Raw genomic sequence first — 57,671 nt, forward strand, 5'->3', positions numbered from 1 at the left:
ACCGGAAGTAATCGCAGACCGGATATATACCGGACTAGAAAAGATAAAGGCGCATGAATTTCTTCATACGCCTTTCGAAATATGGTGGCCCCTCGCAGACTTGAACTGCGGACCAATCGATTATGAGTCGACTGCTCTAACCACTGAGCTAAGGGGCCTTAATAGGACAACGATTATAGGGGAAGCGTTGCAAGGTGTCTAGATACCAACTAGGGCAATTGCGCTTAGTTTTTATCCACTTAGAACAGTAGATAATAAAAAAGGTGACCTAAAGTCACCTTTTTTGATTTCTAAAAGCTTGTATGCGCTGCGATTATTCGTCTAGGAAGCTGCGCAGAGTCTCTGAGCGGCTTGGGTGACGAAGTTTACGTAGTGCTTTTGCTTCGATCTGACGGATACGCTCACGAGTAACGTCGAACTGCTTACCAACTTCTTCTAGAGTATGGTCAGTGTTCATGTCGATACCAAAGCGCATACGAAGTACTTTCGCTTCACGTGGCGTTAGACCTGCAAGCACGTCTTTTGTTGCCACTTTAAGGCTAGTTGCTGTTGCAGAATCTAGCGGAAGTTCTAGCGTTGTATCTTCGATAAAATCACCTAGATGCGAATCTTCGTCGTCACCGATTGGTGTCTCCATTGAGATAGGCTCTTTAGCGATTTTTAGAACTTTACGAATCTTGTCTTCTGGCATTTGCATGCGCTCTGCCAGTTCTTCCGGTAGTGGCTCGCGACCCATCTCTTGCAACATTTGACGAGAAATACGGTTTAGCTTGTTGATCGTTTCGATCATGTGTACCGGGATACGAATCGTACGTGCTTGGTCCGCGATTGAACGAGTGATTGCCTGACGGATCCACCACGTTGCGTAAGTCGAGAACTTGTAACCACGACGATATTCGAACTTATCTACCGCTTTCATCAGACCGATGTTACCTTCCTGGATCAGATCCAAGAACTGTAGGCCACGGTTGGTGTATTTCTTCGCGATAGAAATTACAAGACGCAAGTTCGCTTCAACCATCTCTTTCTTCGCACGGCGAGCTTTTGCTTCACCGATAGACATACGACGGCTGATGTCTTTAATGTTCTGTACGTTTAGAGAAGTCTCTTCTTCAATCATTTTTAGCTTAGCGATTGAACGACGGATTTCTTCTTCGTTACGTTTGATCTTTTCAGCGTATGGCTTGTCTGAAGCAAGAACTTCATCCAGCCAAGCTTCACTTGATTCATTACCAGTGAACAGCGCGATGAATGATTTCTTCGGCATTTTGCCGTATTCAACCACTGACTTCATGATCAGACGCTCTTGTGTACGAACGCGATCCATAGCAGTACGCAGTTCATTCACTAGGTGATCAAACTGTTTAGGCGTTAGACGAAACTCGCGGAATACGTCTAGCATCATTTCATTAGCAACGGTTGCTTTCGGGCTGTTATAGCCGTACTCGTTGATTGCTAATTGAAGATTTTGATAGGTGCTGCGTAGTTGGTTGAATTTCTCTAGCGCTAATTCAGGATCGATACCTACATCTTCTTCAGAATCATCTGAATCGTCATCGCTATCTTCGTCGTCATCAACGTCTTCATCGTCTTCTTCTTCTAACTGAGATTCAGTCAGTTCAGAACCGATGTGTGTTGCCGTTGGTGCAGCGGTGTCGTCAGCATCTGGATCTACAAAACCTGAAATTAGGTCTGTAAGACGTAGTTCTTCAGCTTGAACTTTGTCAAATTGCTCAAGAATGTACGGAATTGTGCCTGGGTATTCAGCAACAGACGATTGAACTTGGTTAATACCTTCTTCAATACGTTTTGCGATGTCGATTTCGCCTTCGCGAGTTAGAAGTTCGACAGTACCCATCTCACGCATGTACATACGTACTGGGTCTGTTGTACGACCAATCTCACTCTCTACGCTAGAAAGTGCAGCGGCTGCAGCTTCAGCTGCATCTTCATCGGTAATATTTGTGTCATCGTTCAGTGCTAAATCATCAGCATCAGGAGCAGTTTCTACTACCTTAATGCCCATGTCGTTGATCATCTGAATGATGTCTTCTACCTGTTCTGAATCTACGATTTCAGCAGGTAGGTGGTCATTTACTTCGGCGTAGGTCAGATAGCCTTGTTCCTTGCCTTTAATAACAAGTGACTTTAGCTGTGACTGCGGATTGTGATCCATAGACGGTATCCAACTTCGTAATCTGGTGAAGGAATCAGTATGCGAAATGCAAACCACTTACTATAACAAATTAAATCGTTGCTGACTAATTAAACAGGGTTACGCTTTTAAATCTAGCATAAGTGCTAGCAGCTCCCTTTTCTCTTCGGCTGATAAACCGACACTTCTTGCTTTGGCCTGCAGGTTTTCAATTTGTTTTTCTACGCACTGGGCAATAATTTTATCCAGTGAGTCTAAAAAGATTTCTTCTTGGTTGTCCTCATCGAGTGGAATGTCCCAACTCGCGAGACGAGACAGAAGGGTCTCATTTTGGCTGTTTCGCCAATGCTCTAATAATTGGCCTGTGTTGATATGGGGATGCGCTTGGCATTTATCAAGTACATCAACAAATAAACTTAGACCAGGAATGGGCAAATCTCTAACGCTAGTTAGATCTGGCACCATACTTACGTATTGTGGGTTTTGAATCAGTAACGCGATCACTTCTCGCATCGGCGTTCGCTTGATTTCTTTATGAGGTTGAGGCCTTTTATCCTCTTTACCTTGTTTTGAAATTAGCTGCTGTAGTTGGCGTTCATCAACCAAACCCAAACGGCGGCCAAGCAATTCTCTCAAGTATAGTCTTAAAGTGCCGCCAGGGACTTTATCAATGAGAGGAACCGCAAGAGTACTCAGTTTTGCCATGCCTTCTTTCGTGCTCATATCGACCTGCTGAGTCAATGAGCTGAACATGAATTCAGACAAGGGCATCGCATTAGACACTTGCTGCTCAAATGCTTGTTTTCCGTTTTGTCGGATATAAGAGTCGGGATCTTCTCCATCCGGCAAAAACATGAATTTTAACTGGCGACCATCCGTTAGGTAAGGCAATGCATTTTCCATGGCACGCCACGCGGCTTCACGGCCTGCGCGGTCACCGTCATAACAACACACGACGGTGCTTGTTTGCCTGAATAACACTTGCAAGTGATCGCCCGTTGTCGAGGTTCCCAATGAGGCAACGGAATAATCTACGCCATATTGAGCAAGCGCGACAACATCCATATAGCCTTCAACCACTAAAATTTGTGGTGGCTCACGGTACGCTTGTAGTACTTCATAAAGGCCATACAACTCTTTACCTTTATGAAATATCGGGGTTTCGGGTGAGTTAAGATATTTTGGTGTCCCATCACCTAATACTCGACCACCAAAGCCTATTACTCGACCGCGTCTGTCTCGAATAGGAAACATCACTCGACCACGGAATCGGTCGTAGCGGTTGCCTTTATCGTTTTCAATCAACATGCCGCCAGTGACGAGCATGTCTTGGTTTTCTTTATTCTGGCCAAAGTTCTTACGAACTAAATCCCATTCATCAGCCACATAGCCGATGCCAAACTTCTGGACGATTTCACCAGACAGGCCGCGATCTTTTAGATACTCAATCGCCACCTTACTTGCTGGCTGTTTGAGTTGGTTACGATAAAATTGAGCAATGCTGCCCATTAAGTCGTATAGGTTACGTTTTTCACTGCTGCTTGCTTGTGGGCCTGATTGAAACGAACCATTACCGCCGCTACGTTGTTCGCGAGGAACATCTAAACCCAAGTATGAAGCGAGTTCTTCAATGGCTTCGACGAATTCTAGTCGGTCGAATTCCATCAAAAAATCGATGGCATTTCCATGCGCGCCACAACCAAAACAATGGTAGAACTGCTTTTCTTGACTGACACTGAATGAGGGTGTCTTTTCGTTGTGGAACGGGCAGCATGCGCCGTAGTTTTTGCCTTTTTTCTTAAGTTTCACACGTGCGTCGATGATATCGACAATATCAAGTCGAGCTAGAAGGTCATCGATAAAACTGCGAGGGATGTGTCCAGCCATAAAACCTAACAAAAAAAGAAGATGATGAGTGGAGTGAATGCCTTAAAAGAATGAGCGTATTGCCCATTGATTTCATTCCATCCATCCAGATACAAACAAGCCGTGCGCTCCAAAGGATAGCACGGCTTGCTGCAATTGGGTGGGGTACCTTAAGCCAATTTAGCGCGAACTAAACCGCTTACTTTACCCATATCTGCACGCCCTTGAATTTGCGGTTTCAGAACGCCCATTACTTTGCCCATGTCTTGCATGCCAGCTGCGCCAGATTCAGCAATCGCGTTCTCGATGAGAGCCGCTACTTCTTCGTCTGTCAGTGGTTGAGGCATAAAGTCCTCAAGAACGGTAATTTCTGCTTGTTCCGCATCAGCAAGATCTTGACGACCCGCTGCTTCAAACTGCGCTACAGAATCGCGACGTTGTTTAACCATCTTGGTCAATACTGCAAGAATGTCGTCATCGTTCAGAGTAATCTGTTCGTCAACTTCACGTTGCTTGATTGCTGATAGGGCTAAACGAATAGTACCAAGGCGCAATTTGTCCTTGGCTTTCATCGCTAATTTTTGCTCTTCTTTGAGTTGATCAATCAGAGCCATAACTAAATTCCTTTTGGAGCTCAGTTATTAGTACAGGCGAACGCGACGAGCGTTTTCGCGAGCTAGCTTCTTAGCGTGACGCTTTTGAGCTGCTGCTTTAGCGCGTTTGCGAACTGTAGTTGGTTTTTCGTAGTGCTCACGACGACGCACTTCAGAAAGGATACCTGCTTTTTCGCAAGAGCGCTTAAAACGACGTAGAGCAACGTCGAACGGTTCGTTTTCACGTACTTTAACTACTGGCATATGCCTTTCACCTCAGGGGTTATTCGTTAACGCTGGTATTCAACAGACCAAATCACAATTGTTAGGTCTCTTACCAGCTTGATCAAAAATGGTGCGGAATTTTAATCCGATCACAACTACTTTGTAAAGCCTTTTGTCGATTATTGTCTGTACAAAATTTGTTTGCAGCACCAAGGCGAGGTAATATGACGCCCAAATTTCCTCTATACAGAAAGCATACTGAGAAAACCATGCGCATTATTGGTATTGAAACCTCTTGTGACGAGACTGGCATCGCAATTTATGACGATGAAAACGGTCTCTTGTCACACAAGCTATACAGCCAAGTAAAACTGCACGCAGATTACGGCGGTGTGGTGCCTGAGTTGGCTTCACGTGACCACGTAAAGAAAACCATTCCTCTTATTAAAGAGGCACTAAAAGAAGCGAACTTAACTTCAAAAGACATCGATGGTGTCGCGTATACCGCGGGGCCTGGTCTTGTTGGGGCGCTATTAGTGGGTGCGACTATCGGTCGCAGTATTGCTTATGCTTGGGGAGTGCCAGCGGTACCTGTTCATCATATGGAAGGTCACCTATTGGCCCCAATGTTGGAAGATAACCCTCCACCGTTCCCGTTTGTGGCGGTATTAGTATCGGGCGGTCACTCTATGATGGTGGAAGTGAGAGGCATCGGTGAGTACAAAATTCTAGGTGAGTCGATTGATGATGCGGCGGGCGAAGCGTTTGATAAAACAGCGAAGCTAATGGGTTTGGATTACCCAGGCGGTCCACTATTATCTAAACTGGCGGAAAAAGGTACACCGGGCCGCTTTAAGTTCCCGCGCCCAATGACGAATGTGCCAGGTTTGGACATGAGTTTCTCTGGTCTAAAAACCTTTACGGCTAACACGATTGCTGCAAACGGTGATGACGAGCAAACCCGCGCGGACATCGCATTGGCATTTGAAGAGGCTGTGTGTGCTACGTTGGCTATTAAATGTAAGCGCGCGCTTGAGCAAACAGGCATGAAACGCATTGTTATTGCTGGTGGTGTGAGTGCTAACCGTCGTTTGCGAGCTGAGTTAGAGAAGTTAGCGAAGAAAGTTGGCGGCGAAGTTTACTACCCACGTACTGAGTTCTGTACAGATAACGGTGCGATGATCGCTTACGCAGGCATGCAGCGCTTGAAGAATGGCGAAGTGGCTGATATGTCAGTAGAGGCTCGTCCACGTTGGCCAATTGATCAACTAACACCTGTCGCTTAGTCAAATTTATGCGGTAGGTTTGAAACCGGTTCTTTGTAATAAAGGTCTCTGCTCCTCAGAGGCCTTTATTTTTAATTATTCAATGAACCGCCTCGTTTTACATTCTGACTGATGCGATCAGTTCGCGATTGTTTCAGTGCTAGGATGACGTGGAAGAATAAGAAATGGATATAACAATGAATAAGTTTGAAATTGAAGGTCAGCAACTTGCTTATCTAGATAAAGGTGAGGGCCCTGTGCTTCTATTTGGTCATAGTTACCTTTGGGATAGCCAAATGTGGGCGCCACAAGTTGAGGTTTTAAGCCAGTCATTCCGTTGTATTGTGCCAGATCTTTGGGCACATGGTGAATCGGACGCTGCACCTGCATCGACACAGTCATTGGCCGACTATGCACAACATATGTTGGCATTGATGGATCATTTAGATATCGAAGAATTCTCGATAGTGGGCTTATCTGTTGGCGGCATGTGGGGAGCTGAGCTAACGGCTCAAGCGCCGCAACGTGTTAAGTCACTGGTATTGATGGATACCTTCATTGGCTGGGAGCCAGAAGTTACGTATAAAAAGTATTTTGCAATGCTTGATACCATCAGCCAAGTCCAAGCAGTGCCTGCGCCAATTATTGAAGCCGTTGTGCCGCTGTTCTTTGCCAACAACGTCAATCAGGATAACCCTAAACTTGTCGCTTCATTCAAACGCAGTTTAGAAGAGCTGAACGGTGAGCGTGCGGTGGAAGTAGCTCGCATGGGGCGCATGGTGTTTGGTCGCCGTGATGTGATTGAAGATTCGGAAAAATTCGCTCTGCCGACGTTAATTGCGGTGGGCTGTGAAGATAAGCCTCGCCCGGTTTTCGAATCGTATTTAATGAAAGACTGTATCACGGGCAGTGAGTTGGTAGAAATTCCGCAAGCGGGACACATCAGTTGTTTAGAACAGCCGGAGTTCGTCAACCAAATGTTGTTGAACTTCCTGAATCGAGTTCATGCGTAACCAATGCATCCCTCTTTAAACGAAAAACTCGGCATTAAGCCGAGTTTTTTTGTGTCAGTTTCTTCTCGCCGATTTTTGGCTCGTCGCCAGACAAAAGCCGACGAATATTTTGATGATGCTTAAATACGATTAAGCAACACAGCATAGCAACAGGTAACGTGTATTGCGGTTTAAACATCCAAGTATAAAACGGAGTGACCAAAACCGTGACGAGAGCCGCTAAGGATGAATAGCGGAATAGCGCGGCTACTGACAGCCAAGTTAACATCACCAATCCTGTTAAGTCCAAACCAATCGGAGCGATAGCGCCAAGCGCGGTTGCGACACCTTTTCCGCCTTTAAAGTGGAAAAAGATGGGGTACATGTGGCCAAGACAGGCAGCAATGGCGATGACGCCAAGAATGATAGGGTCGATACCAAGAAAGTATCCGCCCCACACGGGGATAGTGCCTTTGAGCATATCGCACAACAAGACTGAAACAGCGGCTCCTCGTCCGCCAATACGCAATACGTTCGTTGCTCCAGGATTGTTAGATCCCACACTGCGTGGGTCTGGCAGTTTTAAGAGTCGACAGATCAAAACCGCACTGGAAACCGAACCTAATAAATAGGCGGCCATTGTCATTATCAGTGCCAGTGCGTCCATAGAAGTCCTTGATGGATTGGAATTTAATGCTCGGTTCCCGCGTAGTTGCTATCATACCCCGAATTTACATAATGCAGAAATCCTCACTGTGATAGAGCTTGCATTATGTGATTTCTTGTATATAAAGATGCTTTCGCAGTTTATACCTAAGTAACATTGTGATGACCAAAGTAAATGTTACTTAGGTATAGAATACTACGATCAAATTACCCCTCACGGGTATCCGACCTCTGTAATAGAAGGACATAAGATGGCTCTGGATAAAGTTTTTATTGAACAGTTAGAAGTAATCACCACAATTGGCGTGTACGACTGGGAGCAACAAATCAAACAAAAGTTGGTTCTAGATATTGAAATGGCACACGATAATAAACCTGCGGGCAAAAGTGATGATGTGCAAGATGCACTGGATTATTCGCAGGTGAGTGAGGCGGTACTTAACCACATTGAAAATGGTCGTTTCTTACTGGTCGAGCGCGTGGCTGAAGAAGTAGCAGAGCTTATCATGCTGCGTTTCTCAGTGCCTTGGGTGAAAATCCGCCTAGCGAAGCCTGGCGCCGTGCCGCAAGCACGTGCTGTTGGTGTGGTGATTGAGCGAGGCCGAGCATGATCACCACCTATATCGGTGTTGGGACGAACGTAGAAAGAGAGCAACATGTGCTTGCTGCGTATCAGGAGCTGCAACGGCTTGGAGAAAATCTCCTCGTATCACCGATATATGAATGCGAACCTATTGGTTTTAGCAGCAAGAATTTCTACAACTTTGTCGTTGCAATGCGTACCGAGTTGTCATTAGAAGAGTTGAGCCATCAACTACGCGAGATTGAATTTAAGTGGGGACGCGAAGAAAACGCGCAAAAGTATCAGGATCGAACACTGGATCTCGATATAGTGTTGTTCGGTGAGCGCGTCTCCAAGAAAAAACCTGAGCTACCTCGCAGTGATATCTACAAATATCCTTTTGTCACAAAGCCGCTGTATGATCTCGAACCGCAATTAGTGATCCCAGGCGATGGACGCACAGTCGCAGACATTTGGCATGCTATGCAGCCAGTCGATTCGCTCAAACCCGTTTCCTTTCATTTTTAATTTGAGTTGTTTACATGAGTTATTTTGAAGCCTTTATTTTGGCTCTGATTCAGGGGCTGACAGAGTTTTTGCCTATTTCAAGCTCTGCCCATTTGATCCTGCCTTCCGCTATTTTAGGATGGGAAGACCAAGGTCTAGCCTTTGATGTTGCTGTTCACGTCGGTACATTAATGGCTGTCGTGATCTATTTTCGTCATGAAGTAATCACTTTGTTTCAAGCGTTATTTGCTTCGATCTTTAAAGGAGATCGCAGTAAAGAAGCTAAATTGGCTTGGATGATCGTGATTGCGACGATTCCAGCTTGTGTGTTCGGCTTATTGATGAAAGACATCATTGAAGTGTATCTACGTAGCGCTTACGTCATCGCGACTACTACGATCGTATTTGGCCTGTTGCTATGGTGGGTAGACAAAAACGCTAAACTCGTTGCCGATGAATACCAAACGGGTTGGAAGAAAGCTGTATTTATCGGTATTGCTCAAGCCTTAGCGATGATTCCTGGAACTTCACGTTCAGGGGCGACCATCACAGCAGCGCTTTACCTTGGCTTTACTCGAGAAGCGGCTGCCCGATTTTCGTTTTTAATGTCGATCCCAATCATTACATTAGCTGGTAGCTACTTAGGCATGAAGTTAGTGACCAGTGGTGAACCTGTCCATGTTGGTTTCTTAATGACTGGCATTATCACATCGTTTATCAGTGCGTACACCTGTATCCACTTCTTCTTGAAGATGATTTCACGAATGGGCATGACACCGTTTGTGATTTACCGTCTCATTTTGGGCGTCGGTTTGTTCGCTTTTCTATTAAGTGCATAATTGATGTTAACGAAAAACGCACGCGAAATCCGCGGGCGTTTTTGTTTGTTCGTTACTTCTTAAGTGCTGCTTTCACTGCTTCAATACGTCGTTTTTCTTGCTCGTCACGAATCGCAGGGCCTTTAAAGCCCTCTTTGATAATGGCTTGAACGTCAACTGCCGCTGCTGCTTGGTAGGCTTGCCTAAAAATATCCGCCTGTGGATATGGTTGCGTTTCCAGTCCTTTACGACCAGCGTGATCCGCTTGGCAGCAAAGCAAGATATCTTGCAGACGTTCGGACTTACGCCACACATCAAGTTTATTGAGTATTTTAATTATGGTTTGTGGTTTAAGTTCAGCCGCGCGATGAATATTGGAGTGCTGTTCGCACACCATCAAGGCTAAATCACGAAACTCATTTGGTACCCGGACACGTTCGCACAGCTTTTTGATCAGTTTTAATCCTGTATGGCAATGCATTTTGTGGCTTGGCCATTCGCTCTCTGGCGTCACGCCCTTACCCAAGTCATGCACTTGGGCGGCAAACCTGACGGGGAGTGAGTTACTCAATTTTGCGGCTTGCTCTGCCACCATCAAAGTATGGATGCCAGTATCGATTTCTGGATGCCACTTCTCAGGTTGAGGTACGCCAAATAGTGCATCAATTTCAGGTAACACCACGGTTAATGCACCACAGTCTCGTAGAACCGATAAGAAAATATCAGGGCGAGGAGTAGAGAGAGATTTATGCCATTCTTGCCAAACACGCTCGGGAGTCAGTGTGCTCAGCTCTCCGGACTCTGCCATGTGACGCATTAACCGCATGGTTTCGTCGGCAACCGTATAGTTTAGATCAGCAAGCTTCGCTGCGAAGCGAGCGACACGTAAAACGCGTAGAGGGTCTTCAATAAAGGCGTCTGATACATGGCGTAGCAGTTTATCGTTGAGATCTTGCTGGCCACCATATGGGTCATGGATCGTGCCATCACTCTCCATTGCCATCGCGTTAATGGTTAAATCACGACGTATCAAATCTTCTTCTAAGGTGACGTTTTGATCGAAGAAACATTCAAAACCAGTGTAACCAGAACCTGACTTTCTCTCTGTTCGTGCAAGGGCATATTCTTCTTTACTTTTGGGATGCAGAAATACAGGAAAGTCTTTACCAACGGCGGTGTATCCTTGGGACAGCATCATCTCGGGCGTCGCGCCTACGACCACCCAGTCGTTGTCATAACTATCAATTCCGAGCAATTTATCTCGAACTGCGCCACCTACTAAATAAACTTGCACGAATTACCTCTTAATTTATGGATATGCCGTTGGACATTGTAGCAAGCAATGGTACTTTTCTTTACTCCTAAGAATAGAAGAAGAGCGTTTATACCATGTCTGACTATTCCCAGGTGGTTTTTTAGCTGGAGAGCCTAATGTATAAGGACTTTTTTGGGTTTGTCGAACAACCATTTTCGATTGTTCCAAACTCACGTTATTTGTATTTAAGCCAACGTCACAAAGAGGCAATCACACATCTCCAAGCTGGGCTAGGCGATGGCGGTGGCTTTGCTATGCTTACTGGCGAAGTAGGTACAGGCAAAACGACCGTCGCAAAAGCGATGCTGGCGAATTTGGGTGATAACACCAAAGCGGGTCTTATTCTCAATCCCACGTTTTCGAGTAGAGACTTGCTCGAAGCCATTTGCGATGAGTTCAAAATCACCTATCCGCCAGATGCAAACCTCAAACAGCTAAACCAGGTTATCCATCAATATTTGCTGCGTAATTATCGTTCAGGCTGGCAGACATTGCTGGTCATTGATGAGGCTCAACACCTTGCTGCCGACGTTCTAGAGCAGTTGCGCTTGTTGACCAACTTGGAAACCGATACCAGAAAATTGCTCAAAGTGTTGTTGGTCGGGCAGCCTGAATTGCAGCGGTTATTACAAACAACACAACTACGCCAACTTGCCCAGCGTATTACCGGGCGTTATCACCTGTTGCCGTTGGATGAAAAAGAGACAGAAGATTACATCGCATTTCGACTACATACAGCAGGTGGCGACCAGCAACTGTTTAATCGTGCTTCTTGTAAACTTATAGCCAAATACAGTCACGGTATACCGCGGCTCATCAACCTTATCTGTGACAAATCCCTCAACATTAGTTATCACCAGGGTAATGTGGTGGTGGATAAGCAAACCGTTCAGCAGGCCTGTGAAGAAGTGATGCAGTTTCAGGCAGATATTTATCAGCAAGATAAAAAAGAGCGCCGGACTTTCCGTTGGCCTGCTTGGGGCTCTGTCACGGTAGGCCTTATTGCTGCATTAAGTACGGGGTGGGCGGTCGTGAATTATATGCCAGCTCAAGCGACGTCAGTGTTGACACAAGTGACGGAGCCAAGAGTAGAGCCAACACCAACCGTCGTCAGCCAACAGTTAACTGATGAGCAGCGTGATTTATTGTTAACACAAAAACAGTCGAACCTCGCTGTAAATGATTTGTATCGTTTGTGGGGATATCAAGCATCGGTTCGCGATAATCTTTGTTTGTCAGAACCGCAGTCGACTATGCGTTGTGAGCGTAAAATGGCGACTTGGCCGCTGTTGATGCAACAAAATCGCCCTGTGATCTTGGAGTTGAATTATCAAGGTGATGTTGGGTATGTCATTCTATATGCCGTCGGTAATGACCAAGCTGAAGTGCTCAATGGTAAGCAGCGTCTTCGTCTGCCAGTTTCGTGGCTAAAGCCGTTGTGGCAGGGCAATATTATCGAACTGTGGCATGCTCCGCTGAATGAAACATTACGTTTAGACATGGAAGGCCCTGCGATTGAAGTATTAGACCGATTATTAGCAGAAGCGGTGAGTGAGCCACTGCTTGAAACGTCTATTTTTGATGGTGCGATGAAAGAGCGAGTCGAATTATTTCAACGTTGGCAAGGAATTGGTGTCGATGGTATTGCAGGTAAGCGAACGCTAGACCGACTTCAGCAAAATGTTCAGCCAGATGCGCCTCAACTGGCGAGAATCGAGAAGGAGGACGCATAATGTCAGCTGTGAAACATATAGGTCTGTTCTTGCTGCCAATCACTGCTTCTGCTATCGGAGTCGCTTGGTACTTAGATCTCTTTGCACCGAGTGTTGAAGTAGATACAACGTCCCCGATAGAAAAGGTCGAAGTGGTATCACCTTTCAAAGTATTGGACTATCCAGAGAACACCCAGTTGGCCCAATTGCCAAGAGAGTGGCCAAGTGCAGAGCTATCGCGTGATTTTGGTACATTTACCACCCCCGATGAATACACGAGCCATACACCAAGCAGAGATGAAACACGCAACTCAGCATCAACCCAAACGACTTCTGCTGCTGAAGAGGACCTCGGGTTGTCTTTGGATGATCTGGATTTATCCTCATTATCTCCTGATTTAGCTAGGAAGGTCGAAAATGCCTTATCCCGAGATGATGACAATTCGTCATCACAAACGGCACGCGTGAACGATTTAGAGCGCAACGCTCACCAGTGGCAAGGGCGTCTACCTGCGCTTAATTTGCAAACCCATATGTATGCCAGTGATGAAAATCGCCGTTGGGTGAAAATTAACAATGTTGAGTATCATCAAGGGGATGTCGTTGATGATCAGGTCACTCTAAGAGAAATACAACCGCAAGCTGTGATTGTTGAGTTCCAAGGTGAGCAAATTCGTATACCAGCGTTGTATGAGTGGAAAGGGTAACTCTTGTAGAAACACATCAAGCCAGCGAAATCATATCGCTGGCTTTTTATTTTTCAGAGCATCTTTTGCATCTATTCTGATGATGATTTTTAGATACTCAAACAAGCAAAATATAGCTTTTCTCAGTCGTTTAAATAGCACCAATATCATTCATCTATTGATAGCGCGATTCCAGTCAGCGTTGTGTAAAAAGACACCATCTTCACGAACTTCGGAGTAATGACTTGGTCCACGTTAGACCCCATCACATAATAGGAGTCTAAACAGAGACACATGCGTATTCTGATTTTTTCTTTAAGCATTGTTGCATCGACAAGCTATGCAGCAAAGCCAGACCCATTCCCAGTTACACCAGATAGTCGCGGGCAAGATTTCATGGTCAGTGCGACGAATCCTTACGTGAGCAGTACCGGTTACTCAATATTGAAAGAAGGCGGTAACGCTGTTGATGCTATGGTTGCGATGCAGATGGTGATGTCTGTCGTTGAGCCAGATATGACCGGAATTGGCGGCGGGACTTTCGCGCTGTTTTATCAACATGACGAGAAAAAATTTCTGGCCCTTGATGGTCGAGATGAAGCACCCTCTAGCGCGAACCCTGAAATGTTTGTTGAGAATGGGGAAGTACTCAGTCGCAACGAAATATTAGGCCCTCGTTCTGTTGCGGTTCCGGGCACGTTGCGGTTGCTTTACACCACTCATGAACAATACGGCAAGTTGCCATGGGCAGAGCTGATTAAGCCGGCGATTACATTGGCGAGCAATGGGTACGCGATGAACAGCTACACCTACGACATCGTAGTAAGAGAGCAAAGCCGACTTGAGCAAGATCCGGAAGTGAAAGCCTTGTATTGGCAAGGGGACGATATTAAGCCGACGGGAACCTTGATGAAGAACCCTAAGATGGCTGAGACGCTGAGGAAGATCGCGCAACAAGGCGATCGTTACCTTTATGGTGGTGAGCTTGGTCAGCACATCGTAGAGACGGTTAATAGTCGTATTGATGACCAACACGAGAAGTTGTCTTTAGAAGATTTTAAACATTACCAAGTGAAGCAGCGTGACATCATTGAGAGCGACTACCGTGGGAATAAAATCGTCTCTTTTGGTTACCCAGCTTCGGGCGGTGTGATGGTCGCTCAGAGTCTTGAACTGCTCGCACCCTATGACATTGCCCATATGGCGAAAACGGATGTGGAACCTTGGCGTCTCATGACTGAAGCGATGCGAATTGCAAAAGCCGATCGTATTGCGTATGCCGGAGATCCGGATTATGTGGAAACGCCAGTTGAACAGTTGTTGTCTAAAGCCTATCTAGATCAGAGACGTGATTTAATCCCTGATAATGGCACTTTAAAAGAGGATCCAAAAGCAGGACAGATAACGCAAACTCAGTATGCGCAATATCAAGGCTTCGAGAGCAAAGATACAGGGCATATTTCTATCGTCGATAGAGATGGAAATGCAATTGCGATGACCAGCACGGTAGGAACGGGTATGGGCTCGGGTGTGATGGTCGATGGCGTTATCTTGAATGCACAAATGGCGAACTTTTCACCTCAACCAACGCTTAACGGTAAGCCTACTCAAAACTCGATTGAAGCGGGTAAGCGTCCACGCTCAGCCATTACGCCATTAATGGTGATGGACAGTGATGATAACTTGCGTTTGGTGGTTGGGTCACCAGGTAGTTCACAAATCCCGGGGTATGTACTCAAAACCGTGGTTGGGGTGCTGGATTGGAATTTATCAGCGCAAGAGGCTATTGACTTACCAAACATCCAGTATGGCACTAAGATAGACCGCACCAAGTCTTATGACCCGACTGGTTTGCTGGTGGAAAAGAAAACGTTCGCAGAAATGTTGGTGCCTGAGTTTATGGAGCTTGGCTACCCAGTGCACGTTATTCCAGTGGTAAGCGGTTTGAATGCAATTGAGCTAAAAGATGGCAAGCTTTATGGCGCAACGGATCGTCGTCGAGCCTCTAGTTCAATTGGGGAGTAGTACTCACTTCTGTCAAACGAAGCAAACTAAAAAGCCAGTCAATATCGACTGGCTTTTGCGTTCTTTTTAAAGATAAAAGCGTAAGGGTTTATGCCCAACCCGCAGGAGAGCGCTTTCTACGAGGCATGACATGCGGAAGAATCAAACCAAATAGTAAACCTAAACCTGCAACACCGCCGCCATAAGTGAAGTACTTAAGCAGCATGTCATCTTTTTGTGTATCCAGTTTTGCGCGTAGCTCGCGGTTTTCTGTTTCAACAGAAGTAAGCTGATCGCTGATCTCAGAGTATTTATTTTCTAGATCTGAAATTTGTTGGTTACGTGTTTCGAGAGAGGTAACAAGACCGGCTTTCTCTGCATCAGAAGTTTGACGAGCATTAGCAAGCTGCTCTTTTACTTCGGCTAGCTCTTTCTCAATGCGAGGAAGGCGAATTGCCATGCTCTCTTGGTTTGTCACAAACTTGCTTTGTACCCAACCAGTGCGACCACGGTCATCACGAACTTGCGTATAGCCAGTATCTCGGTTGGTTTTAATCAGTTGTACTTTAGAACCGGCGTTAACACTACCGATAATACGGTAGGTGTTATTTGGACCTGAGTGCATAAAAGTGAAGAGGTCATCAGAAATATAACGGTCTGCTGCTAGGGCCGCTGGCGCTGCTAGCAAAGTAAACAAAACCGTGATGATTAGTTTTTTCACAGTAAATCCCTTAACGATTTTTCTTGGAGACAGCGTTGGCACCGAATGATTGGAGCCGGAAATAGACGAATAGTATGCAGTTTCAAACCTCGGTGCAACAAAGAAGGGAGGCAAAGCCTCCCTTTCTGTGCGTTTGAGTCAATAATGACAAAGCGCTTACATTCTATTGACGAGTGTCTTAAGCGAACATCGCTTGAAGTCCGTAGAAGAATACTACGGCCAATAACGCACCCGCTGGTAGTGTAACGATCCATGATGCCACGATGTTACGAACTACGCCTAGGTTCAGTGCTGCGATACCACGAGCAAAGCCAACACCGAGAACTGCACCAACCAATGTTTGAGTGGTTGAAATTGGCAGGCCTGTACCAGACGCTAGAACTACTGTACATGCTGTTGCTAGCTGTGCTGCAAAACCGCGGCTAGGCGTTAGCTCAGTGATGCCTGTACCAACGGTTGCCATTACTTTGTGACCCAGTGTTGCAAGACCGACAACGATACCAATACCACCAAGAGGTAGAATCCACCAAGCGATGGTGCTTTTCGTGCTGATTTCGCCCATGTGTTCAACAGTCGATACGACAGCAGACAGTGGACCAATGGCGTTTGCAACGTCGTTTGAACCGTGTGCAAATGCCATCGCACAAGCGGTGATAACCATCAGAACGCTGAAGATACCTTCCACGCCAGAAAAGCTGCGGTCTTCTTCGCGATTAGCGAATTTTTTCTGGATGTATACGTAGCCGCCAATCATCACAAGTGCTGAAACTGCTGCTGCCCACATCCAGGCTTCACCATTGGTCAGGTGAAGACCAACGTGTTTTAGACCTTTTTTGATGGTTACAAGTGCAATCACCATTGTTGTGATGAACATGTAAACAGGTACAAAACGTTTCGCATTAAACAGAGGGTTCTCTGTATCAAAAATCAGGCGTTGTGCGCTGACAAAGATAACGTAAGCAAAGAAACCTGAAATCACTGGCGTAATAATCCAGCTACCAACAATGCCTTGAACGCTGCCCCAGTCAACCGCTTCAGTACCTACTGATACGCATGCAAAACCAATGATTGCACCGATGATTGAGTGAGTCGTTGATACTGGCCAGCCCATGTAAGAAGCAAGAAGCAGCCATGTACCTGCTGCTAAAAGCGCAGACATCATGCCGTAGACAAGAACATCTGGTTGACTAGCAAATAAAGAAGTTTCGATTACACCTTTACGGATAGTGTCGGTTACTTCACCGCCTGCAAGGTAAGCACCTGCAAATTCGAAGATCATCGCAATGATGATAGCTTGTTTTACAGTTAGCGCTTTTGAACCTACAGATGTACCCATCGCATTAGCAACGTCGTTCGCGCCAATACCAATCGCCATCATGAAACCAAAAATCGCTGCAACAATAATCAGGACAGTGCCGTAGTTCGCAAGGATATCCATCGTAATACCTAGTTGTTTTATAACAAGCGGAACAAAATTTTACGCGCGCCAAACCATAAGACGATGAAAATAGTCATCGTCCCTATGACACGTGTTAATTATGCTCTTCGTTATGTCGTTAACTTTATGTTTTAAGATCGAGATAGCATGACTTCCAAACGAGCACCTACGCGCTGCGCTTGGTCGGCAATACCACCTACCCATTCAAGAATCTTGTACAGGAACATGACATCGATAGGGTTCATGTCAGCTTCAATCACCATCAACTGTTGGCGAAGTTCAATCTGCATGGCATCGGTATCATCTTCGATAACGTCTAATTGATGAATCATTTCAGCGACGAGCGTCACTTCACGGCCTTTGAAGCCGGTTTCTAGCAATTCATCAAGTTCATTGATTACCTTTTGCGCCTGATCGGCAGCATCAAGACAACGTTGAACGTAAGCGAGGAAGTTTGGTTGGAGAGCCTCAGGGATGACAAGTTGACGACCATATACACGGCCAGCAATGTCTTTTGCCAGGTTTGCAAGTTTGTCCTGTTGAGTCAAAAGCTCAAGCATGTCAGTACGGTCGACTGGCATGAACAAACCGCGAGGCAGTTTTAGACGGATTTCACGTTTCAGCACATCCGCTTCTTTCTCTAGGTGAGAAATTTGTGCACGGATTTCTGCTGCTTTTTCCCAATCACCCTTTGAAGATACTTCAAAGAATTTCACCAAGTGTGAACAACATTCGTTGACACACACAACGTGGCGTTGCAAAGGCTTAATTGGGGACTTTGCAAATAACCCCATAATTGTATTTACTGGCATGGTCATTCAACCTAATAACTATAACCTTAAAAAAACATACACCATTTCTGAGTGCTTGGCGAAATGTTGAACGATGGCTATAAAGGCGCGCATGGTAACGCATTAAATCGCTCATTAAAACTGTTTTAGATCATCAATCCGGCGATATTTCTCTCTTGCCGTGTGAGAAATTACGCAATATCCTGTTTCTATCTGCTTTGAAAGGTATAGCTATGGAAACCGAAATAGAACTGAAGTTTTTTGTTTCTCCTGAATTTTCAGAAACTTTAAAAGAAAAAATTTCTGAGACAAAAGTACTTCAGCATAGTTGTCGTGACTTGGGTAACACCTATTTTGATACTGCCGATAAATGGCTCAGAAAGCACGACATTGGTTTAAGAATTCGCCGTTTTGATGATGTATTCGTCCAAACCGTAAAGACAGCAGGACGCGTCGTCGCAGGCTTACATCAAAGACCAGAATACAATGCTGAGCACACTAGCGACGAGCCTAATCTGTCGCTTCATCCTCTAGATATTTGGCCTCCAGGTAAAGATGCAGAAACGCTGCAATCCGAGCTTATGCCATTATTCTCGACCAACTTCACACGTGAACAATGGCTGATTGGCATGCCCGATGGCAGTCAGATTGAAGTTGCCTTTGACCAAGGCTTAGTTGTAGCCAAAGGTGAAGACGAAGAAGAGAAGCAAGAGCCGATTTGCGAAGTTGAACTGGAACTTAAGTCTGGCCAAACCGAAGCTTTATTCACGCTGGCACGCAGCTTTTGCGAGCAAGGCGGTATGCGTTTGGGTAACTTGAGCAAAGCGGCGAAAGGTTATCGACTTGCAAGCGGTTATGCGGGTGATGAAGTAAAATCATTGGCACTTGTGGACAGTAGTCCGACGGATACCGTTGAATTTTGCTTGATCAACTCTTTAGAGCACGCTTTGTCTCATTGGCATTATCACGAGCAAATTTATGCTGAGCGTGACAGCGTGGAAGCACTGCGTGAAATCAGTAATGCCATTCGTTTCATTCGTCAAACATTGACTATTTTGGGCGGGATTGTCCCTCGTCGCGCGAGTGCGATTCTGCGCCAAGAGCTTAAATGGTTGGAAGAAGAACTGAGTTGGTTAGATGAGCATGCACACCTTGAAGAGCTCTTAGATGACAAAGGCAATGTGCTGCGTAAGTTGGATGCGCGTAAGTTCTTAGTATCTGAGCTGACTCAGCAGTTACAAGAGTTGCCAAGCCGTGAAGAAGTGCTAGGGTTGCTCAATTCCGCGCGTTACACAGGGTTACTGCTGGATCTAAGCCGCTGGATCTTAGCACGCGGTTGGCAGCCATTTCTTGATGAAAAAGCACGTGAAAAAATGGCAAGTAACATCATGCCGTTTTCAGTTACTCAGCTCGATCGCACTTGGGCTGAGCTAATGGAAGCTTTCCCAGCAGAGCGCGATCTGACGGCGCAAGAGTACGTTGATCAGCGTTATCGCTTATTGCGTAACCTCTATACTGGTATTGGTTTCGCGAGTTTGTATAACTCGGATGAGCGTAACAGCTTCCGTTTACCATGGGCGGATCTAGTGCATGGTATCGATGATCTGCTAATGCTGAACCACTTACTCCCGTTGGTTGATATGCTGGAAGACGCAGAAAAAGAGCAGTTAGAACGCTGGTTGCACCGTCAAGAGCGCTCAATTTTGCATGCAATGGATCAAACCCGAGCGATCAGTGTGGAAGTTCAGCCTTATTGGCGTGAATGATCGTTCTGGTGATAAGAACAAAAAAATAGGACCGCATGGTCCTATTTTTTTGTCTCTGTTTTACGTTGTTGTAGCTCTTTTTCCATGAAATCGAGTCGTTCTAGTATTTGCGCTTGTTGGCTTAGGAGCTGCTCGAGCATACGTTCTTTATTGATTGAACTGTGCGTCTGTTGTTTCGTTGGGGCAGTAAGGATAGAGGTGATAAGACCCGAGATCATACCAAAGATACCCACCCCGCAAACAATGATGATGACAGCCAAAAACTTTCCTATGGAGGTCACAGGATAATGATCGCCGTAACCAACCGTTGAGATCGTTACAAATACCCACCACAAAGCATCGGCGCCAGTGCGAATATTCGCTTCTGGGTTTTTCGCTTCGATAAACAGCATTGCACTAGAACCGAGCGTTATGAGGATAACCATCAATAGCAGTATAGAGGCGACCGTAGTTTCGCGGCGGTTTTCTTTGAGCTGATGCAAAATGAACTTTGACGAACGCAGTACTAATACCACTCGCATAATATGAAAAATACGAGCAAAGCGCAGGGGCTCTATCAATGGGATGCTCGCCACGAAATCTATCCAATGACGTTTAAGGAATAACCAGCGATCTGTGGACCGGATCAAATCAATGGTGAGCTGTAGTAGAAAAATACTACAGATTATGAAATCCAGACCGATAAGAACTTGACGGGTTTCGTGATCGATCGGGAAAAACAACAAGCCAGAGATCACAAATAGTGCCATAAAAGACAATATTAGTGACAACAGGCCCATCGGTCGTGTGCTGTCTTTGATATCATTGTTTTTCATACGAAGCTCAAAATAAATCGCGTAACCACGCAAAGCGCGAACATAACTATAAGTAATATAAAGATTATAGATAAAGACTATATAAGACTCGGTGGAGAACTGACAATGGAAAAGCTGGCATTTAAGCCATGGGAAAGGGTCATATCCGACATTCGACTGGTGCCTAAAATGGTCATGTTGATGGTCTTCAGTACTGTCCTGATCGTGGCAAAACAACTGTGGGACGCAAACACTTTTTACGACTCACTTTTAGCGGCGACACAAAACGCGCAAGTTGCCCAACAGCATTATGAAGCATACTTAACGCAAGTTGCTTGGCAAACCGCCTTATTGATAGTGGTTTTTGTCGTGCTCTTATTAGCGGCGGCTAGAGTGATGTTGCGTCAAACACAGTATCTGAGCGACGCGATCAAACTGATGGCGAGCAAGAACCTCTCTGTTCCATTTGGTATGGATTGTAAAGATGAATACGGAGACGTGGCACGTGAATTAGAAAAGACACGTCGACAATTGCACGATGTGATTCAAATGCAAATTAATGCGTCTGATGAATTATCAACGCTCACCGAAGTCATGACACTGAGCATGTCGGAAACGAAGGAATCGGCGCAAGAAGAGTTTAACGAAATTGATCAACTTGCTACGGCGATGAGTGAAATGTCGTCGACGGTCCAAACGGTTGCGGAACATGCCCAGACGGCATCTTCTCTAACAGAGCAAGCTTCCGCACAAGCAATTTCTGGTCAGCAGTTCTTGCAAAGTACAATGGCGAAAATGAGTGAACTTTCGTCGGATATCGCTTCATCGGCACAAGCGGTTAACCAAGTTGAAGAACGTGTTGAAGCCATTGGTAGCGTTGTGGGGACGATTCAAGGCATTTCTGAGCAAACCAACCTGCTTGCACTGAATGCGGCGATTGAAGCGGCGCGAGCTGGCGAGGCTGGGCGGGGTTTTGCTGTGGTTGCAGATGAAGTTCGTAACCTTGCCCAACGCACACAACAAGCGACGGTAGAAATTCAAGAGATGATCGCACAGCTGCAAACCAGTGCTGAATCTGCGGTAGAACTCATGGAAAAAAGCGTTGTGGAAGCGGCAGATGGAAACGAGCTGGTTTCTAATGCTGGATCTGAGCTCGATGGTATTGTTGGGCAAGTGACGCAAATCAATGACATGAACTTCCAGATCGCGACGGCGTCTGGTCAGCAAAGCAGTGTTGCAGAAGAGATGAGCCAAAACCTCACTAATGTACGTGAGTTGGTGGAAGCCTCAGTTGTTGTTGTTACCGAGCTGCTAGAAACCTCTGAAATGATGCAAAATAATGCAGGTGAGCTAGACAAGAAGATCAAATCTTTCCAAGTTTAATATTCGATCCCGAACTTTTGATAAAACGCCCACAAACCTTTTGTGGGCGTTTTTATTTGCTTTCAGTCTGGTATAAAGAATGAGTTACCGTGCTTTTCAAACAAGGAAGAAAAATGCAGCTGCCTTCGCCACTGATTTCTATCGCTGAATCTGCCGTACAAAACGCCCAAGACGCAGGTTATTTTCCCCTTTGGCCCGATGAGGTTGCGCAGCAATTTCGTTATGTGGCGGGCTTAAGCCAATTTATAACCGAAGCCATTCATCGCGATGAAGTCCTAGCCCGTGAGTTGCCAAGTATGTTAGCGCAGCCAAGTCGTCAGGAGTCTTACCGCTCACGCCTTGCTGAACTGTTGGAACAATGTCCTGATGAGATGTCTGGTCATCGCGTATTGCGTCAGTTTCGCAATCGAGAAATGGTGTACATTGCGTGGAAGGATTTCACGCATGCATGGTCTCTAGAGACGTCTTTAAGCCACTTATCTGAGTTGGCAGAAGCGATGATTTTTGAAACCTATCAATGGCAATATCAAGTGTGTTGTCAGGAGTGGGGCACGCCAACAAGTGAGGACGGTGAAGTGCAGCCGATGTTAATTATCGGCATGGGGAAACTGGGTGGTGGCGAGCTAAACTTTTCTTCCGATATTGATCTAATTTTCACGTACCCAGAGAATGGCGAAACCCAAGGCGCACGCCGCAGCATTGCCAATGCCCAGTTCTTTACTCGTCTTGGTCAACGCATCATCAAAGCGCTCGACCAACAAACCTTCGATGGTTTTTGCTACCGCGTCGACATGCGACTTCGCCCATTTGGAGAAAGTGGCCCTTTGGTAATGAGCTATGCCGCACTTGAAGATTATTACCAAGAACAGGGGCGAGATTGGGAACGTTACGCGATGATCAAAGCTCGGGTGATGGGATGTGAGATGTACCCGCAGTATCAAGAGCTACGCCAAATGCTGCGCCCTTTTGTTTTTCGTCGTTATATTGATTTCAGTGCGATTCAATCTTTGCGACGAATGAAGTCGATGATCAGTAGCGAGGTTCGCCGCCGAGGGTTGAATAACAACATTAAGCTAGGTGCGGGTGGCATCCGAGAAATTGAATTTATCGCTCAAGTTTTTCAATTGATTCGAGGTGGTCGAGAGCCTTCTTTGCGTAATCGAGGGCTGTTGGAAACGCTGCAAGGCATTGAAGAACTGGCATTGCTTACTCCAAAAGAAATCAGCGATCTAGAAGCTGCATACAAGTACTTGCGTCAATTAGAAAACTTGTTGCAAGCAATGGCGGATAAGCAAACCCAGACGCTGCCTGATTGCGAAACCGAACGCTTAAAGCTCGCCACTGCGATGAAAATGAGCTGTTGGGAGCAATTAATTGAGCAAACCCAGCAGCATATGGCAAATGTTCACCAAGTTTTTGAATCACTAATTGGTGATGATGAAGAAGACGAGGGGACTACTGTTGCTCGTCATTTTCATGAGCTATGGGATATGGCCGACAAACAAGACGTTCTTGAGCATATCTTGCAGCAGGATATTCAGATTGAAGACTTTGCTTCATGCGCGAAAACCATCATCAACTTTAAAACCGATCTGGCCAAAAAAACGTTAGGCCCACGTGGACGCGAAGTGCTCAATCGTTTGATGCCGAAAGTGTTTGATGCGGTCTTTGCCCATCCTGATGCACAGTTTGGTTTATCTCGTGTACTTCACTTGCTACACAACATCTGCACTCGCACAACTTACTTGGAATTATTGGATGAGCATCCAGCGGCTCTGGTGCAGCTCGTACGTTTGTGTACCGCAAGCCCAATGATTTCAGAGCAGCTGTCTCGTTATCCTATCTTGCTTGATGAGTTAATCGACCCTGCGCAGCTGTACAATCCCATTCCATTAGACAGTTACCGTACAGAGCTACGTGATTATTTGGCGCGTATTCCTGAAGATGATATGGAACAGCAAATGGAAGCGTTGCGTCAGTTTAAGCAAATTTGTATTTTGCGTATTGCAGCGGCAGATATTGCTGGCGCATTGCCAGTGATGAAAGTGAGTGACCATTTAACTTATTTAGCGGAAGCTATCGTGGATGCGGTGATCAGTCAGGCTTGGTTGCAAGTGTCTGAAAAGTACGGCGAGCCAACGCATGTGAAAGATCGTGAAGGCAAAGGCTTTGCTGTAATTGGTTATGGTAAAGTCGGAGGGTGGGAGCTCGGCTATAACTCCGATTTGGATATTGTCTTCATGCATGACTGCCCAGTCAATGTTTACACTGACGGCAAAAAAGAGATTGATGGTCGTCAGTTCTACCTTCGTTTAGCACAGCGTATCATTCATATTTTCTCCACTCGCACCGCTTCCGGTATTTTATACGAGGTCGATACCCGATTGCGTCCGTCCGGTGCATCGGGTTTGTTGGTTAGCCCAACGGACGCGTTCGACGACTATCAACATCAAGACGCGTGGACATGGGAGCATCAAGCACTTGTCCGCGCGCGCATGATTTATGGTGATGAACCACTGGCAATTGCATTTCACAATACGCGGCATGATGTGTTGTGCAAAGCACGCGATCAAACTGAACTGAAAAAAGACGTTGTCGAAATGAGAGAAAAAATGCGCGGTCATCTTGGGGGGAAAAAGCCAGGCCGCTTTATGCTCAAGCAAGATGTAGGTGGGATTACCGATATCGAATTTCTCGCTCAGTACCTAGTGCTCAACTATAGTCACGATAAGCCGAAATTGACGCGTTGGTGTGATAATGTGCGCATCTTTGAAACGCTCATTGCGCAAGATGTTATGGACGAAGACCAAGCAATGCAGTTGATACGTGCTTACACGACAATGCGCAACGAAATACACCGCCGAAATCTACTCAATTTAGACGCTGATGTGGTGGAAGATAAGTTTGTTGCCGAAAGGGAGTGGGTAAAACAGGCTTGGAATCAGTGGTTCAGTTAAGACCATATATTTAGCCTCGATAAGGGCTGTGATAAACTCACTTCGATTTAATTTTTGGAGACCAACAATGAAACCAATTCTACCTGATTACAACAGCGCTGGTGTGCTCATCATCGGTGATGTCATGCTAGATCGTTACTGGTATGGCCCAACCGGGCGCATTTCTCCTGAAGCGCCGGTTCCTGTTGTAAAAGTAGAAAACAATGAAGAGCGTCCTGGTGGTGCTGCGAACGTTGCGATGAACATCGCATCACTAGGTGGCCATGCTCACATTGTTGGTCTAACTGGGGAAGATGAGCCTGCAAAAGTGCTGACGGAGACGCTGAGCTCACTCAATGTGAAGTGCGATTTCGTTGCACTGCCTGATTACCCAACGATTACGAAGCTTCGCGTAATGAGCCGTGGACAACAGCTTATTCGTCTCGACTTCGAAGACAAGTTTGAAAACACAGATTCTGCACCTGTGCTATCACGTATGGATGCCGCACTGCCAAACGTTAAAGCCGTGATTATGTCTGACTACGCAAAAGGTTCGTTAGAGCATGTTCAGGCATACATTCAAAAAGCGCGCGCAGCAAATATTCCGGTTTTCATTGACCCGAAAGGTGCGGATTTTGAACGCTACCGTGGCGCAACACTTCTTACGCCAAACATGAAAGAGTTCGAAGACGTTGTAGGTAAAGTGAAATCTGACCAAGAGCTAGTAGAGAAAGCACTGGCTTTGGTTGAAGAGTTTGAATTTGAAGCGCTTTTAGTGACACGCAGCGAAAACGGAATGACCTTGATTCGTCGTGGCCAGGAACCGTTCCACCTTCCAACTCAAGCGAAAGAAGTGTACGACGTGACAGGTGCGGGCGACACGGTTATCTCTGTATTGGCAGCGTCTGTTGCCGCAGGCAAATCATTTGAAGAAGCGTGTGCACTAGCAAACGCAGCGGCAGGTGTTGTGGTTGGTAAACTAGGCACGTCAACGCTTTCTGAGATTGAATTAGCAGAAGCGGTACATGGCAGCCAAGACACGGATTACGGTGTGATTTCAGAAAAAGCACTGATCGAAGCGGTGAAAAAAGCACGTGCTCGTGGCGAGAAAGTCGTTATGACAAACGGCTGCTTTGATATTCTACACGCTGGGCATGTGTCTTACTTAAACCATGCTGCTGAACTGGGCGATCGCCTAATCGTTGCGGTTAATACCGATGAGTCAGTAAAACGCCTTAAAGGCCCTGGTCGTCCGGTAAACCCAACCGATCGCCGCATGGCGGTGTTGGCAGGTTTGGGCGCTGTGGATTGGGTTGTACCATTTAGTGAAGATACGCCGCAGCGTTTGATCTCAGAAGTTCTACCAAGCTTGCTAGTAAAAGGCGGTGACTACAAACCAGAAGAGATTGCTGGTGGTAAAGAAGTCATTGCGGCGGGTGGTGAAGTTCGTGTATTGAACTTTGAAGATGGCTGCTCGACCAGTGAAATCATTAATGCAATCAAAGGCGGTAAGGGCTAAGGCTGCTGTTTGTTAGCATTGAAATGCTATTTGCTCATAAAGGTCGCTAAGTGCGGCCTTTTTGATACTTGTAGTTCAGAGGCACTTTTAAGCTCTGAACTACAAGTAATAAAAAACGCCAGCTGATAACTCAACTGGCGTTTTTTATTTATTAAGACCTGAAGTATTCAGTTCGCGGTTATTTTGCCGCTTTCAAACCTGCATCAACGTCCAAGATGTCTTGTTCGCTTAGCGTACCAACTGCTTGGCGTAGCTGAAGAACACTTAAAATGTAGTCGTAACGAGCGTTCGATAGGTTTTTGTTCGCATCGTATAGACGACGAGTCGCGTCCAGTACATCAACGATAGTACGAGTACCTACATCAAAGCCAGCTTCTGTTGCTTCTAGTGCAGAGCGTGCAGAAATAACCGCTTGCTCATACGCACGTAATGCGCCGATAGAGGCGTTAATGTTGTTGTTTTGTGCGCGAACATCTTTGACTACGCTACGGTACTGTGCTTCAAGATCTTCGCTTGCTGCCACGTACGCGTATTCAGCCTGTTTGGTTTGAGAGGTTACGTTACCACCTGTGTATAGCGGTACTGCAAGGTTCACACCAATATTGAAGTTGTCTGTCGTGTTGTCACGAGAGCTATGAGAAGTATCACCGTAGTTGTAACCACCATCTAGAGAGAGCGTTGGTAGGTGGCCAGAGCTTGCTAGTGAAATATTGTCACGCGCAATGTCTTGAAGAATACGTGAAGATAGCAAGGTCAGGTTTTTGGTTTTTGCTTCATCAATGAGCGATTCAGCTGGTACGGTCGATGGGCTAGCAGTGAAGCGGCCAGTGTCCAAAATGTTGAGATCTTTGTGCTCTTGGCCTGTAATTTCACGCAGTGACTCGTAGCTATTAGTGAGCGCGTTTTCTGCCAACACTTCGTCCGCTAGCACTTGGTCGTACTGAGCTTGTGCGTCATGCACGTCAGTGATTGCAGACAAACCTACTTCAAAACGCTGTTTAGTTTGCTCAAGTTGACGGCCAACCGCGGCTTTTTCTGCACGTACGAAAACAAGATTATCTTGTGCGCGTAGAACTTCAAAATACGCTTGTGACACGCGAAGAATCAGTGCCTGTTGCGTCGCTGCGTAAGTTGCGTCTGCTTGGCGAGCACTTTTCTCAGCAGTATCTAGAGAGATCCAAGATGCGCGGTTGTAAAGTGCTTGTGAAAAGCTAACGCCAGCGGTTAGCGCGTTGCCATCGTTTGATACGTCGCTAATTAGATTTGAATCGTATTCAGTATCACCACGAGTTAAATTGTAACCCGCAGTAAGGTTGATCTGTGGTAATAGAGCACTACGGCTTGAGGTGATTGCTTCGAAAGCTTGGTCACGTTGTGCTGCTACACTGAGCAATTGTGGATCATTTTGTTTTGCCAAGTCGTAGATTTCAGCCAAAGAGTCTGCGAACGCAGACGTACTCATGCTACCTAGCGCTGCACTGATAAATAGTGGAAGCAATTTTTTCATTTTCTATTCCCGCGGTCCATAGATTGGTTAATTCTCAGTAGTTTAACTCAATTTGCACGATATTTACTCTAAAGTTTGCACTTTTTTACACGTAATTATCCACTTGTGCAATAAATTTTTAGCGAAGACTTAAATTAATTTGTAACTATTATACAAAAAGTTGAGCCAAGTCCTTTGAGCAAGCGAATAACAATGAGTAAACTACAGGATTCACTCAGAGAGGTGTTGAATGCAACAGCGTGACAAACAACAACAAGATTTTACTTCGCGAGATGTAAAAGTCATCTCGAAAGAAACCTTATTTGAAGGTTTTTTCAAAATGGTGAAATACCGCTTTCAGCATAGGCTATTTGCTGGTGGTTGGAGTGGAGTTGTCGAACGAGAAATGTTCGAGCGTGGTCACGCAGCAGCGATGCTTCCTTATGATCCAAAGACGGACCAGGTCGTAATCATTGAACAGATTCGTATTGGCGCGTTGGAACATGAACACCCTTGGCAGCTAGAAATTGTCGCCGGTATGATTGACCGCGATGAATCAGCTGAAGCCGTAATTCGTCGAGAGGCTGTCGAAGAAGCGGGGATTCAGGTGGGGCGCGTTATACCTGTCACTTCTTATTATCCTTCGGCTGGTGGTTGCTCGGAAAAGCTAGACGTCTTTGTTGGTGAAGTGGATGCGTCTAAAGCGCACGGCATTCATGGTTTAGACTATGAGAATGAAGATATCCGAGTTCATGTCATGAGTCGTGAAACGGCGTATCAATGGGTGAAGGACGGGAAATTTGAAAATGGTGCGTCGATTATTGCGTTGCAATGGCTGCAATTACACCATCAAGAGTTAAAGTCAGAATGGGGACAATCCCAAACGGTGGAGAGTGAGTAATGGCACAATTGGCTGAAAAACAACAATATCATGTTGATTTAGCTGGTCTTATGAGAACGTATGAGACCAACTACGCTAAGTTGAACGCCTTATTGCCTGCTTCTGCCGAAGTTGGGGATGTACGTTGCTACCAAGCGGCGAACATGGTTTACCAATTGACCGTGAATGAAATCACAAAATACACTACAGTTGTTGAGATATGTCAGAGTGATGAAACGCCAGTGTTTCCTTTACCGACGATGTCTGTCAGGCTTTATCATGATGCGAGAGTAGCCGAAGTATGCTCAAGCGGAGAGTTCTCTCGCATAAAAGCTAAGTATGATTATCCCAATGACCAACTGATGCAGAAAGATGAAAAGCATCAATTAAACACATTCCTCGGTGAATGGCTGACGTTTTGTTTACGAAGTGGTATCAGTAGAACACCACTTGCCTTCAATTGATCGTCACGTCACTAAAGGAAAATAACAAATAACGATATAGTGGACGAATCAGGTTTTCATTTTGCAATCATCTAGTGACAGCATCAAACTTTTACAAATTACGGATACTCATCTGTTTGCTGCCGATGAGGGAAGTTTGCTAAGCGTAAAAACAGTCGATAGCTTCAATGCTGTTGTTGCTGATGTTTTACGCCGCAACGTGGCGTTTGATTACATCTTGGCGACGGGGGATATTTCCCAAGACCATAGTGCAGAATCTTATCAGCGCTTTGCCAACGGCATTGAACCGCTAGAGAAAGACTGTTTTTGGCTACCTGGTAATCATGATTACAAGCCTAATATGGGCAGTGTTTTGCCTTCGCCACAAATCAAAGCCGCAGAGCATGTATTGATTGGCGAGCATTGGCAGTTAATTCTTTTAGACTCGCAAGTGGTTGGCGTTCCTCATGGGCGCTTGAGTGATCAGCAATTAACGCTACTCGAAGAAAAGCTAGCCGAACACCCAGAAAGACACACACTTGTTTTGTTGCATCATCACCCGTTACTGGTGGGAAGCGCGTGGCTTGATCAACATACTTTAAAAGATGCCGAAGCGTTTTGGCAGGTTGTCGAGCGTTTTAATAACGTGAAAGGCATTCTCTGTGGTCATGTTCATCAAGATATGAATGTGCTTCACAAGGGCATTCGAGTGATGGCAACACCCTCAACTTGTGTTCAGTTTAAGCCTAACTCGGATGATTTTGCCCTTGATACCAACTCGCCTGGTTGGCGGGAGCTGCAACTACACGCTTGTGGCGATATTACGACCCAAGTAGGTCGGCTTCCCGATGGCCAGTTCCAACCAGACTTCTCTTCTAACGGCTACTAACGCGCCCGAGCTCTCTGTTCGGGCTCGCTTTTTTGTGCGAGATATCTATGAGTAAACCTTCACTTCTTCTCTATATCCATGGCTTTAATAGCTCTCCACTCTCCATGAAAGCGAATGTGATGAGAGCCTACTGCGAGCAACATAGGCCTGATATTAAGGTGATTGTTCCCCAGTTACCTTGTTATCCTCAGCAAGCGGCGAAAATGTTGTTGGATATTATCGAGCAATATAAAGACGACTATAAAATTGGTCTAGTGGGCAGCTCATTAGGCGGTTTTATGTCAACGTGGCTAAATGACAAGTTTGGGTTTAAAGCGGTAGTGGTCAACCCCGCAGTCAAGCCTTATGAGTTGCTAGTAGATTATTTGGGTAAGCAAACTAACCCATATACGCATGAAACCTATACACTTGAAGCTTGTCATATTGACGAGTTAAAAGCTCTTGATGTACAAAGCATCGCGTCGCCACATTCTTTTTGGTTATTGCAACAAACAGAAGATGAGGTTTTAGACTATCGACAAGCGGTAGATAAGTTTGCAGACGCTAAGCAAACAGTAGAACAAGGCGGTGATCACAGTTTTGTAGGCTTTGAGCGTTATCCTGCACAGATTATCGAATTTCTAGAACTGTAATTCGAAAGCGATTGGAAAAGGCTCATAGTTTTTATTGATATATCCAACCGTTTCTTGACATGGGCGGTATGCTTTCCGACTATGTTTTGCCAAAAGATCTTAAGGGTCGAGGACCCTGGCTACTTTGTTATGCATCATGTTTACAAACTCTTAGTGATGTGAACAGGGTGGCTTTTTCGTTTCCTGAGTATGGGTACGCCCATTGGTGATACTCAGGCAACAAGTAAACTTTGAGAATAATTCCGTATTATGACTGAACAATATAATGCTGGTGCCATTGAAGTACTGAATGGCTTAGAGCCAGTACGTCGCCGACCAGGGATGTATACGGATACAGCGCGCCCAAACCATTTGGGCCAAGAAGTTATCGACAACAGTGTCGATGAAGCGCTAGCCGGACATGCCTCAAAAGTACAAGTCATCCTACATGCTGACCAATCACTCGAAGTGATCGATGATGGTCGAGGCATGCCTGTTGATATCCACCCAGAAGAGAAAGTATCAGGCGTAGAGCTAATTCTATGTAAGCTACATGCGGGTGGTAAGTTCTCTAACAAAAACTACCAATTCTCTGGTGGTTTGCACGGGGTAGGTATATCTGTAGTAAACGCGTTGTCAAAACGCGTTGAAGTAACAGTTCGTCGTGATGGTCAAGTGTATGAAATTGCATTTGAACACGGCGAGAAAGTGTCTGATCTGACCGTAACTGGCACATGTGGTCGTCGCAATCGCGGTACCAGCGTACATTTCTGGCCTGATGCGAAGTACTTCGATTCGGCTAACTTCTCTGTGACGCGCCTAGTCAACAACCTGCGCGCAAAAGCGGTTTTGTGTCCGGGCTTAGAAATCACATTAACCGACAAAGTTAATGGCAAAGACTATAAGTGGTACTACGAAGATGGTTTGAAAGACTATCTTGCGGAAGGTGTAAAAGGCTATCCAGTTATTCCTGAAGAACCATTTACTGGTGAGTTCTTGGCGGATACTGAAGCGGCAAACTGGGCGGTAATTTGGCAGCCAGAAGGCGGTGAGATGATCACCGAAAGCTACGTTAACCTAATCCCAACCGCTCAAGGTGGTACGCACGTTAATGGTTTACGCCAAGGCTTGTTGGAAGCGATGCGCGAATTCTGTGAGTTCCGTAATCTATTACCTCGTGGTGTGAAGCTAACGGGTGATGACGTTTTCGACCGCTGTTCTTACGTGCTGTCGGTTAAGATTCAAGACCCGCAATTTGCAGGCCAGACCAAAGAACGTCTGTCTTCTCGTCAAACCGCGGCATTTGTCTCTGGCGTTGTAAAAGATGCGTTCAGTCTTTGGTTGAACGAAAAGCCTCAGCTCGCAGAGCAATTGGCAGAAGTCTGTATCGCTAACGCACACCGTCGTATGCGTGCAGCGAAAAAAGTCGTACGTAAGAAAGTGGCGTCCGGCCCAGCACTGCCAGGTAAGTTGACCGACTGTTCAGCACAGGACTTAAGTCGCACTGAAATCTTCTTTGTGGAGGGTGACTCTGCGGGTGGCTCGGCAAAACAGGCACGTGACCGTGAATTCCAAGCCGTGATGCCACTGCGTGGTAAGATCTTGAACACGTGGGAAGTCTCTGCCGATCAAGTTCTTGCGTCTCAAGAAGTACACGATATTTCTGTTGCTTTGGGTATTGACCCAGATAGCGACAACCTCGAGAGTCTTCGTTACGGTAAGATCTGTATCCTTGCCGATGCGGACTCGGATGGTCTTCACATCGCAACGCTGCTTTGTGCTCTATTTACTCGTCACTTCCGCGCACTAGTGGAAGCGGGTCATATCTATGTGGCGATGCCGCCTCTGTATCGAATCGACTGCGGGAAAGAAGTGTTCTACGCCCTCGATGATGATGAAAAAGATGGCATTTTAGAGCGCTTGTCGAAGAAGAAAGCCAAAATCAACGTGCAACGATTCAAAGGTCTGGGTGAGATGAACCCACTTCAGTTGCGTGAAACCACCATGGATCCGAACACGCGTCGCTTAGTGCAGTTAACCATTGACGACTCTACGGCGACCATGGAAATGATGGACATGCTGCTAGGTAAAAAGCGTGCAGATGACCGTCGTTCTTGGCTACAAAACAACGGCGACTTGGCAGAGGTGTAACGGATGTCTACAGAAATTACCTACGATGGCGTCGAACAATTGCCAATGCGCAAGTTCACTGAAGACGCTTATCTGAACTACTCGATGTACGTAATCATGGACCGCGCCTTGCCATACATTGGTGATGGCTTAAAGCCGGTTCAACGACGCATCATTTATGCGATGTCAGAGCTTGGTCTCTCTGCATCAGCAAAATACAAAAAATCTGCACGTACCGTTGGTGACGTGCTAGGTAAATACCATCCGCACGGTGATTCAGCGTGTTACGAAGCGATGGTATTGATGGCTCAGCCATTCTCTTACCGCTATCCATTAGTGGATGGTCAAGGTAACTGGGGTGCGCCAGATGATCCGAAATCATTTGCGGCAATGCGTTATACCGAAGCAAAACTGTCTAAGTTTGCTGAAGTATTGCTTGGCGAACTTGGTCAGGGCACGGTTGAATGGCAACCTAACTTTGATGGCACAATGAAAGAGCCACAAATGTTGCCAGCACGTCTGCCTCACATCCTGCTTAACGGTGTAACCGGCATTGCCGTTGGTATGGCAACAGACATCCCACCGCACAACGTTCGTGAAATCGCAGATGCGACTATTCATTTGATCGACAACCCGAAAGCAGAACTGCCGGACGTGATGCAGTATGTCAAAGGTCCAGATTACCCAACAGAAGCAGAAATTATCTCGCCGCAAGCGGATATCGAGAAGATTTACCGCAACGGTCGTGGCAGCATCAAAATGCGCGCGGTTTGGCATAAAGAAGGTTCTGATATTGTTATCACTTCTTTGCCTCACCAAGTATCGGGTGCCAAACTGCTTGAGCAAATCGCTAACCAGATGCGTGCGAAGAAGCTGCCAATGGTTGACGATCTTCGTGACGAATCGGATCACGAGAACCCAACGCGTATCGTTGTGGTGCCTAAGTCAAACCGCGTCGATTGTGATTTGTTGATGAACCACTTGTTCGCATCAACGGATCTTGAGCGCAGTTACCGCGTTAACTTGAACATGATTGGTTTGGATAACCGTCCTCAAGTTAAAGGTCTGGTGCAAATTCTGTCTGAGTGGATCGAGTTCCGTCGTACGACTGTGCGTCGTCGTCTACAACACCGCCTAGACAAAGTCATGGCTCGTCTACACATCTTGGAAGGTTTGTTGGTTGCTTACCTCAACCTAGATGAAGTGATTGAGATCATCCGTACTGAAGACGATCCAAAAGCGGTGCTGATGGAACGCTTTGGTATTACCGATATCCAAGCGGATGCAATTTTAGATACCAAACTTCGTCATCTAGCAAAACTAGAAGAGATGAAGATCCGTGGTGAGCAAGACGAGCTAGAGAAAGAGCGTGAGAAGCTAGAACAGCTACTCGGTTCTGAGCGTCGTCTGAACACACTACTGAAAAAAGAAATCAAAGCAGACGCAGAGAAATACGGTGATGACCGTCGCTCTCCAATGGTTGAGCGTGCAGAAGCAAAAGCGCTGACTGAACGTGACCTCGTACCAAGTGAGCCAATCACGGTTGTGCTTTCTGAGAAAGGTTGGATTCGTCACGCGAAAGGCCATGACGTGGATGCCGAAGGCTTAAACTATAAGTCGGGTGATAAGTATTTAGCGCATGCTCGAGGTAAGAGTAATCAGCCTGCGGTATTCCTAGGTAGTGACGGTCGAAGTTACTCTCTGGAATCGCACTCACTGCCTTCTGCTCGTAGTCAAGGTGAGCCGATTACCGGTCGCTTGAATATTACGGCTGGTAGCAGTATTCGCCAAGTCATCATGAGTGAAGAAGAGCAGCTGTGGCTGGTGGGCTCAGATGCAGGTTACGGCTTTGTATGTAAAGGCGCGGACTTGCTGTCTAAAAACCGCAGTGGTAAAGCGCTCGTCACTTTACCTGCCAACTCTGAGATCATGACGCCAAAAGAGATTGAAGATTTAGACTCTGATGAAATCTTAGCAATCACTAACCAAGGTCGCATGCTGCTGTTCCCAATCAAAGACTTGCCACAACTGGCGAAAGGTAAAGGGAATAAGATCATCAACATTCCTGCTGCTAAAGCAAAAGAGCGAGAAGAAGTACTATCTCACTTAATGTCTTTACCAAAAGGTGCATCGTTAACGCTGTACGCGGGTAAGCGAAAGTTGGGTCTTAAACCGTCTGACCTTGATAACTTCCGTGGCGAACGTGGTCGCCGAGGTGGGTTATTACCGAGAGGTTTGCAGCGAGTCACTCGCATTGAAGTTGAGCTGGATGATTCCGATACGACGGAAACACCGAGCGATAGCGAGTAACGCACAAATAAAAATCCCAGCCAATGGCTGGGATTTTTTATGCTTCTTGCTTGTCTTCGGCAATGGTGACTTTCAAGGTCATCTCTTTTCCTTTGCGAATGATACCGACGTCCACGGTGGTGCCAGGACGTAAATCGGTGACGATATCCATAACGCTCTGACGCCCTTGCACTTTATTGCCATCAATACTGATAATGATGTCCTGCTTTTGGAAGCCTGCCGCATTGGCTGGACCATTTGGATCAATACCAAGTACGACAATACCACCTATGTGTTCATTTCCAAGCAGGCGAGCAGTGACCGCATTAATGTCTTGGCCGTCGATTCCAATATAACCACGAATCACGCGGCCATCAGCGATGATTTTCTGCATGATCTTACTGGCTAGCGGCGCAGGGATCGCAAAAGAAATACCGTAAGTTTCTAAGTCTGTCGCTTGCTGAAAAGAGGCGGTGTTAATGCCGACGAGCTCGCCTTGTGTGTTCACTAGGGCTCCACCAGAGTTACCTTCATTGATGGCGGCATCGGTTTGAATGAATGCTTGACGACCATCGCTAATAGATGAACGACCTGTGGCAGAAATAATGCCGAACGTTGTGGTTTGTCCAAGGTTGTATGGGTTACCGATGGCTAGTACTACATCGCCCACTTGTGGTTTGTAATTAGAGTTCAGAGGGATTACGGGCAAATTCGAACCTTCGACACGCAGCACGGCTATATCAGTACGTTTATCTGTCCCTACGAGCTGAGCCGCTGCGGCTCTGCCGTCTTGTAATGCCACAACAATTTGATCAGCTTGAGCAACCACATGATAGTTAGTAATGATGTAGCCTTTCTCACTAACAATGACACCTGACCCCAGACCTTGAGTCGAGAGTTTACTGCGATCATTCTCAACATACTTACGGCTGTAGATGTTTACCACTGCAGGCGCTGCTCTTCGGACCGCTTGATTAAACGTCAACTCGACTGATGCGATATTAACAGGTTGAGGATCAAGCGCGGCAGGAATTACGTTGTTGCGCAAAGATGGAACCGCCAGTAATACCACTGCGGCAGTAGCCAAGCCTAAAAAGACAGAACGTAATAAAAAGCTGAGCATATCCTCTCCATGCGTGAGCGCCAAAATGGCATCGAAGATGAAGAATAGCATTACATTGAAAAATAACAAAAGGGCAGTACGTCATCGCGCTGCCCTTTTCATTAGTTATTGAGCGATAAGGAAAAGTGATCGAGCCTTATCACTCAGTACTATGCATCGAAAACCTTATTTCCTATCACGTTGAAAGTGGTTAACGAATGACAAGATAAATAGTACGTTCACCACGTTGAATATTAAGAGCCAGTACACCTTTGTGTTTCTCTACGATTGTACGAAGCTCGGCAAGGTTTTTCACTCGTTGACGGTTCACACCGATAATAATGTCACCTTGTTGTAATTGATATTGAGCCGCTGGAGAGTTATCTGCAACGCTCGATACTTTAACACCTTGGATTACATCACTTGGTGTTGTATTGCTTAACTCCGCACCTTTGAGTCCCTCATGTAATGTCTCCGCTTTAGCTTTCATATTCGTAGATTCGCCAAGCGTTACATCAAAGGTTTTATTCTTACCATCTCGAACCACACCTAATGTGATTTCTTTACCTGCGCCCAGTGTTGCCACTTTTGCGCGGAGCTCTGAGAAAGTATTAATCGCTTTGCCGTTCACCGATACAATTACGTCACCGGCTTTTAACCCTGCTTTATCGGCTGCGCTGTCCGGTACGACTTGACCAATAAAGGCCCCTTTACTTGACTCGTAACCCAATGCATCAGCTAGCTCAGAGGTTACTTCGCCACCTTGCACACCCAACATGCCGCGTTTGACTTCACCAAACTCTAGAATTTGATCAGTGAGGTTTTTCATCATGTTTGATGGAATCGCAAAGCCAATACCCACATTACCGCCGTTAGGGCCTAAAATCGCAGTATTAATACCGATCAGCTCACCATTAAGGTTGACCAATGCACCACCAGAGTTACCGCTGTTAATTGCGGCATCGGTTTGGATGAAGTTTTCGAAGTTTTCAACGTTTAAGCCACTACGACCAAGGGCTGAAACAATACCCGAAGTCACAGTTTGACCGAGTCCAAATGGGTTACCAATCGCAACCGTAAAGTCACCGACACGCAGTTTGTCGGAATCCGCGACTTTAATCTGCGTTAAGTTTTTCGCTTTCTCTAATTTAAGTAACGCAACATCGGCCATTTCATCACCGCCAACGAGCGTAGCGTCATACTCGCGCCCGTCAAAGAGGCGAACTCGAATCTCATCTGCCCCCTTGATCACGTGGTAGTTAGTGACAATATGGCCTTTCTTCGCATCAATAATGACACCAGACCCTAAACCTCTGAACGGGCGCTCTCGCCTTTGTTCCATAGGAAAGTCTGGGCCAAAGAAAAATTGAAATTGCTCGGGAATGCGGCTGGTTTGTACTTGTTTACCTTCTACAGCAATACTCACAACAGCTGGGGTCACCTTCTCAAGCATTGGTGCCAAGCTAGGTAACTGTTGGCCATCCACATTCAAAGGTAATGCGGCAGTGGCTTGAACTGGGGCAATAATCGAACCCAAACTCAGAGATAGAACGGTGAGCGCAAGCAGTGGTTTTTTCATCCAATAACTCCTCTTGAAACATGTCTGCCAAAAAGAAATATCCGAACGGTTAGTTCACTTTGTTAATAACTAATATAGGGTCTAGTTCGGACAATCAAAAGGGGAGGCAGTGCACACCCAAGTTAGAGCGAAGGTGAGGTGAAAAAGTTCAAAAAAGGGCCGATACAAATGTATCGGCCCTAGATAGAAGTAAGAGAGGATTATGATGCTTTTGCGGTTACCGCTTCGGGAGCATTAATGATTTCTTTCTCTTGATCCTTCAAAAGACCGGTGGCGCCATTAGCGTAGTCTTTTGGTTGTTCGTTAAACTCTGGTTGATCTTCTGCAATGGTTTCAGACGACATTGCCGTTTTCTTATCAAACGGGTTGTCTTGTTCTGGTAAGTTTGGCAAAAGCTCAGAAGAGGTCTTGGCCATATGTTGGTATAGCTTGGTGTAATCTTTACCTAGGGTGTCCAACATTTCTGCGGTTTGTGCAAAGTGATCGACGAGCTCTTGACGTTGTTGCTCTAATTCAAACTTGGCCGCTTCAAGTTCTTTCTGCACAGACTTTTGTTTTTTGTATTCAGGGGTGGTTAGTCTACTAATGACTACGCCTACGATTGTACCGACCAGCAAACCCACAATGGCATAAATCCAAGGCATAACTGCTCCTTATAGTTGTTTTAACAAGTCTTTTACTACTTAGTTACACGCGGTGCTCGTCCATGTTACTATGGCTTGAACAGCCGATAAAGAAAAATAGCAGTATGTCTTCGGGGACTGATAACTACTTCTCTCTATTCTCAAAGTTGACCCCGAGGTAACCCTTTTCTCTATACCTCTATACGACTTAATACGATGACACCACTACAACAATATCAAAAAGACATAGCAGAACACGGGTTTCAGCGTGATGAAGCTCAGTATCAAGCGGTCGTTGCATTAGACAAGCTTTACCATGCTATCGTTGAATTTCAGTCAGCGCCTGTGCCTCAGCTTTCCAAATGGCAAAAGCTAATGGGGAAAAAAATCGACAAGCCTGAACCACCAAAAGGCCTTTACTTTTGGGGGGGCGTAGGTCGCGGTAAAACCTACCTTATGGATGCATTTTTTGATGCTTTACCGACCCAAAGAAAAATGCGCGTCCACTTCCATCGATTTATGTATCGAGTACATGATGAGTTGAAGCTGTTAGGTGATGTCGAAAATCCGCTATCAAAAGTGGCGGATAAATTTAAAGAAGAAGCCGATGTGGTTTGCTTTGATGAATTTTTTGTTTCCGACATTACTGATGCGATGATCCTTGCAACGCTACTTCAAGAAATGTTCAAGCGGCAGATGATCCTAGTCGCGACTTCAAACATTGAGCCGCAGAACTTATATCGTAACGGTTTGCAAAGAGCGCGCTTTTTGCCCGCGATCGATATGATTTTGGCGCGTTGTGAAGTGTTGAATGTCGATAGTGGCGTTGATTATCGCTTAAGAACGTTAGAACAGGCTGAAATATACCATTACCCGCTTGATGAGCAGGCTAGCATAAACCTTAACAAATATTATCAGCAGCTGACTGGAGAGCGTCAGTTTGTTGCTCATCAAATCGAAGTTAACCACCGTCAACTAGCGGTGATTGAAGCAAGCGACGGGGTGCTGCATGCGTCGTTTGCTCAGTTGTGTCAAACTGCTCGCAGTCAAAATGACTACATTGAATTGTCTCGTATTTACCACACGGTATTACTGGCAGATGTTCAACAAATGAACCGAAAAATCGATGATGCGGCGAGACGCTTTATCGCGCTGGTCGATGAGTTTTACGAGCGCAATGTTAAGTTGATTATTTCTGCTGAAGTGCCAATGGCCGACTTATATACTGATGGGCAGTTAGAGTTCGAATTTAAGCGCTGTTTGTCTCGGCTTACTGAGATGCAAAGTCATGAGTATCTCGCGCGTGAACATTTGGCCTAGATCCAATGGGTTCTTAAAAAAGTGAAGAAAAAATTAGTGATTTGGCGCAAAAAAAGGTGATTTTTTCTTCGCTCTTCTCTATAATCCTGCGACCCACCGTTACTGCAGACCTGATTATCGAAGTTATTTCGAAATTGAAGGTCGAGAGTACCAACGACTCGAAGGGGTGATGACTGGGCTCTTAGACAGTGTGGGAGCACTATTGGGTGTTCCTTTAAAGTTTAAAATTTAATTAACGGGTTATTGTTAGCATGAAAACTTTCGTTGCTAAACCAGAAACTGTAAAACGCGACTGGTACGTTGTAGACGCTGAAGGTAAAACTCTTGGCCGTCTAGCAAGTGAAATTGCATCTCGCCTACGTGGCAAACATAAAGCTGAATACACTCCTCACGTTGACACTGGTGATTACATCATCGTTATCAACGCTGAGAAAGTTGCTGTAACTGGTAACAAAGCTAAGAACAAAGTGTACTACCGTCACTCTGAATTCCCAGGTGGTCTAAAATCTATCACTTTTGAAAAGTTGATCGATCGTAAACCTGAGATGGCTCTTGAGCTTGCAGTTAAAGGCATGCTTCCACGTGGTCCTCTAGGCCGTGCTATGTACCGTAAGCTAAAAGTTTACGCGGGCGCTGAGCACAACCATGTTGCTCAACAACCACAAGTACTAGACATCTAATTGGGGATTTCGAAAATGGCAGAGAATCAATACTACGGCACTGGCCGTCGCAAAAGCTCAGCTGCACGTGTTTTCATTAAACCAGGCAGCGGTAACATTGTAGTAAACAAGCGTAACCTTGACGAATACTTCGGTCGTCCAACAGCACGTATGGTTGTACAACAACCTCTAGAGCTAGTTGAACTAACTGAAAAGCTAGACCTTTACGTAACAGTTAAAGGCGGCGGTATTTCTGGTCAAGCTGGTGCTATCCGTCACGGTATCACTCGCGCGCTTATGGAATACGATGAGTCTCTACGTCCTGCTCTACGCGCAGCTGGCTACGTTACTCGTGACGCTCGTTGCGTTGAACGTAAGAAAGTTGGTCTACGTAAAGCACGTCGTCGTCCACAGTTCTCTAAGCGTTAATTTCCTCTTATCGGGAATTATGCTTTTCAGAGTTACTCTGGAAACTGTGTACCAAAAGCTCGGCTCTATGCCGGGCTTTTTTGTATTTAAAGACATCATACTTGTCTTCAAGCAACGAACAGCCTTCACTTATCATCACACTCCGAGCAGACCTTCTTATTCGTCCTCTTCGTCGAAAGGTTGCCAGTGCCGTTTTATATGTGTGCCTTATTTAACCGCGACTCACCACGCTTTCTCTTGCGATGCAGCATAGATGTATTCATCAACAAGAATGTCTTTGTATCTTATTCTTCCTGTAACATGTTTTAAAATGACTTACGTTCCTTTTTGAGCATTCTGCGTGCTACAAAATTGAAAATATAAACACAGTAAGCTGAACGCGTAATACGAAATATTTCTCTGTGTAATTAACTGAAAACTACCAAGATAAAAGGTTTTATCCGCTTTCAGCGGGGCTTCTATGTGGTGCTTTCTTGTTACAAATCACATCAATTTTTTATAATTCTGCCGCTTTTGTGACGACGCGAGCGATTTGCCTCACAAATGTTACAAAAAGGTAGCTTTATCTTGTCAAAAAGTAGGGTTTTCTTTATCATTTCCCTCCAATAAATAGAACTAAATTCATTATTTGTTAGCCATGCTCTTATAAGCGGAATAATAACGATCCAAAGGGAGCAAATGGGAGAATGTTTGGATGAGCAACGCGCCTTTAAATAACGGTCGCAGGCGTTTTCTAACCGCTACAACGGCAGTTGTTGGTGGGTTAGGGGCAGTCGCCGTCGCCGTGCCTTTTATCAAATCATGGAATCCGAGTGCTAAAGCCAAAGCGGCGGGCGCACCGGTTGAAGTGGATATAAGTAAAATTGAACCAGGTCAGCTGGTTCGTGTTGAGTGGCAGGGAAAACCTGTATGGATTGTTCGCCGCACTCAAAGCGTTCTGGATAACTTAAAATCGATCGGTGATAAGCTTCGCGATCCACAATCTGAAATGGAGCAGCAGCCTGAGTACGCTCAGAATGAGTTTCGTTCGATTAAGGAAGAGTTTTTCGTCGCAGTTGGTTTCTGTACCCACTTAGGTTGTTCACCAACCTATCTACCTGACTCTTTCTCAGAGCAGGTGCAGGGCGTAAGATCTGGCTTCTTCTGTCCTTGTCATGGTTCTAAGTTCGACATGGCTGGTCGAGTGTTCCAAGGAGTACCTGCTCCGTTGAACCTTGTCGTTCCTAAGCACATGTATTTGAGCGATACCAAGCTCATTGTGGGTGTTGATGAGGGAGATGCATAATGCAAGCAATGTTAGATTGGGTTGAAAAGCGTATTCCTGCAATGAATGCTTATAAAAAGCATTTGTCTGAATACCCAATGCCTAAGAACTTCAACTTTTGGTACCTTTTCGGTTCTCTGGCGATGCTGGTTCTTGTTAACCAAATCCTAACGGGTATTTGGCTAACGATGAACTATGTTCCTTCAGGTGACGGTGCATTTGCGTCTATCGAATACATTATGCGTGATGTAGAGTACGGTTGGCTTCTGCGTTACATGCATTCCACTGGCGCGTCAGCGTTTTTCGTTGTTGTGTATCTTCACATGTTCCGTGGTTTGATCTACGGTTCATACCAAAAACCTCGTGAACTGTTGTGGATCTTCGGTATGTTGATCTTCCTAGTTCTCATGGCTGAAGCGTTCATGGGTTACCTACTTCCATGGGGTCAGATGTCATACTGGGGTGCGCAGGTAATCATTTCCCTGTTTGGTGCTATTCCTGTTATCGGTGATGACCTAACACTTTGGATTCGTGGTGACTACATCATCTCTGGTGCAACGCTAAACCGTTTCTTCGCACTACACGTTATTGCACTGCCTATCGTTTTGCTTCTTCTTGTTGTTCTGCACGTATTGGCGCTGCACGAAGTAGGCTCAAACAACCCGGATGGTATCGAAACTAAGCTGCCAAAAGGCTCAATGGGCGACGATTACAAAACGCAATTCAAGTTCCACGATTACTACACGAAGAAATATGACATCATTGATTCGATTCCTTTCCATCCGTACGGCACGGTTAAGGACTTGGTCGGTGTCGCTGGTTTCTTGTTCTTCTTCTGTTACGTGCTGTTCTTTAACCCAGAGATGGGTGGGTACTTCCTTGAGCCGCCTAACTTTGAAGCTGCAAACCCACTGAAGACACCAGAGCATATTGCTCCGGTATGGTACTTCACGCCGTTCTACGCAATCTTACGCGCGGTTCCAGACAAACTATTAGGTGTTATCCTAATGGGCGCGTCAATTGCAGTGCTGTTTGTTCTACCTTGGTTGGATCGTTGTAAAGTTCGTTCATACCGTTACCGTAGCAAACTTCATTTATTGAATATTGTACAGTTCACTATCGCCTTTATCGCTCTGGGTATTTTAGGTGCGTTACCTGCTACACCAACGTACACACTACTATCTCAGATCTTTAGCTTGTGTTACTTCATGTTCTTTGTGTTGCTGTTCTTCTACAGCAAAAATGAAGCAACCAAACCATTACCAGAGAGGGTGACATTCAAATGAAGAAGTGGATTGTAATTCTATTTGCTATGTTGCCATCACTAGCGATGGCAGCTGGGGCCAATGTTCCGCTGGATAAAGCGAATGTTGACCTTACGGATAAAGCTTCGCTACAAAACGGCGCGAAGTTGTTCATGAACTACTGTTTTGCTTGTCACTCTACGCAATACCAGCGTTACGAGCGTGTAGCAACAGACTTGGAAATTCCAACAGACTTAATGAAAGAAAACCTGATTTTCAATCCTGAAGCGAAAATCGGTGATCTAATGGTCAATGCTATGCCACCGAAGCAAGCGGCAAACTGGTTTGGTGCTCCACCACCAGATCTTACGTTGGTTGCACGAGTTCGTGGTGCTGATTGGTTATACACTTACTTACGCTCTTTCTATGTTGATCCATCTCGTCCATTCGGCGTGAACAACATCGTATTCCCGAGTGTTGGTATGCCGCATGTACTTGAAGAGCTACAGGGCATCCCGACGCCGATTTACGATACGAAAATCGTAGATGGCGAAGAAGTACAAGTTGTTGTTGGTACTGAAACCGATGGCACGGGTGAGCTGAGTGAAGGCGAATATGACAAAGCGGTTGGCGATCTCGTTAACTTCTTAGTTTATTCAGGTGACCCAGTGCAGCTTGAGCGTCATGCTTTAGGCTGGTGGGTAATGGGCTTCTTAGTGCTTCTAACCATCGTTGTTGTGATGCTCAAGAAAGAGTATTGGCGCGATGTGCATTAATTGTGCTAAAATACCGTGCTAATTCCCAATTTTAATTGATGTACAATGGAGGCTTAGCCTCCATTGTTTTTATTTGTAAGTGTACTGGAGGGCTCCATGGCTGTAGCTGCCAATAAACGTTCTGTGATGACTCTTTTCTCAAGTGCATCAGATTTGTATAGCCATCAGGTTCGCATTGTACTAGCTGAAAAAGGCGTAAGTGTTGAAGTTGAGCTTGTTGACGAAGCAAACCTTCCTGCTGAGCTTGTTGAGCTAAACCCATATAAATCAGTGCCAACTCTTGTTGACCGTGAGCTAGCTCTTTACGATTCAAAAATCATCATGGAGTACTTGGACGAGCGTTTCCCTCATCCACCTCTAATGCCGGTTTACCCTGTTGCTCGTGGCAACAGCCGCTTGATGATGTACCGTATCGAACGCAACTGGTATTCACTCGCTGAAAAAGTGATGAAAGGTAATGCGGAAGAATCAGAAAAAGCACGCACAAAGCTGCGTAATGATCTTCTGACGTTAGCGCCAATTTTTGCTGAATATGAGTACTTCATGAGCGAAGAATTCAGCTTGATCGATTGTTACCTAGCTCCACTATTGTGGCGTTTGCCTCAACTTGGTATCGATCTTGTTGGCCCTGGTTCAAAAGAAATCAAGGTATACATGAACCGCGTATTTGAACGTGATTCGTTCCTTGCTTCTTTGACTGAAGCTGAACGTGAAATGCGCCTAGTTCGCTAAGCGATTTAAAACACGTTATGGATATTGCAAAAATGACTGCTCGCCGCCCGTATATGCTTCGCGCATTTTACGACTGGTTAGTAGACAATGACTTGACTCCTCACTTGGTTGTGGATGCAACAATGCCAGGGGTGCGTGTCCCGGTTGAATTTATTCAAGATGGTCAAATTATTTTGAATATTGCGCCACGTGCAGTGGGTAATCTTGAGTTAGGTAATGATGCGATTACCTTCCATGCTCGCTTTAGCGGTCGTCCGCACTCAGTGATCGTGCCTGTGTATGCTGTTCAAGCTATTTATGCACGTGAGAATGGTGCTGGTACTATGTTTGAACCAGAAGAAGCGTACACTCACATCGAAGAAGAAGCGATGACCGAGGAAGAATCATCCCCATCGTTCACAACGGTTAGCGATGAGCCTTCTGAGTTAGTTTCTGATTCAGATGCCGAAGAGGACGACGCTCCTCGACCAAAAGGCAAACCAAGCTTAAGAGTGATTAAATAATAAAAAAGCAGCGTTACGCTGCTTTTTTCTTTTTAACTTGTTGAAGATGATTTCAAGCCAGACTTTGGAAATTACTCACTAATCGTAAAGACTTCGACGTTCTCTTCATTTTCTGTGCTTGCCTCACTTTCTATTGTTTGTACACCGTCACTCGGTAAGTCCACTTCAACAGGCTCCATTTCGCCGTATTGGAACCCTTTAATGACTTGTTTTACGCCTGAGATATTACGTGCGATTTCTGTCGCTCGATCGCCTTGCTCTGGCGTGACATAACCAAACAGAAAAACGTCGCCATCTTCGGTGATCACTTTAACCTTAACACCATTAAGCTCAGAATCAGTAAGCAAAGCTGACTTTACTTTGGTTGTGATCCAGCTGTCATTGCTAATCTGGGTAACAGTGAGTGGCTCTTTTTGTTTGATTTGATTGTGTATGACTTTTACACCACTAACTTCTCGAGCCCTTCGCTCTAAAGCAAGGATAAGGTCTTGTGTCGGAGCTTGTCCCATAAGGACTACAGTCCCATTATATGAACTGGCAACGACACGAACTTCACCTTTAAACGGTGCTTTATTGCCGATCGCCGCAACTTCGAATTCGATGTTATTGTCCTGCCAGATTTGTTTTGTCGTGCGTGTGTCCGTGACAATATTCGCTGTGGTTGCTGCACCTGCGATAAACAAACCTGCGCAACCACTTAAACTCAATGCTGTTAATAAGATAACAAGGCTACGTATCATAATTCTGACTCTCAGTCTTGGTTACTCTTCGTGAGCAGGGAAAAGCACTTGGTCAATAAGATCACAAAGGCAATGGAGTGTTACCATATGTACTTCGTGAATACGTGCAGTGCGGTGTGATGGAATACGAATTTCGACGTCGTTCTCACCGAGCAGTCCTGCCATCTCTCCGCCATCTTTTCCTGTTAGCGCGATAATCGTCATGTCTCGAGTTACGGCTGCTTCCATCGCTTTGATAATATTTTTACTGTTACCGCTAGTCGACATGGCAAGCAAAATGTCGCCTGGTTGACCAAACGCTCGTACCTGTTTTGAGAAGATTTCCTGGTAGTGGTAATCGTTGGCCACTGCGGTTAGGGTGGTATTATCGGCGGTTAAGGCCATTGCTGGTAGGCTAGGGCGCTCAGTTTCAAAACGGTTTAAAAGACAAGAAACAAATTGTTGAGCGTTTGAAGCACTGCCGCCATTACCACAACATAAAATTTTATTGCCATTAAGCAGGCTCGACACCATCGCTTGAGCTGCATGAGTAATGGCATCAGGCAGCGCCTCTGCTGCTGCGATTTGAATTTGAATACTTTCTGTAAAGCTGTCTTTAATGCTGTCTAGCATCGCTTATCCTTCAGAGATTGCGTTTTCTATCCAGTTGATATCTCGCCCATTATCATGAATGGCGATGACATCAAATCGATAATCGATATTGTGTTTTAAGCGCTTTTGTTGGCTAAGCCAAACTTGTGCTGTTTTGACTAGCTTGCGCATTTTAGCGTGCGTCACCATTTCTGCTGCCGAGCCAAAGTGATTGTTCTTACGGTATTTGACTTCAACAAACACAATAGTTTCACCTTGTTGGAAGATTAAATCAATCTCACCGACCTTAGTCAGAAAATTTTGTTCAATAAAGTTTAAGCCCTGGCGTTGTAAATACTGCTTCGCCAGAGCTTCATATTGATTTCCGATTTGGCGCTTGCTAAAGAGCCCCACGCTCAGCCCAGCTTAGCTCACGCTGTACAACACAATTATTGTCGATACTTAAAATACCGGTTTGGCCGCCAACTGAGTAGCCCGGAACGACCTTCATTTGTGGCAGCTCCCCAATCAATTTATACGCATCCATACCCAGTGCTTTCAAACGTTTTTCCATGTTAGATTGCTCTGACCACAGCTCGTTCATTTCAGCGGTCACGCTAGGGTCTGGGTCAATCAGTAATGGAATATCGCTGTAGATGATGCCTGTTAGATCTTCGTAAGTCGCGCCGCCACTGTTGCTACGCGAGCTAGAGAAAATTTGTGGCGCTTTGGCGTCTGGGTTAATCGCTACCTCAATAAACGGCTTGATCAAAGTCAGTTCCGTGCTTCTAGCAACAATATAAACCGCATCGACATCACGACGGCTACGTGGCTGTGTTTCAAGCTTGATACGCATTAATGATTGCATCTGAGCAATACGTTGTTTGCTTTCTTGCAGACCAAATACTTCATTGATGTCTTTTTGAAGTTGGCGCTTGTCGCCAAAATAACTTGCTGCGACTTTATTAGAGCTGTACTTGCGCCATTCTTTGTTGAACGCTTCAGTTACGCGCTCACCAAAGCTGCCCTTTGGTGCCAGAATCAGAGGGAAGTTATAGCCTTCGCTGAACAAGTGTTTCGCTGCCTGTGCGGCTTCTTGTTCTGGTGATAATGCCAAGTAGCAAATATTGCTATCTGGTTGCACATCTTCGGGAATATTTAGCGCAAGGGCTGGAATCGTAGGACCATTTTCTGAGCCATCCATGGTTGTGTGCAATAGCTCAACGTTTTCTTTTTCTAGGGGACCAACAACAAAGTCGATGTTTTCATTGATCAAACGTTGTTTAATTTGGTCGGCGTTATACGCATTAGTGTCGATTACCGTGAGGGTAGCGCTTGGATCACGGTTACGATCATTCATCATCGCAAACACAAAACCATCACGAATTAATTGCGCTTGTGGCGAGAACTTACCAGTAAGCGGCAGTAACAAAGCGGTGTTGTTTGGTTTAACAATGTCTAGAGAGAGAATGTTTTGAATCTCTTCTGGTGTGTAGATAGCGGCTGGGTGCGATGGGTTCTCGTTTAACCAGCGTTCTAGGGTATTTTTTAGTTGGGATAAGTTGCCCGACAGCGTTTTCGCATAAATAGCGAGTTGTAGCCAACCATCCAAAACATCTTCATTTGGCTCTGTTTCTAATGAGGTCAGTTCGTACTCGGAGTAGCTGCCAAAGTTCATCCAAATACGGCTAGAAATCTCTCTCTGCTCCGCGGACGATGCATATTGGCCAAATGCAACCAGTTGGCGGTTTGCCTCAAACGCTTGGTTAAGACCTTGATAAGCGTCGGCACGCATCAAGTAATAGTCTTTCCATTGCTCATTTGGCAACTTCCACCAAGGTTTAAAATTCAACAATTGCAGCAACTGAGAGTAATTACCCTGTTTTTGCTGTATGGTCGCACGCGCTAGTTGCCACTCTGCTTGCTGAACTTCGGTTAACTGTTGACGAGCCAGGCGCTTGATCAACATTTCTGCTTGATCAAACTGGTTTGCTTGAATCGCGGCTTTGGTTGCCATGATCAACCAGTCATTTTGTAAACTGCCTTCCGTGCTATCAGCTTGGATCATATAGTTCTGAACAGACTGAGTAGGCTCAAGTGTTACATCAACGCCATCAGGCTGTCTTGGACCTGAAGAACAGGCGGCGAGCGTAATTGCTAGTGCAACAGGAGTAAGTATGCGTGGTACACTGAGTCTCTTATGGTTAATCATTGCCGTGAGTTCTCTATAATTTTGTACAAAATTGTCTCTATATTAATCGTTGAAGTGATGGTAAACAAATGACAGATAAAAATAAGTTGCCGAATGAGGGGCCAACTCTCTATATCGTACCGACTCCAATCGGAAATTTAGCGGATATCACCCAACGTGCTATCGAAATTCTGTCGACTGTGGACATCATTGCCGCTGAGGATACTCGACATACGGGCAAATTACTGTCTCACTTCAATATTCAAACCAAAACTTTTGCTCTACATGACCACAATGAGCAGCAAAAAGCACAAGTTTTGGTAGAAAAGCTGCTTTCCGGTCAGTCTATCGCATTAGTTTCTGACGCTGGTACGCCACTTATCAGCGACCCAGGATACCATTTGGTGACAAAATGTCGTCAAGCGGGCGTTAGAGTTGTGCCTCTTCCAGGTGCCTGTGCGGTCATTACGGCGTTAAGTGCCTCTGGCTTGCCATCTGATCGCTTTAGCTTCGAAGGTTTTTTACCACCGAAAAGCAAAGGTCGTAAGGATAAATTCCTAGAGATTGCTTCGGTAGAGCGTACGTGTATTTTTTACGAGTCACCGCACCGTATTTTAGACTCTCTACAAGACATGTTAGACGTTCTTGGCCCAGATAGAGAAGTTGTGTTGGCAAGAGAGCTAACAAAAACCTTTGAAACCATTCAAGGCATGCCGTTAGGTGAGCTGATTGAATGGGTGAAAAGTGACGATAACCAACAGCGTGGTGAAATGGTATTGTTGGTACATGGCCATCGTGAAACAACAGACGACTCACTACCTGAAGATGCTTTACGCACGTTAGGGATTTTGACCAAAGAGCTGCCTTTGAAAAAAGCAGCTGCTTTGGTGGCAGAAATACATAACTTGAAGAAGAATGCGCTATATAAATGGGGCTTAGAAAACTTAGACTAAGTGCCGCTAGCGAGATAAATGGTCAATGAGGGCTGATGTTTAGGCATCGGCCTTTTTATTATCTATTTTTGGCACGTTGACTAAAAAGTCATCACTTAGTGCATTCATTTCATCATATCTGTGATCTAACTAGACTCTGAAGTGAGAACTCTATACAATCCGCCCTCGGAGCTGACTGGGTAGTCGCTGCTTTGTTGATGTCCTTCGGGAGACTGACGTCGAAGTCCCTTTGGGAGACTGACGTTGACGTCCTTCGGGAGACTGACAAAGGGGAGGAAAGTCCGGGCTTCATAGAGCAAGGTGCCAGGTAACGCCTGGGAGGCGCAAGCCTACGACAAGTGCAGCAGAGAGAAGACCGCCGATGGCCCGTAAGGGTACAGGTAAGGGTGAAAGGGTGCGGTAAGAGCGCACCGGACGACTAGCAATAGTTCGTAGCAGGGTAAACTCCACCTGAAGCAAGACCAAATAGGCCTCCACATTGCGTTGCTCGCGTAAGGAGGCGGGTAGGTTGCTCGAGCCAGTGAGTGATTGCTGGCCTAGACGAATGGCTACCGCCGCGCAAGCGGAACAGAACCCGGCTTATGTGTCGGCTCCACCTATTCGAGACCCATCTCTACTTCGGTAGTGATGGGTTTTTTGCATTTAATTGACGCAAACTATGTCATTACCAATAAACTTGGCGTAAATCACGTCTAACTTTAGACTTGTGGTGGCGATGATGTAGGAAATCAGTACACTAAAGAATCGCTTCAAGATCATTCAACGAGAAAGCTATGACCGAAACCTTCCAACATATTTCCGTGTTATTAAATGAATCCATTGATGGCTTAGCTATCAAACCAGACGGCGTCTATATTGATGGAACATTTGGCCGTGGCGGTCACAGCCGGACAATTCTATCTAAACTCGGTGAAAATGGCCGACTGTACAGTATCGACCGTGACCCTCAAGCGATCGCTGAGGCAGGCAAAATCAATGACCCTCGCTTCACCATTATTCATGGTCCATTTTCTGGTATTGCTGAGTATGCTGAAGAGTATGGGCTAGTTGGAAAAGTGGATGGTGTTCTTCTGGATTTAGGCGTTTCTTCTCCTCAGTTAGACGACGCAGAGCGTGGCTTTAGCTTTATGAAAGATGGTCCGCTAGATATGCGTATGGACCCGACATCAGGTATTCCAGTATCTCAATGGTTGATGGAAGCAGACCTCGATGATATCACTTGGGTCATTCGCGAGTTCGGGGAAGATAAACATGCGCGCCGTATTGCAAAAGCGATTGTTGCCTACCGTGAAGATGAAGAAAATGAGCCAATGGTTCGCACTGGTCAGCTGGCAAAATTGATTTCAGATGCCGCACCGAAAAGTTTTAAAGAGAAAAAACACCCTGCGACTCGTGCTTTCCAGGCTTTTCGTATTTACATCAACAGTGAGTTAGAAGAAATTGATACGGCACTTAAAGGCGCGGCGAGCATTCTTGCTCCTGAAGGCCGTTTATCTGTGATTAGCTTCCACTCTCTGGAAGACCGTATGGTCAAACGTTTTATCCGTAAAGAGAGCAAAGGGCCTGAAGTGCCACACGGTATTCCAATGACGGAAGAGCAAATTCGTGCTCTTGGTAGTGCGAATATGAAAGCGGTGAGCAAAGCGATTAAACCAAGCAAACAAGAAATTGAAATGAACCCTCGTTCGCGCAGCTCTGTGTTAAGAATTGCAGAAAAGCTTTAATTATTATGACGAAATCCACTCCTAATCTTGCTAAGTTGATTGCAACGGATCTCCTCACTGTTGGTCGCTGGCCATTACTGTTGTTGCTATTGATCGTGGCATCGGCAATGGGAGTGGTATTTGCTACCCACCATGCGCGTCAAGCGATCACCGAGAAAGACCATACGTTGGTTGAACGAGAACGATTAGATAGCGAATGGCGTAACTTAATGTTGGAAGAAACTGCCCTCGCGGAACACAGTCGTGTTCAAGACCTTGCCAAAAAAGAACTTGAAATGAAACGACCTGATGGCGATAAAGAAGTGGTTGTCACGCTCAAATGATTAGAAAAAAATCCAACACGAAACAAGCCAATAAGCGTAAACCTGTAGCAAAAGAGAAAGCGGCTACGGGGGATAAGAAAACCGATAACAAAGCAGTGAAAGTGGCGGTCGAAGAATCTTTCTTGATTCGTTGGCGCTTCCATCTATTACTGTTTTTTGTTTTTTGTGCATTTGCCCTTTTGGTGGCACGCGTAGCCTACATCCAAATCATTGAGCCAGATAACCTGATTAAACAAGGTGACCTACGTTCGGTTCGTGTTAAATCCATTCCTTCTGCTCGCGGTATTATTTCGGATCGAAATGGTGAGCCGCTTGCTGTCAGTGTACCGGTTGAGGCGGTTTGGGCAGATCCTGCCACTATATTTAAAGAAAACGCGTTAAGCCAGACCAAAAGTTGGCATGCATTAGCGGATGTTCTTGGTATTGACCGACAAGGGTTAATAGACAAAATTAAGCGCAATGAAAAACGTCGCTTTATCTACTTGCAGCGCCAGGTCAGTCCGGCCATGGCGAACTATATTCGTGAGCTAAAGCTGCCAGGTGTTGGCCTTAAGTCGGAATCTCGTCGTTATTATCCTGCAGGTGAGGTTAGTGCTCACTTAGTCGGTGTAACAGGCATTGACGGGCATGGCCTAGAAGGTGTGGAGCGTAGCTACGATGAGTGGCTCACTGGCGCGGCGGGTAAGAAAACTATTCGTAAAGACCGTTATGGTCGTGTTGTGGAAAACATTGCTTGGCAAGACAAGCAAGAAGGTAAATCACTTCAGTTAACCATCGATCAGCGCCTACAGGCGATTGCGTATCGTGCGATTAAGCAAGCCGTTGCGGACCACCGCGCCACTTCAGGTTCCGTTGTCATGTTGGATGTAAAAACGGGCGCCGTATTGGCCATGGTTAATGCTCCTTCTTACAACCCTAATAATCGTAGCGATTGGCAAAGCTATCAAATGCGTAACCGAGTGATCACGGACTCAATGGAGCCCGGTTCGACCATTAAGCCTTTCGTTATTTTAGCCGCCTTAGAAAATGGGATAGCCGATAAAGATACCATCGTAGATACCGGTAATGGTGTCCTACGTTTAGGTGGTAGTCGAGTCAGAGATGTCTCTCGCGTAGGCAAAGCGAGCTTGACCACGATCCTTAAAAAGTCGAGTAATATCGGTGTGACGAAGCTAGCAATGCAAATGCCGGTAGAGGCGCTTCTTGGGCTGTACAGTTCAGTGGGTTTTGGTGAGCTTTCTGGCCTAAACCTAGTTGGGGAAGTGACGGGTATTTTTCCTACACGAACTCGTTGGTCGCCAATTGAGCGCGCCACGATTGCGTTTGGTTATGGTCTATCAATTACACCAATCCAGCTAGCCCATGCTTATGCGACGCTTGGAAACCTTGGCAAATACGAGCCTATTCATATTATCGAAAGCAATGATCATGACATGTCACGTCAAGTGGTGAGTGCGAAGTATGCGCGTCAAGTATTAGACATGTTGGAAACCGTAACTCAAAAAGGGGGCTCGGCTCGCAGAGCGGCAGTTCCTGGTTATCGAGTGGGAGCGAAAACGGGTACATCACGTAAAGCTTCTGCCGGTGGGTACAGCGACGAGTACATCACCTACACGGCTGGGCTTGCTCCGGTTAGCGATCCGCGAATTGCTTTAGTAGTGATCGTAAACGAGCCTCAAGGCGATGACTACTATGGTGGTTCGGTAGCGTCTCCTGTCTTCTCTGAAATCATGAAAGGCGCGCTACAAATACTCAATGTTGCACCTGACGAAAACAAATTCCAACAGTAAGCCCTGTGGTTTACTGAGCAAACAAAATTAAGAAAACCTGAGCCAAAGCTCGGAGAACAAATATGACTAAAGCCATCAGTATGGACGTGCTGCTTTCCCCTTGGGTGGATTGCCCTAGCTTATCGTCCGTTCTTGTTTCTGAATTGGAGCTCGACAGCCGAAGAGTTCAACCTGGAACCACGTTTGTAGCAGTGATTGGCCATGCTGTGGATGGGCGTAAATTCATTGCCTCTGCAATTGAGCAAGGTGCAAATGCAGCCCTGGCGCAAGCCTGCGATGTCAAAACACATGGTACGGTGGAAATCATTGATGATGTTCCCGTCATTTACATCGATAGGTTGGACCAACGTTTATCCGCAATTGCTGGAAAGCTCTATGCTTACCCTAATATGGATTTGATTGGTGTCACCGGCACCAACGGCAAAACCACCATTACCCAGTTAATAGCGCAGTGGCTAGAACTGCTTGACCATAAAGCGGCGGTAATGGGAACAACAGGAAATGGCTTCCTCAATAACTTGCAACAAGCTGCGAATACAACGGGGAATGCCGTTGAAATTCAGAAAACGCTCTCCTCTCTCGCAAATCAACACGCCACATGCACCGCGCTAGAAGTATCTTCTCATGGCCTGACGCAAGGTCGTGTCAAAGCATTATCATTTGCGGCGGGCGTGTTTACTAACTTAAGTCGTGACCACTTAGATTATCATGGCACGATGGAAGCGTATGCCAATGCAAAGCTTGGGTTGTTCACGCAACACCAATGTGAACGTGCCATTATCAATGTTGATGATGAAGTAGGTCATCAATGGGCGTCGCAGTTAAGTAATGCGATCGCTGTTTCGCTCAAGCCGAACACTGAATTTGAAAGCGCAATTTGGGCGACGGAAGTCAGTTACGCGGAGTCAGGGATTACTATTAAGTTCGATGGTAAATTTGGCTCAGGTGAATTGCACGCGCCATTGATTGGTGAGTTTAATGCAACCAACTTAATGCTCGCTTTTGCGACCTTATTAAGCTTAGGTAAAGAGAAACAAGCGTTACTCGAAACCGCAGGTCAACTGCAACCTGTACTCGGCCGAATGGAGTTATTCCAAACTGAGGATCGTGCCAAAGTCGTGGTCGATTATGCTCATACTCCTGATGCTTTAGAAAAAGCGCTGCAAGCTTTACGAGTTCATTGTGAAGGCCAGCTGTGGGCTATTTTTGGCTGCGGTGGCGATCGCGATGCAGGTAAGCGCCCGATGATGGCGGAAATTGCAGAGCGACTAGGTGATAGAGTGGTGTTGACTGACGATAACCCACGCAGCGAAGATCCGGTTCAGATTGTGAAAGACATGTTAGCTGGGCTGTCAAAACCTGCTGAAGCGATTGTTCAGCATGACCGCTTCAAAGCACTGTCTTATGCCATTGAAAATGCTTCGCCAAACGACATTATCTTGTTAGCAGGGAAGGGCCATGAAGATTATCAGATTCGTAATGGCGAAACGATTCATTACTCCGACCGCGAGTCCGCAATGCAACTTTTAGGATTGACCTCATGATCAAAGTAACGTTATCTCAAATTGCAGACATCACTCGTGGTGAGCGATTCGGCGACGATCTACTTATCGACGCGGTTTCTACTGATACACGAACGATTGATCGTGGTGCTCTATTTGTGGCGTTAGTAGGGGAGCGCTTTGATGCGCACAACTTTTGCCAACAAGCGGTAGATGCAGGTGCCGGTGCTTTACTCGTAGAAAAACGCTTAGATGTGAATGTGCCGCAAATTGTGGTGTCGGATACCAAACTTGCATTGGGTGAGTTTGCTTCTTGGGTGCATCAAGCATGCAAAACACCTACCGTTACCATCACCGGAAGTTGCGGTAAAACGACCGTAAAAGAAATGGTTGCGAGTATCCTGCAATTGAAAGGCAAAGTGTTATTCACGGCGGGTAACTTCAATAATGATATTGGTGTTCCGTTGACATTATTGCGCTCACAGCAGGATGATGATTATGCCGTGATTGAGCTTGGTGCTAACCATATAGGTGAAATTGCTTACACGACTCAGTTAGTAAAACCAGATATCGCGTTAGTGAATAATGTAGCAGCCGCTCACCTTGAAGGCTTTGGTTCTATCGATGGCGTGAAACAAGCCAAAGGTGAAATCTACCAAGGCCTTTCAGCTGGTGGTATTGCGATTGTTAACCTAGACAGCAATGGTGAAGCCAAGTGGGATGAAGTGTTAGCAGATAAGAAAGTCATTACTTTTTCACAAAGTAATACTGATGCAGACTTCTTCGCTTCTAACATCGTATTGAACGCCGCAGGTGAAGCAAGCTTTGACTTACATATCGCAGCAAGCTTACAAGAAATTGAACTGTCTCTGGGTATTATAGGTCAACACAACGTTGCGAATGCGATCGCTGCTTCTATTATTGCGTTACAAATGGGAGCCACATTAGAAGAGGTTCGTGCTGGCCTTAAACATTTGAACAAAGTGAAAGGTCGCGTCGAGGTTGAAGCGCTGAGCGAAAAGATAAAATTGATTGACGACAGCTACAACGCGAGCGTGCCAGCCATGAAAGCGGCAGTTGATTTATTGGCCGCTTTCCCAGGTCAACGCTGGCTGATTTTAGGTAATATGGCGGAATTGGGCGAGGAAAGTCTTGCACTTCATCGTCAAGTCGGGGAACATGCTGCCCCACAAAAATTTGAACATGTTCTCACATATGGTGCAGACGCCAAGGTGATCAGTGATCTTTGCCAAGGCATTCATTTTGAGACGCACCAAGAGATGATTGAATACATCAAGCAGCATCTAGACCAAGCCGTTCCTGAAAACCATACGATATTGGTGAAAGGAGCGAACGGTGCACGTATGTTTGAAGTCGCTGCTGCTTTGAAGGAGTATTATTAATGATTATTTGGCTTGCCGAGCTGCTACAGCCATACCTGTCTTTTTTCCGATTGTTTGAATACTTGTCTTTTCGAGCAATCCTAAGCGTATTAACCGCTCTAGGTCTGTCATTATGGATGGGACCAATCATGATCAAGCGTTTGCAAATGCTGCAAATTGGTCAGGTAGTGCGTAACGAAGGTCCTGAATCTCACTTTAGTAAGCGTGGTACCCCAACAATGGGCGGTATCATGATCTTAGCGGCCATCTCAATCACGATTTTGCTATGGACAGACTTATCTAACCCTTACGTATGGGCGGTACTGACAGTCTTACTTGGCTACGGTGCGGTCGGATTTGTTGATGATTATCGTAAAGTGGTACGCAAAAATACCGATGGCTTGATCGCGCGTTGGAAGTACTTCTGGCAGTCGTTGATCGCGTTTGTCGTCGCTTTCGCATTGTATGCTTACGGTAAAGACACAGCAGCAACTCAGCTAGTGGTGCCATTCTTTAAAGACATCATGCCGCAGCTTGGTTTGATGTATATCATTCTGACTTACTTTGTCATTGTAGGTACAAGTAACGCGGTCAACCTGACTGATGGTCTAGACGGTTTGGCAATCATGCCAACGGTTCTTGTTGCAGCAGGCTTCGCGGTTATTGCATGGGCGACCGGTAACGTTAACTTCTCTGAATACCTTCATATACCATACTTACCACATGCTTCTGAGTTAGTTGTCGTATGTACAGCAATCGTAGGCGCAGGCCTTGGTTTCTTGTGGTTTAACACGTACCCAGCACAAGTGTTCATGGGCGATGT

General features: G+C 45.8%; 51 protein-coding genes, 1 tRNA gene and 1 other RNA gene (1 of these 53 running past the window's edge). 34 read left to right on the plus strand and 19 right to left on the minus strand.

The features are described from left to right. Positions 1 to 82 precede the first annotated feature (82 nt). The 5 genes from R7Z41_RS13060 to rpsU all read right to left on the minus strand — a co-directional run bounded on the left by R7Z41_RS13060 (position 83) and on the right by rpsU (position 4,878). Positions 83 to 158: transfer RNA gene (locus tag R7Z41_RS13060), tRNA-Ile, on the minus strand. 155 nt (positions 159 to 313) lie between these two features. Then, on the minus strand, positions 314 to 2,176 hold the full coding sequence (gene rpoD / locus R7Z41_RS13065) for an RNA polymerase sigma factor RpoD (RefSeq protein WP_005395986.1): 1,863 nt from the start codon (positions 2,174 to 2,176) through the stop codon (positions 314 to 316). Between the two features lie 99 nt (positions 2,177 to 2,275). Continuing rightward, positions 2,276 to 4,042 carry a DNA primase gene (gene dnaG / locus R7Z41_RS13070; protein ID WP_005379719.1) on the minus strand — a complete coding sequence of 589 codons (1,767 nt, stop codon included), beginning with the start codon at positions 4,040 to 4,042 and terminating at the stop codon, positions 2,276 to 2,278. Between the two features lie 149 nt (positions 4,043 to 4,191). Next, positions 4,192 to 4,635: a GatB/YqeY domain-containing protein gene (locus R7Z41_RS13075; protein ID WP_005379720.1), complete on the minus strand. Its 444-nt coding sequence runs from the start codon at positions 4,633 to 4,635 to the stop codon at positions 4,192 to 4,194. Positions 4,636 to 4,662: 27 nt separating this feature from the next. Next, complete coding sequence (gene rpsU / locus R7Z41_RS13080; RefSeq protein ID WP_001145625.1) at positions 4,663 to 4,878, minus strand: 30S ribosomal protein S21; 216 nt, start codon at positions 4,876 to 4,878, stop codon at positions 4,663 to 4,665. 230 nt (positions 4,879 to 5,108) lie between these two features. Here rpsU and tsaD point away from each other — a divergent pair, with 230 nt between their 5' ends. Continuing rightward, a complete protein-coding gene (tsaD, locus tag R7Z41_RS13085; RefSeq protein WP_005379854.1) occupies positions 5,109 to 6,125 on the plus strand; it encodes a tRNA (adenosine(37)-N6)-threonylcarbamoyltransferase complex transferase subunit TsaD in 1,017 nt (338 codons plus the stop codon). 176 nt (positions 6,126 to 6,301) lie between these two features. Continuing rightward, the gene (locus tag R7Z41_RS13090; protein ID WP_005379855.1) at positions 6,302 to 7,117 is read left to right on the plus strand and encodes an alpha/beta fold hydrolase; all 816 of its coding nucleotides are present in this window, start codon (positions 6,302 to 6,304) and stop codon (positions 7,115 to 7,117) included. Positions 7,118 to 7,151: 34 nt separating this feature from the next. On the opposite strand, the gene plsY is transcribed toward R7Z41_RS13090, so the two are convergent. Beyond that, positions 7,152 to 7,763, minus strand: coding sequence for a glycerol-3-phosphate 1-O-acyltransferase PlsY (gene plsY / locus R7Z41_RS13095; protein ID WP_005379857.1), 612 nt, complete (start codon positions 7,761 to 7,763; stop codon positions 7,152 to 7,154). A 250-nt stretch (positions 7,764 to 8,013) separates the two neighbouring features. Here plsY and folB point away from each other — a divergent pair, with 250 nt between their 5' ends. The 3 genes from folB to R7Z41_RS13110 are packed head-to-tail and all read left to right on the plus strand — an operon-like array spanning position 8,014 to position 9,670. Further along, positions 8,014 to 8,373, plus strand: a complete 360-nt coding sequence (folB, locus tag R7Z41_RS13100; protein ID WP_005379859.1) for a bifunctional dihydroneopterin aldolase/7,8-dihydroneopterin epimerase — start codon at positions 8,014 to 8,016, stop codon at positions 8,371 to 8,373. After that, positions 8,370 to 8,852 (plus strand): 2-amino-4-hydroxy-6-hydroxymethyldihydropteridine diphosphokinase, encoded by a 483-nt coding sequence (gene folK, locus R7Z41_RS13105; RefSeq protein ID WP_005387457.1) that lies wholly within the window; start codon positions 8,370 to 8,372, stop codon positions 8,850 to 8,852. The genes folB and folK overlap by 4 nt, the downstream gene beginning before the upstream one ends. 14 nt (positions 8,853 to 8,866) lie before the next feature. Beyond that, positions 8,867 to 9,670, plus strand: coding sequence for an undecaprenyl-diphosphate phosphatase (locus R7Z41_RS13110; protein WP_225477669.1), 804 nt, complete (start codon positions 8,867 to 8,869; stop codon positions 9,668 to 9,670). Positions 9,671 to 9,722: 52 nt separating this feature from the next. Here the strand turns inward: R7Z41_RS13110 and R7Z41_RS13115 are convergent, their stop codons facing one another. Further along, on the minus strand, positions 9,723 to 10,943 hold the full coding sequence (locus R7Z41_RS13115) for a multifunctional CCA addition/repair protein (RefSeq protein ID WP_225477667.1): 1,221 nt from the start codon (positions 10,941 to 10,943) through the stop codon (positions 9,723 to 9,725). A 137-nt stretch (positions 10,944 to 11,080) separates the two neighbouring features. Here R7Z41_RS13115 and R7Z41_RS13120 point away from each other — a divergent pair, with 137 nt between their 5' ends. The 3 genes from R7Z41_RS13120 to ggt all read left to right on the plus strand — a co-directional run bounded on the left by R7Z41_RS13120 (position 11,081) and on the right by ggt (position 15,387). Next, the gene (locus tag R7Z41_RS13120; protein WP_033906082.1) at positions 11,081 to 12,697 is read left to right on the plus strand and encodes an ExeA family protein; all 1,617 of its coding nucleotides are present in this window, start codon (positions 11,081 to 11,083) and stop codon (positions 12,695 to 12,697) included. Then, entirely contained in the window at positions 12,697 to 13,383 is a 687-nt protein-coding gene (locus tag R7Z41_RS13125; RefSeq protein ID WP_005387437.1) for a general secretion pathway protein GspB, read from the plus strand. The genes R7Z41_RS13120 and R7Z41_RS13125 overlap by 1 nt, the downstream gene beginning before the upstream one ends. A gap of 273 nt (positions 13,384 to 13,656) precedes the next feature. Continuing rightward, positions 13,657 to 15,387, plus strand: coding sequence for a gamma-glutamyltransferase (ggt, locus tag R7Z41_RS13130; protein WP_065274168.1), 1,731 nt, complete (start codon positions 13,657 to 13,659; stop codon positions 15,385 to 15,387). 88 nt (positions 15,388 to 15,475) lie between these two features. Here ggt and R7Z41_RS13135 read toward each other — a convergent pair whose 3' ends face one another. From R7Z41_RS13135 to R7Z41_RS13145, 3 genes are all read right to left on the minus strand, one after another. Beyond that, positions 15,476 to 16,087: a TIGR04211 family SH3 domain-containing protein gene (locus tag R7Z41_RS13135; RefSeq protein WP_005379900.1), complete on the minus strand. Its 612-nt coding sequence runs from the start codon at positions 16,085 to 16,087 to the stop codon at positions 15,476 to 15,478. A 178-nt stretch (positions 16,088 to 16,265) separates the two neighbouring features. Then, positions 16,266 to 17,525, minus strand: a complete 1,260-nt coding sequence (locus R7Z41_RS13140) for an inorganic phosphate transporter (RefSeq protein WP_005379898.1) — start codon at positions 17,523 to 17,525, stop codon at positions 16,266 to 16,268. A 131-nt stretch (positions 17,526 to 17,656) separates the two neighbouring features. Next, positions 17,657 to 18,337, minus strand: coding sequence for a TIGR00153 family protein (locus R7Z41_RS13145; protein ID WP_005379896.1), 681 nt, complete (start codon positions 18,335 to 18,337; stop codon positions 17,657 to 17,659). Positions 18,338 to 18,549: 212 nt separating this feature from the next. On the opposite strand from R7Z41_RS13145, the gene R7Z41_RS13150 reads away from it, so the two are divergent. Further along, on the plus strand, positions 18,550 to 20,082 hold the full coding sequence (locus tag R7Z41_RS13150) for an inorganic triphosphatase (RefSeq protein ID WP_065274169.1): 1,533 nt from the start codon (positions 18,550 to 18,552) through the stop codon (positions 20,080 to 20,082). A 41-nt stretch (positions 20,083 to 20,123) separates the two neighbouring features. Here the strand turns inward: R7Z41_RS13150 and R7Z41_RS13155 are convergent, their stop codons facing one another. Continuing rightward, positions 20,124 to 20,897 carry a potassium channel family protein gene (locus R7Z41_RS13155; RefSeq protein ID WP_005387432.1) on the minus strand — a complete coding sequence of 258 codons (774 nt, stop codon included), beginning with the start codon at positions 20,895 to 20,897 and terminating at the stop codon, positions 20,124 to 20,126. Between the two features lie 105 nt (positions 20,898 to 21,002). Here R7Z41_RS13155 and R7Z41_RS13160 point away from each other — a divergent pair, with 105 nt between their 5' ends. The 3 genes from R7Z41_RS13160 (at position 21,003) to hldE (ending at position 26,714) form a co-directional block, all read left to right on the plus strand. Continuing rightward, positions 21,003 to 22,259, plus strand: a complete 1,257-nt coding sequence (locus tag R7Z41_RS13160; RefSeq protein WP_005379890.1) for a methyl-accepting chemotaxis protein — start codon at positions 21,003 to 21,005, stop codon at positions 22,257 to 22,259. 113 nt (positions 22,260 to 22,372) lie between these two features. Further along, positions 22,373 to 25,216 carry a bifunctional [glutamate--ammonia ligase]-adenylyl-L-tyrosine phosphorylase/[glutamate--ammonia-ligase] adenylyltransferase gene (glnE, locus tag R7Z41_RS13165; RefSeq protein WP_065274170.1) on the plus strand — a complete coding sequence of 948 codons (2,844 nt, stop codon included), beginning with the start codon at positions 22,373 to 22,375 and terminating at the stop codon, positions 25,214 to 25,216. A 67-nt stretch (positions 25,217 to 25,283) separates the two neighbouring features. Further along, a complete protein-coding gene (gene hldE / locus R7Z41_RS13170; RefSeq protein WP_017633601.1) occupies positions 25,284 to 26,714 on the plus strand; it encodes a bifunctional D-glycero-beta-D-manno-heptose-7-phosphate kinase/D-glycero-beta-D-manno-heptose 1-phosphate adenylyltransferase HldE in 1,431 nt (476 codons plus the stop codon). A gap of 178 nt (positions 26,715 to 26,892) precedes the next feature. On the opposite strand, the gene tolC is transcribed toward hldE, so the two are convergent. Continuing rightward, complete coding sequence (gene tolC, locus R7Z41_RS13175) at positions 26,893 to 28,221, minus strand: outer membrane channel protein TolC (protein ID WP_005379884.1); 1,329 nt, start codon at positions 28,219 to 28,221, stop codon at positions 26,893 to 26,895. Positions 28,222 to 28,450: 229 nt separating this feature from the next. Here tolC and nudF point away from each other — a divergent pair, with 229 nt between their 5' ends. The 6 genes from nudF (at position 28,451) to parC (ending at position 35,463) form a co-directional block, all read left to right on the plus strand. After that, complete coding sequence (gene nudF / locus R7Z41_RS13180) at positions 28,451 to 29,101, plus strand: ADP-ribose diphosphatase (protein ID WP_025768397.1); 651 nt, start codon at positions 28,451 to 28,453, stop codon at positions 29,099 to 29,101. Further along, entirely contained in the window at positions 29,101 to 29,544 is a 444-nt protein-coding gene (locus R7Z41_RS13185) for a DUF1249 family protein (RefSeq protein ID WP_017633603.1), read from the plus strand. The genes nudF and R7Z41_RS13185 overlap by 1 nt, the downstream gene beginning before the upstream one ends. A 61-nt stretch (positions 29,545 to 29,605) precedes the next feature. Further along, positions 29,606 to 30,412 (plus strand): 3',5'-cyclic-AMP phosphodiesterase, encoded by an 807-nt coding sequence (cpdA, locus tag R7Z41_RS13190; RefSeq protein ID WP_065274171.1) that lies wholly within the window; start codon positions 29,606 to 29,608, stop codon positions 30,410 to 30,412. A gap of 47 nt (positions 30,413 to 30,459) precedes the next feature. Beyond that, complete coding sequence (yqiA, locus tag R7Z41_RS13195; protein ID WP_017820245.1) at positions 30,460 to 31,044, plus strand: esterase YqiA; 585 nt, start codon at positions 30,460 to 30,462, stop codon at positions 31,042 to 31,044. A gap of 249 nt (positions 31,045 to 31,293) precedes the next feature. Further along, positions 31,294 to 33,174: a DNA topoisomerase IV subunit B gene (gene parE, locus R7Z41_RS13200; RefSeq protein ID WP_005387417.1), complete on the plus strand. Its 1,881-nt coding sequence runs from the start codon at positions 31,294 to 31,296 to the stop codon at positions 33,172 to 33,174. Positions 33,175 to 33,177: 3 nt separating this feature from the next. After that, positions 33,178 to 35,463 carry a DNA topoisomerase IV subunit A gene (gene parC, locus R7Z41_RS13205; RefSeq protein ID WP_005379870.1) on the plus strand — a complete coding sequence of 762 codons (2,286 nt, stop codon included), beginning with the start codon at positions 33,178 to 33,180 and terminating at the stop codon, positions 35,461 to 35,463. Between the two features lie 37 nt (positions 35,464 to 35,500). On the opposite strand, the gene degS is transcribed toward parC, so the two are convergent. From degS to zapG, 3 genes are all read right to left on the minus strand, one after another. After that, positions 35,501 to 36,565: an outer membrane-stress sensor serine endopeptidase DegS gene (gene degS / locus R7Z41_RS13210; protein ID WP_017633606.1), complete on the minus strand. Its 1,065-nt coding sequence runs from the start codon at positions 36,563 to 36,565 to the stop codon at positions 35,501 to 35,503. A gap of 190 nt (positions 36,566 to 36,755) precedes the next feature. After that, a complete protein-coding gene (locus tag R7Z41_RS13215; RefSeq protein WP_025768400.1) occupies positions 36,756 to 38,123 on the minus strand; it encodes a Do family serine endopeptidase in 1,368 nt (455 codons plus the stop codon). Between the two features lie 200 nt (positions 38,124 to 38,323). After that, complete coding sequence (zapG, locus tag R7Z41_RS13220; protein ID WP_005379861.1) at positions 38,324 to 38,767, minus strand: Z-ring associated protein ZapG; 444 nt, start codon at positions 38,765 to 38,767, stop codon at positions 38,324 to 38,326. A 195-nt stretch (positions 38,768 to 38,962) separates the two neighbouring features. Between zapG and zapE the strand changes: the two genes are divergently transcribed. The 8 genes from zapE to sspB all read left to right on the plus strand — a co-directional run bounded on the left by zapE (position 38,963) and on the right by sspB (position 45,673). Continuing rightward, entirely contained in the window at positions 38,963 to 40,066 is a 1,104-nt protein-coding gene (gene zapE, locus R7Z41_RS13225) for a cell division protein ZapE (RefSeq protein WP_005387411.1), read from the plus strand. A 251-nt stretch (positions 40,067 to 40,317) separates the two neighbouring features. Then, entirely contained in the window at positions 40,318 to 40,746 is a 429-nt protein-coding gene (gene rplM / locus R7Z41_RS13230; protein ID WP_005372872.1) for a 50S ribosomal protein L13, read from the plus strand. A gap of 15 nt (positions 40,747 to 40,761) precedes the next feature. Then, positions 40,762 to 41,154, plus strand: a complete 393-nt coding sequence (gene rpsI, locus R7Z41_RS13235) for a 30S ribosomal protein S9 (protein ID WP_005372876.1) — start codon at positions 40,762 to 40,764, stop codon at positions 41,152 to 41,154. A 694-nt stretch (positions 41,155 to 41,848) separates the two neighbouring features. Continuing rightward, the gene (gene petA / locus R7Z41_RS13240) at positions 41,849 to 42,439 is read left to right on the plus strand and encodes a ubiquinol-cytochrome c reductase iron-sulfur subunit (RefSeq protein WP_005372877.1); all 591 of its coding nucleotides are present in this window, start codon (positions 41,849 to 41,851) and stop codon (positions 42,437 to 42,439) included. Continuing rightward, the gene (locus tag R7Z41_RS13245; RefSeq protein WP_005372880.1) at positions 42,439 to 43,704 is read left to right on the plus strand and encodes a cytochrome b; all 1,266 of its coding nucleotides are present in this window, start codon (positions 42,439 to 42,441) and stop codon (positions 43,702 to 43,704) included. The genes petA and R7Z41_RS13245 overlap by 1 nt, the downstream gene beginning before the upstream one ends. Beyond that, positions 43,701 to 44,438, plus strand: coding sequence for a cytochrome c1 (locus R7Z41_RS13250; RefSeq protein ID WP_005372881.1), 738 nt, complete (start codon positions 43,701 to 43,703; stop codon positions 44,436 to 44,438). The genes R7Z41_RS13245 and R7Z41_RS13250 overlap by 4 nt, the downstream gene beginning before the upstream one ends. 96 nt (positions 44,439 to 44,534) lie before the next feature. Continuing rightward, positions 44,535 to 45,170 carry a stringent starvation protein SspA gene (gene sspA, locus R7Z41_RS13255; protein WP_005372897.1) on the plus strand — a complete coding sequence of 212 codons (636 nt, stop codon included), beginning with the start codon at positions 44,535 to 44,537 and terminating at the stop codon, positions 45,168 to 45,170. Positions 45,171 to 45,187: 17 nt separating this feature from the next. Next, the gene (gene sspB / locus R7Z41_RS13260) at positions 45,188 to 45,673 is read left to right on the plus strand and encodes a ClpXP protease specificity-enhancing factor (RefSeq protein WP_005387408.1); all 486 of its coding nucleotides are present in this window, start codon (positions 45,188 to 45,190) and stop codon (positions 45,671 to 45,673) included. Between the two features lie 71 nt (positions 45,674 to 45,744). Here the strand turns inward: sspB and R7Z41_RS13265 are convergent, their stop codons facing one another. From R7Z41_RS13265 to R7Z41_RS13280, 4 genes are read right to left on the minus strand one after another with little or no spacing between them, the layout of a single operon-like run. Then, positions 45,745 to 46,413 (minus strand): BON domain-containing protein, encoded by a 669-nt coding sequence (locus R7Z41_RS13265; RefSeq protein ID WP_025768401.1) that lies wholly within the window; start codon positions 46,411 to 46,413, stop codon positions 45,745 to 45,747. A 21-nt stretch (positions 46,414 to 46,434) separates the two neighbouring features. Then, positions 46,435 to 47,025, minus strand: coding sequence for a phosphoheptose isomerase (locus tag R7Z41_RS13270; protein WP_005372901.1), 591 nt, complete (start codon positions 47,023 to 47,025; stop codon positions 46,435 to 46,437). Positions 47,026 to 47,028: 3 nt separating this feature from the next. After that, positions 47,029 to 47,397, minus strand: a complete 369-nt coding sequence (locus R7Z41_RS13275; protein ID WP_005372903.1) for a YraN family protein — start codon at positions 47,395 to 47,397, stop codon at positions 47,029 to 47,031. Then, on the minus strand, positions 47,384 to 49,195 hold the full coding sequence (locus tag R7Z41_RS13280; protein WP_005372905.1) for a penicillin-binding protein activator: 1,812 nt from the start codon (positions 49,193 to 49,195) through the stop codon (positions 47,384 to 47,386). The genes R7Z41_RS13275 and R7Z41_RS13280 overlap by 14 nt, the downstream gene beginning before the upstream one ends. A gap of 68 nt (positions 49,196 to 49,263) precedes the next feature. Here R7Z41_RS13280 and rsmI point away from each other — a divergent pair, with 68 nt between their 5' ends. The 8 genes from rsmI to mraY all read left to right on the plus strand — a co-directional run. After that, positions 49,264 to 50,127: a 16S rRNA (cytidine(1402)-2'-O)-methyltransferase gene (gene rsmI / locus R7Z41_RS13285; protein ID WP_005372907.1), complete on the plus strand. Its 864-nt coding sequence runs from the start codon at positions 49,264 to 49,266 to the stop codon at positions 50,125 to 50,127. Between the two features lie 167 nt (positions 50,128 to 50,294). After that, positions 50,295 to 50,725: RNase P RNA component class A (gene rnpB, locus R7Z41_RS13290), an RNA gene on the plus strand. 175 nt (positions 50,726 to 50,900) lie between these two features. Beyond that, the gene (gene rsmH / locus R7Z41_RS13295; RefSeq protein WP_017633610.1) at positions 50,901 to 51,851 is read left to right on the plus strand and encodes a 16S rRNA (cytosine(1402)-N(4))-methyltransferase RsmH; all 951 of its coding nucleotides are present in this window, start codon (positions 50,901 to 50,903) and stop codon (positions 51,849 to 51,851) included. A gap of 5 nt (positions 51,852 to 51,856) precedes the next feature. Beyond that, positions 51,857 to 52,174 (plus strand): cell division protein FtsL, encoded by a 318-nt coding sequence (gene ftsL, locus R7Z41_RS13300; protein WP_005372920.1) that lies wholly within the window; start codon positions 51,857 to 51,859, stop codon positions 52,172 to 52,174. Then, entirely contained in the window at positions 52,171 to 53,964 is a 1,794-nt protein-coding gene (locus tag R7Z41_RS13305) for a penicillin-binding transpeptidase domain-containing protein (RefSeq protein WP_086046525.1), read from the plus strand. Before ftsL ends, R7Z41_RS13305 begins: the two co-directional genes overlap by 4 nt. 62 nt (positions 53,965 to 54,026) lie before the next feature. Then, positions 54,027 to 55,508 (plus strand): UDP-N-acetylmuramoyl-L-alanyl-D-glutamate--2,6-diaminopimelate ligase, encoded by a 1,482-nt coding sequence (gene murE / locus R7Z41_RS13310; protein WP_206970476.1) that lies wholly within the window; start codon positions 54,027 to 54,029, stop codon positions 55,506 to 55,508. Continuing rightward, a complete protein-coding gene (locus R7Z41_RS13315) occupies positions 55,505 to 56,869 on the plus strand; it encodes a UDP-N-acetylmuramoyl-tripeptide--D-alanyl-D-alanine ligase (RefSeq protein ID WP_065274176.1) in 1,365 nt (454 codons plus the stop codon). The genes murE and R7Z41_RS13315 overlap by 4 nt, the downstream gene beginning before the upstream one ends. Next, positions 56,869 to 57,671, plus strand: partial view of a phospho-N-acetylmuramoyl-pentapeptide-transferase gene (gene mraY / locus R7Z41_RS13320; protein ID WP_005372931.1) — the 5' portion only. It continues 280 nt past the right edge of the window; only the first 803 of its 1,083 coding nucleotides appear in the window; it begins with the start codon at positions 56,869 to 56,871; the stop codon falls past the right edge of the window. The genes R7Z41_RS13315 and mraY overlap by 1 nt, the downstream gene beginning before the upstream one ends.

This window comes from Vibrio sp. 1457, from assembly GCF_033340195.1.
Classification (GTDB): domain Bacteria; phylum Pseudomonadota; class Gammaproteobacteria; order Enterobacterales; family Vibrionaceae; genus Vibrio; species Vibrio alginolyticus.

What these genes read in the sequence shown, in the direction of transcription:
- rpoD (WP_005395986.1), bottom strand. Translation starts at nt 2,176, where the DNA reads ATGGATCACAATCCGCAGTCACAGCTAAAGTCACTTGTTATTAAAGGC.
- dnaG (WP_005379719.1), bottom strand. Translation starts at nt 4,042, where the DNA reads ATGGCTGGACACATCCCTCGCAGTTTTATCGATGACCTTCTAGCTCGA.
- R7Z41_RS13075 (WP_005379720.1), bottom strand. Translation starts at nt 4,635, where the DNA reads ATGGCTCTGATTGATCAACTCAAAGAAGAGCAAAAATTAGCGATGAAA.
- rpsU (WP_001145625.1), bottom strand. Translation starts at nt 4,878, where the DNA reads ATGCCAGTAGTTAAAGTACGTGAAAACGAACCGTTCGACGTTGCTCTA.
- tsaD (WP_005379854.1), top strand. Translation starts at nt 5,109, where the DNA reads ATGCGCATTATTGGTATTGAAACCTCTTGTGACGAGACTGGCATCGCA.
- R7Z41_RS13090 (WP_005379855.1), top strand. Translation starts at nt 6,302, where the DNA reads ATGAATAAGTTTGAAATTGAAGGTCAGCAACTTGCTTATCTAGATAAA.
- plsY (WP_005379857.1), bottom strand. Translation starts at nt 7,763, where the DNA reads ATGGACGCACTGGCACTGATAATGACAATGGCCGCCTATTTATTAGGT.
- folB (WP_005379859.1), top strand. Translation starts at nt 8,014, where the DNA reads ATGGCTCTGGATAAAGTTTTTATTGAACAGTTAGAAGTAATCACCACA.
- folK (WP_005387457.1), top strand. Translation starts at nt 8,370, where the DNA reads ATGATCACCACCTATATCGGTGTTGGGACGAACGTAGAAAGAGAGCAA.
- R7Z41_RS13110 (WP_225477669.1), top strand. Translation starts at nt 8,867, where the DNA reads ATGAGTTATTTTGAAGCCTTTATTTTGGCTCTGATTCAGGGGCTGACA.
- R7Z41_RS13120 (WP_033906082.1), top strand. Translation starts at nt 11,081, where the DNA reads ATGTATAAGGACTTTTTTGGGTTTGTCGAACAACCATTTTCGATTGTT.
- R7Z41_RS13125 (WP_005387437.1), top strand. Translation starts at nt 12,697, where the DNA reads ATGTCAGCTGTGAAACATATAGGTCTGTTCTTGCTGCCAATCACTGCT.
- ggt (WP_065274168.1), top strand. Translation starts at nt 13,657, where the DNA reads ATGCGTATTCTGATTTTTTCTTTAAGCATTGTTGCATCGACAAGCTAT.
- R7Z41_RS13140 (WP_005379898.1), bottom strand. Translation starts at nt 17,525, where the DNA reads ATGGATATCCTTGCGAACTACGGCACTGTCCTGATTATTGTTGCAGCG.
- R7Z41_RS13145 (WP_005379896.1), bottom strand. Translation starts at nt 18,337, where the DNA reads ATGCCAGTAAATACAATTATGGGGTTATTTGCAAAGTCCCCAATTAAG.
- R7Z41_RS13150 (WP_065274169.1), top strand. Translation starts at nt 18,550, where the DNA reads ATGGAAACCGAAATAGAACTGAAGTTTTTTGTTTCTCCTGAATTTTCA.
- R7Z41_RS13155 (WP_005387432.1), bottom strand. Translation starts at nt 20,897, where the DNA reads ATGAAAAACAATGATATCAAAGACAGCACACGACCGATGGGCCTGTTG.
- R7Z41_RS13160 (WP_005379890.1), top strand. Translation starts at nt 21,003, where the DNA reads ATGGAAAAGCTGGCATTTAAGCCATGGGAAAGGGTCATATCCGACATT.
- glnE (WP_065274170.1), top strand. Translation starts at nt 22,373, where the DNA reads ATGCAGCTGCCTTCGCCACTGATTTCTATCGCTGAATCTGCCGTACAA.
- hldE (WP_017633601.1), top strand. Translation starts at nt 25,284, where the DNA reads ATGAAACCAATTCTACCTGATTACAACAGCGCTGGTGTGCTCATCATC.
- tolC (WP_005379884.1), bottom strand. Translation starts at nt 28,221, where the DNA reads ATGAAAAAATTGCTTCCACTATTTATCAGTGCAGCGCTAGGTAGCATG.
- nudF (WP_025768397.1), top strand. Translation starts at nt 28,451, where the DNA reads ATGCAACAGCGTGACAAACAACAACAAGATTTTACTTCGCGAGATGTA.
- R7Z41_RS13185 (WP_017633603.1), top strand. Translation starts at nt 29,101, where the DNA reads ATGGCACAATTGGCTGAAAAACAACAATATCATGTTGATTTAGCTGGT.
- yqiA (WP_017820245.1), top strand. Translation starts at nt 30,460, where the DNA reads ATGAGTAAACCTTCACTTCTTCTCTATATCCATGGCTTTAATAGCTCT.
- parE (WP_005387417.1), top strand. Translation starts at nt 31,294, where the DNA reads ATGACTGAACAATATAATGCTGGTGCCATTGAAGTACTGAATGGCTTA.
- parC (WP_005379870.1), top strand. Translation starts at nt 33,178, where the DNA reads ATGTCTACAGAAATTACCTACGATGGCGTCGAACAATTGCCAATGCGC.
- degS (WP_017633606.1), bottom strand. Translation starts at nt 36,565, where the DNA reads ATGCTCAGCTTTTTATTACGTTCTGTCTTTTTAGGCTTGGCTACTGCC.
- R7Z41_RS13215 (WP_025768400.1), bottom strand. Translation starts at nt 38,123, where the DNA reads ATGAAAAAACCACTGCTTGCGCTCACCGTTCTATCTCTGAGTTTGGGT.
- zapG (WP_005379861.1), bottom strand. Translation starts at nt 38,767, where the DNA reads ATGCCTTGGATTTATGCCATTGTGGGTTTGCTGGTCGGTACAATCGTA.
- zapE (WP_005387411.1), top strand. Translation starts at nt 38,963, where the DNA reads ATGACACCACTACAACAATATCAAAAAGACATAGCAGAACACGGGTTT.
- rplM (WP_005372872.1), top strand. Translation starts at nt 40,318, where the DNA reads ATGAAAACTTTCGTTGCTAAACCAGAAACTGTAAAACGCGACTGGTAC.
- rpsI (WP_005372876.1), top strand. Translation starts at nt 40,762, where the DNA reads ATGGCAGAGAATCAATACTACGGCACTGGCCGTCGCAAAAGCTCAGCT.
- petA (WP_005372877.1), top strand. Translation starts at nt 41,849, where the DNA reads ATGAGCAACGCGCCTTTAAATAACGGTCGCAGGCGTTTTCTAACCGCT.
- R7Z41_RS13245 (WP_005372880.1), top strand. Translation starts at nt 42,439, where the DNA reads ATGCAAGCAATGTTAGATTGGGTTGAAAAGCGTATTCCTGCAATGAAT.
- R7Z41_RS13250 (WP_005372881.1), top strand. Translation starts at nt 43,701, where the DNA reads ATGAAGAAGTGGATTGTAATTCTATTTGCTATGTTGCCATCACTAGCG.
- sspA (WP_005372897.1), top strand. Translation starts at nt 44,535, where the DNA reads ATGGCTGTAGCTGCCAATAAACGTTCTGTGATGACTCTTTTCTCAAGT.
- sspB (WP_005387408.1), top strand. Translation starts at nt 45,188, where the DNA reads ATGGATATTGCAAAAATGACTGCTCGCCGCCCGTATATGCTTCGCGCA.
- R7Z41_RS13265 (WP_025768401.1), bottom strand. Translation starts at nt 46,413, where the DNA reads ATGATACGTAGCCTTGTTATCTTATTAACAGCATTGAGTTTAAGTGGT.
- R7Z41_RS13270 (WP_005372901.1), bottom strand. Translation starts at nt 47,025, where the DNA reads ATGCTAGACAGCATTAAAGACAGCTTTACAGAAAGTATTCAAATTCAA.
- R7Z41_RS13280 (WP_005372905.1), bottom strand. Translation starts at nt 49,195, where the DNA reads ATGATTAACCATAAGAGACTCAGTGTACCACGCATACTTACTCCTGTT.
- rsmI (WP_005372907.1), top strand. Translation starts at nt 49,264, where the DNA reads ATGACAGATAAAAATAAGTTGCCGAATGAGGGGCCAACTCTCTATATC.
- rsmH (WP_017633610.1), top strand. Translation starts at nt 50,901, where the DNA reads ATGACCGAAACCTTCCAACATATTTCCGTGTTATTAAATGAATCCATT.
- ftsL (WP_005372920.1), top strand. Translation starts at nt 51,857, where the DNA reads ATGACGAAATCCACTCCTAATCTTGCTAAGTTGATTGCAACGGATCTC.
- R7Z41_RS13305 (WP_086046525.1), top strand. Translation starts at nt 52,171, where the DNA reads ATGATTAGAAAAAAATCCAACACGAAACAAGCCAATAAGCGTAAACCT.
- murE (WP_206970476.1), top strand. Translation starts at nt 54,027, where the DNA reads ATGACTAAAGCCATCAGTATGGACGTGCTGCTTTCCCCTTGGGTGGAT.
- R7Z41_RS13315 (WP_065274176.1), top strand. Translation starts at nt 55,505, where the DNA reads ATGATCAAAGTAACGTTATCTCAAATTGCAGACATCACTCGTGGTGAG.